General features: G+C 74.2%; 52 protein-coding genes (2 of these 52 only partly in view). 17 read left to right on the top strand and 35 right to left on the bottom strand.

The genetic code is table 11. The features are described 5' to 3' along the window. On the bottom strand, positions 1-455 hold the 5' portion of the coding sequence (locus tag AB0J10_RS02865; RefSeq protein ID WP_363057112.1) for an XRE family transcriptional regulator. It extends 139 nt beyond the left edge of the window; only the first 455 of its 594 coding nucleotides appear in the window; the start codon lies at positions 453-455; its stop codon lies off the left edge, out of view. A 106-nt stretch (positions 456-561) separates the two neighbouring features. Between AB0J10_RS02865 and AB0J10_RS02860 the strand changes: the two genes are divergently transcribed. Then, positions 562-1,440 (top strand): class I SAM-dependent methyltransferase, encoded by an 879-nt coding sequence (locus AB0J10_RS02860; RefSeq protein WP_363057110.1) that lies wholly within the window; start codon positions 562-564, stop codon positions 1,438-1,440. Between the two features lie 3 nt (positions 1,441-1,443). Here the strand turns inward: AB0J10_RS02860 and AB0J10_RS02855 are convergent, their stop codons facing one another. The 9 genes from AB0J10_RS02855 to AB0J10_RS02815 form a co-directional block, all read right to left on the bottom strand. Continuing rightward, a complete protein-coding gene (locus tag AB0J10_RS02855) occupies positions 1,444-2,187 on the bottom strand; it encodes an SRPBCC family protein (protein ID WP_363057108.1) in 744 nt (247 codons plus the stop codon). 2 nt (positions 2,188-2,189) lie between these two features. Further along, a complete protein-coding gene (locus AB0J10_RS02850; protein WP_363057106.1) occupies positions 2,190-3,350 on the bottom strand; it encodes an XdhC/CoxI family protein in 1,161 nt (386 codons plus the stop codon). Beyond that, the gene (locus AB0J10_RS02845; RefSeq protein ID WP_363057104.1) at positions 3,343-4,494 is read right to left on the bottom strand and encodes a VWA domain-containing protein; all 1,152 of its coding nucleotides are present in this window, start codon (positions 4,492-4,494) and stop codon (positions 3,343-3,345) included. Before AB0J10_RS02845 ends, AB0J10_RS02850 begins: the two co-directional genes overlap by 8 nt. Positions 4,495-4,499: 5 nt before the next feature. Next, entirely contained in the window at positions 4,500-5,462 is a 963-nt protein-coding gene (locus AB0J10_RS02840; protein WP_363057102.1) for a MoxR family ATPase, read from the bottom strand. 16 nt (positions 5,463-5,478) lie between these two features. Further along, positions 5,479-6,333, bottom strand: coding sequence for a xanthine dehydrogenase family protein subunit M (locus AB0J10_RS02835; RefSeq protein WP_363057100.1), 855 nt, complete (start codon positions 6,331-6,333; stop codon positions 5,479-5,481). Beyond that, positions 6,330-8,795 (bottom strand): xanthine dehydrogenase family protein molybdopterin-binding subunit, encoded by a 2,466-nt coding sequence (locus AB0J10_RS02830; RefSeq protein WP_363057098.1) that lies wholly within the window; start codon positions 8,793-8,795, stop codon positions 6,330-6,332. The genes AB0J10_RS02835 and AB0J10_RS02830 overlap by 4 nt, the downstream gene beginning before the upstream one ends. Beyond that, positions 8,792-9,271, bottom strand: a complete 480-nt coding sequence (locus tag AB0J10_RS02825) for a (2Fe-2S)-binding protein (RefSeq protein ID WP_363057096.1) — start codon at positions 9,269-9,271, stop codon at positions 8,792-8,794. The genes AB0J10_RS02830 and AB0J10_RS02825 overlap by 4 nt, the downstream gene beginning before the upstream one ends. Before the next feature lie 124 nt (positions 9,272-9,395). Next, the gene (locus AB0J10_RS02820) at positions 9,396-10,157 is read right to left on the bottom strand and encodes a class E sortase (RefSeq protein WP_363057094.1); all 762 of its coding nucleotides are present in this window, start codon (positions 10,155-10,157) and stop codon (positions 9,396-9,398) included. A 145-nt stretch (positions 10,158-10,302) separates the two neighbouring features. Then, positions 10,303-11,781, bottom strand: a complete 1,479-nt coding sequence (locus tag AB0J10_RS02815) for a glutamate--cysteine ligase (protein WP_363057092.1) — start codon at positions 11,779-11,781, stop codon at positions 10,303-10,305. Positions 11,782-12,208: 427 nt separating this feature from the next. On the opposite strand from AB0J10_RS02815, the gene AB0J10_RS02810 reads away from it, so the two are divergent. After that, positions 12,209-12,775 (top strand): lamin tail domain-containing protein, encoded by a 567-nt coding sequence (locus AB0J10_RS02810; RefSeq protein WP_363057090.1) that lies wholly within the window; start codon positions 12,209-12,211, stop codon positions 12,773-12,775. A gap of 124 nt (positions 12,776-12,899) precedes the next feature. Here AB0J10_RS02810 and AB0J10_RS02805 read toward each other — a convergent pair whose 3' ends face one another. The 4 genes from AB0J10_RS02805 to AB0J10_RS02790 all read right to left on the bottom strand — a co-directional run bounded on the left by AB0J10_RS02805 (position 12,900) and on the right by AB0J10_RS02790 (position 19,906). After that, positions 12,900-14,573, bottom strand: a complete 1,674-nt coding sequence (locus AB0J10_RS02805; RefSeq protein WP_363057088.1) for an alpha/beta fold hydrolase — start codon at positions 14,571-14,573, stop codon at positions 12,900-12,902. A 312-nt stretch (positions 14,574-14,885) separates the two neighbouring features. Continuing rightward, positions 14,886-16,682: a ricin-type beta-trefoil lectin domain protein gene (locus tag AB0J10_RS02800; RefSeq protein ID WP_363057086.1), complete on the bottom strand. Its 1,797-nt coding sequence runs from the start codon at positions 16,680-16,682 to the stop codon at positions 14,886-14,888. A 144-nt stretch (positions 16,683-16,826) separates the two neighbouring features. After that, complete coding sequence (locus AB0J10_RS02795; protein ID WP_363057084.1) at positions 16,827-18,890, bottom strand: SpoIIE family protein phosphatase; 2,064 nt, start codon at positions 18,888-18,890, stop codon at positions 16,827-16,829. A gap of 224 nt (positions 18,891-19,114) precedes the next feature. Further along, positions 19,115-19,906 carry a uracil-DNA glycosylase gene (locus AB0J10_RS02790; protein WP_363057082.1) on the bottom strand — a complete coding sequence of 264 codons (792 nt, stop codon included), beginning with the start codon at positions 19,904-19,906 and terminating at the stop codon, positions 19,115-19,117. Positions 19,907-20,288: 382 nt separating this feature from the next. Between AB0J10_RS02790 and AB0J10_RS02785 the strand changes: the two genes are divergently transcribed. Then, positions 20,289-21,149 carry a universal stress protein gene (locus tag AB0J10_RS02785; protein ID WP_363057080.1) on the top strand — a complete coding sequence of 287 codons (861 nt, stop codon included), beginning with the start codon at positions 20,289-20,291 and terminating at the stop codon, positions 21,147-21,149. Positions 21,150-21,233: 84 nt separating this feature from the next. On the opposite strand, the gene AB0J10_RS02780 is transcribed toward AB0J10_RS02785, so the two are convergent. Genes AB0J10_RS02780 through AB0J10_RS02770 form a run of 3 tightly spaced genes read right to left on the bottom strand, consistent with a single transcriptional unit; the run spans position 21,234 to position 23,920 of the window. After that, positions 21,234-22,259, bottom strand: a complete 1,026-nt coding sequence (locus tag AB0J10_RS02780) for an NAD(P)/FAD-dependent oxidoreductase (protein WP_363057078.1) — start codon at positions 22,257-22,259, stop codon at positions 21,234-21,236. Then, entirely contained in the window at positions 22,256-22,813 is a 558-nt protein-coding gene (locus tag AB0J10_RS02775) for an isoprenylcysteine carboxylmethyltransferase family protein (RefSeq protein WP_363057076.1), read from the bottom strand. The genes AB0J10_RS02780 and AB0J10_RS02775 overlap by 4 nt, the downstream gene beginning before the upstream one ends. A 6-nt stretch (positions 22,814-22,819) precedes the next feature. Then, positions 22,820-23,920, bottom strand: a complete 1,101-nt coding sequence (locus AB0J10_RS02770; RefSeq protein WP_363057074.1) for a 3-oxoacyl-[acyl-carrier-protein] synthase III C-terminal domain-containing protein — start codon at positions 23,918-23,920, stop codon at positions 22,820-22,822. A gap of 233 nt (positions 23,921-24,153) precedes the next feature. Between AB0J10_RS02770 and AB0J10_RS02765 the strand changes: the two genes are divergently transcribed. After that, positions 24,154-25,044, top strand: coding sequence for a UbiA family prenyltransferase (locus AB0J10_RS02765; protein ID WP_363057072.1), 891 nt, complete (start codon positions 24,154-24,156; stop codon positions 25,042-25,044). Between the two features lie 37 nt (positions 25,045-25,081). On the opposite strand, the gene AB0J10_RS02760 is transcribed toward AB0J10_RS02765, so the two are convergent. Further along, on the bottom strand, positions 25,082-25,825 hold the full coding sequence (locus AB0J10_RS02760; RefSeq protein WP_363057070.1) for a DUF2071 domain-containing protein: 744 nt from the start codon (positions 25,823-25,825) through the stop codon (positions 25,082-25,084). 768 nt (positions 25,826-26,593) lie between these two features. On the opposite strand from AB0J10_RS02760, the gene AB0J10_RS02755 reads away from it, so the two are divergent. Beyond that, positions 26,594-27,511 carry a S1 family peptidase gene (locus AB0J10_RS02755; RefSeq protein WP_363057068.1) on the top strand — a complete coding sequence of 306 codons (918 nt, stop codon included), beginning with the start codon at positions 26,594-26,596 and terminating at the stop codon, positions 27,509-27,511. Positions 27,512-27,979: 468 nt separating this feature from the next. After that, on the top strand, positions 27,980-29,023 hold the full coding sequence (locus tag AB0J10_RS02750) for a serine/threonine-protein kinase (protein WP_363057066.1): 1,044 nt from the start codon (positions 27,980-27,982) through the stop codon (positions 29,021-29,023). 46 nt (positions 29,024-29,069) lie between these two features. Here AB0J10_RS02750 and AB0J10_RS02745 read toward each other — a convergent pair whose 3' ends face one another. Continuing rightward, positions 29,070-29,741 (bottom strand): type III effector protein, encoded by a 672-nt coding sequence (locus AB0J10_RS02745; protein ID WP_363057064.1) that lies wholly within the window; start codon positions 29,739-29,741, stop codon positions 29,070-29,072. 133 nt (positions 29,742-29,874) lie between these two features. Here AB0J10_RS02745 and AB0J10_RS02740 point away from each other — a divergent pair, with 133 nt between their 5' ends. After that, positions 29,875-30,309, top strand: coding sequence for an Hsp20/alpha crystallin family protein (locus AB0J10_RS02740; protein ID WP_363057062.1), 435 nt, complete (start codon positions 29,875-29,877; stop codon positions 30,307-30,309). Between the two features lie 202 nt (positions 30,310-30,511). Continuing rightward, entirely contained in the window at positions 30,512-30,907 is a 396-nt protein-coding gene (locus AB0J10_RS02735) for a DUF2267 domain-containing protein (protein ID WP_363057060.1), read from the top strand. 174 nt (positions 30,908-31,081) lie between these two features. On the opposite strand, the gene AB0J10_RS02730 is transcribed toward AB0J10_RS02735, so the two are convergent. Then, positions 31,082-31,303, bottom strand: coding sequence for a hypothetical protein (locus AB0J10_RS02730; protein ID WP_363057058.1), 222 nt, complete (start codon positions 31,301-31,303; stop codon positions 31,082-31,084). 135 nt (positions 31,304-31,438) lie between these two features. Here AB0J10_RS02730 and AB0J10_RS02725 point away from each other — a divergent pair, with 135 nt between their 5' ends. After that, entirely contained in the window at positions 31,439-32,269 is an 831-nt protein-coding gene (locus tag AB0J10_RS02725; protein ID WP_363057056.1) for an alpha/beta fold hydrolase, read from the top strand. Between the two features lie 162 nt (positions 32,270-32,431). Here AB0J10_RS02725 and AB0J10_RS02720 read toward each other — a convergent pair whose 3' ends face one another. Then, positions 32,432-33,298, bottom strand: a complete 867-nt coding sequence (locus AB0J10_RS02720; protein WP_363057054.1) for an EamA family transporter — start codon at positions 33,296-33,298, stop codon at positions 32,432-32,434. Between the two features lie 405 nt (positions 33,299-33,703). Here AB0J10_RS02720 and AB0J10_RS02715 point away from each other — a divergent pair, with 405 nt between their 5' ends. Together AB0J10_RS02715 and AB0J10_RS02710 are read left to right on the top strand one after the other, a co-directional pair. Continuing rightward, on the top strand, positions 33,704-34,030 hold the full coding sequence (locus AB0J10_RS02715; RefSeq protein ID WP_363057053.1) for a plasmid stabilization protein: 327 nt from the start codon (positions 33,704-33,706) through the stop codon (positions 34,028-34,030). A gap of 271 nt (positions 34,031-34,301) precedes the next feature. Beyond that, complete coding sequence (locus AB0J10_RS02710; RefSeq protein WP_363057051.1) at positions 34,302-34,607, top strand: hypothetical protein; 306 nt, start codon at positions 34,302-34,304, stop codon at positions 34,605-34,607. A 61-nt stretch (positions 34,608-34,668) separates the two neighbouring features. Here AB0J10_RS02710 and AB0J10_RS02705 read toward each other — a convergent pair whose 3' ends face one another. Continuing rightward, the gene (locus AB0J10_RS02705) at positions 34,669-35,205 is read right to left on the bottom strand and encodes a hypothetical protein (protein WP_363057049.1); all 537 of its coding nucleotides are present in this window, start codon (positions 35,203-35,205) and stop codon (positions 34,669-34,671) included. 13 nt (positions 35,206-35,218) lie between these two features. Further along, complete coding sequence (locus tag AB0J10_RS02700) at positions 35,219-35,803, bottom strand: GNAT family protein (RefSeq protein WP_363057047.1); 585 nt, start codon at positions 35,801-35,803, stop codon at positions 35,219-35,221. Between AB0J10_RS02700 and AB0J10_RS02695 the strand changes: the two genes are divergently transcribed. Beyond that, a complete protein-coding gene (locus AB0J10_RS02695; RefSeq protein ID WP_363057045.1) occupies positions 35,802-35,993 on the top strand; it encodes a hypothetical protein in 192 nt (63 codons plus the stop codon). The two genes, AB0J10_RS02700 and AB0J10_RS02695, sit on opposite strands and share 2 nt — an antisense overlap. 229 nt (positions 35,994-36,222) lie before the next feature. Next, on the top strand, positions 36,223-37,602 hold the full coding sequence (locus AB0J10_RS02690) for an FAD-binding oxidoreductase (RefSeq protein WP_363057043.1): 1,380 nt from the start codon (positions 36,223-36,225) through the stop codon (positions 37,600-37,602). Between the two features lie 63 nt (positions 37,603-37,665). Here the strand turns inward: AB0J10_RS02690 and AB0J10_RS02685 are convergent, their stop codons facing one another. After that, positions 37,666-38,262: a dihydrofolate reductase family protein gene (locus tag AB0J10_RS02685; protein ID WP_363057041.1), complete on the bottom strand. Its 597-nt coding sequence runs from the start codon at positions 38,260-38,262 to the stop codon at positions 37,666-37,668. A 179-nt stretch (positions 38,263-38,441) separates the two neighbouring features. After that, positions 38,442-38,675: a hypothetical protein gene (locus AB0J10_RS02680; RefSeq protein ID WP_363057039.1), complete on the bottom strand. Its 234-nt coding sequence runs from the start codon at positions 38,673-38,675 to the stop codon at positions 38,442-38,444. 373 nt (positions 38,676-39,048) lie between these two features. On the opposite strand from AB0J10_RS02680, the gene AB0J10_RS02675 reads away from it, so the two are divergent. Continuing rightward, positions 39,049-40,041 carry a hypothetical protein gene (locus AB0J10_RS02675; RefSeq protein WP_363057037.1) on the top strand — a complete coding sequence of 331 codons (993 nt, stop codon included), beginning with the start codon at positions 39,049-39,051 and terminating at the stop codon, positions 40,039-40,041. Positions 40,042-40,232: 191 nt separating this feature from the next. Further along, positions 40,233-40,478: a hypothetical protein gene (locus AB0J10_RS02670; protein WP_363057035.1), complete on the top strand. Its 246-nt coding sequence runs from the start codon at positions 40,233-40,235 to the stop codon at positions 40,476-40,478. 164 nt (positions 40,479-40,642) lie between these two features. Here AB0J10_RS02670 and AB0J10_RS02665 read toward each other — a convergent pair whose 3' ends face one another. After that, positions 40,643-42,292, bottom strand: a complete 1,650-nt coding sequence (locus AB0J10_RS02665) for an FAD-binding oxidoreductase (protein WP_363057033.1) — start codon at positions 42,290-42,292, stop codon at positions 40,643-40,645. 58 nt (positions 42,293-42,350) lie between these two features. Here AB0J10_RS02665 and AB0J10_RS02660 point away from each other — a divergent pair, with 58 nt between their 5' ends. After that, on the top strand, positions 42,351-43,013 hold the full coding sequence (locus AB0J10_RS02660) for a TetR/AcrR family transcriptional regulator (protein ID WP_363057031.1): 663 nt from the start codon (positions 42,351-42,353) through the stop codon (positions 43,011-43,013). A 128-nt stretch (positions 43,014-43,141) separates the two neighbouring features. On the opposite strand, the gene AB0J10_RS02655 is transcribed toward AB0J10_RS02660, so the two are convergent. The 4 genes from AB0J10_RS02655 to AB0J10_RS02640 all read right to left on the bottom strand — a co-directional run bounded on the left by AB0J10_RS02655 (position 43,142) and on the right by AB0J10_RS02640 (position 50,181). Then, a complete protein-coding gene (locus tag AB0J10_RS02655; RefSeq protein ID WP_363057029.1) occupies positions 43,142-44,755 on the bottom strand; it encodes an FAD-binding oxidoreductase in 1,614 nt (537 codons plus the stop codon). Positions 44,756-44,949: 194 nt separating this feature from the next. Next, the gene (locus AB0J10_RS02650; RefSeq protein ID WP_363057027.1) at positions 44,950-45,939 is read right to left on the bottom strand and encodes a GNAT family N-acetyltransferase; all 990 of its coding nucleotides are present in this window, start codon (positions 45,937-45,939) and stop codon (positions 44,950-44,952) included. A 68-nt stretch (positions 45,940-46,007) separates the two neighbouring features. Beyond that, on the bottom strand, positions 46,008-48,845 hold the full coding sequence (locus tag AB0J10_RS02645; protein WP_363057025.1) for a SpoIIE family protein phosphatase: 2,838 nt from the start codon (positions 48,843-48,845) through the stop codon (positions 46,008-46,010). A gap of 217 nt (positions 48,846-49,062) precedes the next feature. Further along, complete coding sequence (locus tag AB0J10_RS02640; RefSeq protein ID WP_363057023.1) at positions 49,063-50,181, bottom strand: PP2C family protein-serine/threonine phosphatase; 1,119 nt, start codon at positions 50,179-50,181, stop codon at positions 49,063-49,065. A gap of 229 nt (positions 50,182-50,410) precedes the next feature. Between AB0J10_RS02640 and AB0J10_RS02635 the strand changes: the two genes are divergently transcribed. Further along, positions 50,411-50,869: a GNAT family N-acetyltransferase gene (locus AB0J10_RS02635; protein ID WP_363057021.1), complete on the top strand. Its 459-nt coding sequence runs from the start codon at positions 50,411-50,413 to the stop codon at positions 50,867-50,869. A gap of 163 nt (positions 50,870-51,032) precedes the next feature. On the opposite strand, the gene AB0J10_RS02630 is transcribed toward AB0J10_RS02635, so the two are convergent. From AB0J10_RS02630 to AB0J10_RS02610, 5 genes are all read right to left on the bottom strand, one after another. Then, positions 51,033-52,115: a class I SAM-dependent methyltransferase gene (locus AB0J10_RS02630; RefSeq protein WP_363057019.1), complete on the bottom strand. Its 1,083-nt coding sequence runs from the start codon at positions 52,113-52,115 to the stop codon at positions 51,033-51,035. Beyond that, a complete protein-coding gene (locus AB0J10_RS02625; RefSeq protein WP_363057017.1) occupies positions 52,112-53,353 on the bottom strand; it encodes a glycosyltransferase in 1,242 nt (413 codons plus the stop codon). Before AB0J10_RS02625 ends, AB0J10_RS02630 begins: the two co-directional genes overlap by 4 nt. Beyond that, positions 53,350-54,204 carry an alpha/beta hydrolase gene (locus AB0J10_RS02620; protein ID WP_363057015.1) on the bottom strand — a complete coding sequence of 285 codons (855 nt, stop codon included), beginning with the start codon at positions 54,202-54,204 and terminating at the stop codon, positions 53,350-53,352. Before AB0J10_RS02620 ends, AB0J10_RS02625 begins: the two co-directional genes overlap by 4 nt. 3 nt (positions 54,205-54,207) lie before the next feature. Next, the gene (locus tag AB0J10_RS02615; protein WP_363057571.1) at positions 54,208-54,462 is read right to left on the bottom strand and encodes a phosphopantetheine-binding protein; all 255 of its coding nucleotides are present in this window, start codon (positions 54,460-54,462) and stop codon (positions 54,208-54,210) included. A gap of 65 nt (positions 54,463-54,527) precedes the next feature. Further along, positions 54,528-55,903 carry the end of a beta-ketoacyl synthase N-terminal-like domain-containing protein gene (locus tag AB0J10_RS02610; protein ID WP_363057013.1) on the bottom strand. Its footprint extends 3,658 nt past the window's final position, so the window shows 1,376 of its 5,034 coding nt (coding positions 3,659-5,034); the start codon falls outside the window, past its right edge; its stop codon occupies positions 54,528-54,530.

Below are 55,903 nucleotides of genomic sequence, written 5' to 3'. Positions count from 1 at the left end.
CCGAGAACGAGGTCGTGCTCGCCCAGTGCCACCCACAGCCGGCCGGTGAGCACATAGAGCCATTCGTAGCCCTCGTGCACCTTCTGCTCCGGGCGTACGCCCTTGTCCCTCGTCCGCGGCGGAACGATGTGCTTGTAGGCGTGCATACCCCCGAGGTACCGCGTCAGCGGTACGTACGTCTGCCCGTTCCGGGTGAACGGACGCTGCCGGATGCGCGCGTCACCGACCGCGGCAGCGCCGACCAGCTCGTCCAGCGGCACGCCGTACGCCTGGGCCAGCGGCAGCAGCAGCTCGAGCGTGGGCTTCCGCCCGCCGGACTCCAGCCGCGACAGCGTGCTCAGCGAGATCCCGGTCGCCTCGGCGATCTGGGCCAGTGTGCTGCCGCGTGCCTGCCGCAGGGCACGCAACCGAGGTCCCACGGCCGTGAGCACCTCGTCGAAATCGTTCTCCGTCATGGATCCATTTGCCGCCATGGCAAACGGATTCGTCAAGCCGTGACTGTCCGGAAAGGGCCGCCCGTCCGCGCCCGCGCGTGCGGCCACGGCGTGTTGGATGGTCCCCATGACCGAAGCAGCCGAGCACCACGCGCCCCTGGACCCCGCCCTGCGGTGGATGATGCGGATCAACGAGGCCAACTGGGACGCCCGCACTCCCGTGCACCTGGCCAGCGCGTTCTACGGGCTGACGGGGAAAGGGCGGGACGCCGATCCCGACCGCTGGTTCGGCGATTTCGAATGGGCGGATCTCGGTGATCTGGCCGGCCGTGACGTGCTGCATCTGCAGTGCCATCTCGGCACCGAGACGCTCGCCTTCGCCCGGCGCGGCGCACGCACCACCGGGCTCGACCTCTCCGGGGCGTCGATCGCCGCCGCCCGCCGCCTCGCCGCCGACGCCGGTCTTCCGGTCGACTACGTCCAGGCCAATGTCTACGACGCGGCAGAAGCGCTCGGCACAGAACGGCGGTTCGACGTCGTCTACACCGGCAAGGGCGCGCTGTGCTACCTGCCGGACCTCGACCGCTGGGCCGCCACGGTCGCCGCGCTGCTGCGCCCCGGAGGCCGGCTGTACCTCGTCGAGTTCCACCCGCTGCTGGGCTCCCTCGGCCCCAAGCCCGCTCCGGGCGAGGGCTCCGAACTCCTGCTGCGCCACGACTACCTGGGTGGACGGGGCGCGATCCGCCGCGACTCGACGTACACCTACACCGACGGGCCGGCCGTGCGGGGGACGACCGAGAGCTTCGAGTGGATGCACGGGATCGACGAGATCGTCAACGCGCTCACCGGGGCCGGCTTCGGGATCACCAGGCTGCGGGAAATCGACGAACTCCCCTGGCCACGGTGGCCGGAGATGGTTCGCACGCCCGGCGGCTGGTGGCGGCTGCCCGCCGCCTCGCCCCGGATCCCGCTGCTCCTCGCCCTGCTCGGGACGCGCACGGACTGACGGTCAGCGCCGCCGGCGCCGGACGGCCACGGCCACCGCGGCGGCGGCCGCTCCCGCGGCGAGCGCCAACGGGACGATCCTCCTGGTGACCGGCAGACCCGCGGTCCGCAGGAGATCGATGGGTTCGGCGGCTTCGGTGGGCCCCGCCTCCGCACGCGCCTCGGGCACGGCCGGGACCCCGGGCTCCGCCACGCCCGCGGCGGGCGCGGGCGGCTCCCCGCCCCCCGGCACGGCGGGCCCGGTCGTGGCCGTCCCCGCTCCGGCCGCCGCGCCCTTCCCGGCGTCCGCGGTCTCCGCGCCGGGCGCCCCGGCGAGCCGTTCTGACAGGCAGTCCGCGAACCGGCCCACGAGCCTGTCGCCCACCTCGGCCATCACACCCCGCCCGATCTGCGCCGGCCGTCCGGTCACGGCGAAGTCGGTACGCACGGACACGGCCGTCCCGGCTTCCGACGCGGTGAGCCCGGCCGTGACGGTCGCCCGCGCGGTGCCCTGCCCCCGCACCTCCTTGCCGTTGGCCTTCAGCACCATCCGGTGCGCCGCCTCGTCCCTCTCCTCGAAGACGGCGGTGCCCCGGTACGTCAGCGTGACCGGCCCCACCTTCACCTTCACGGTGCCGGTCACCTTCTCGCCGTCGAACTCCTGGACGGTCGTGCCCGGCAGACAGGGCGCCACCCGCTCGATGTCGAGGAGCGTCCGCCATGCCTCCTCGACAGGCACGGGGACGGTGAACTCGTGCCGCAGTTCCATGTTCAGCTCCGTTCCTCGTCGACCCCGGCGGACCCCGCCCGCGTCCCGGCGCCGCCGGGAACCGGCCCGGCCGGGTGGATCGCGCCGGCCGTCTCCGTCAGCGGCGCGCCGCTCCCGCCCCACCGCAGCGCCACGATCTCCGCCGCCACGGACACGGCGACCTCCTCGGGAGTGCGGGCGCCCAGGTCCAGGCCCACCGGCGAGCGCAGCCGGGCCAGTTGCTGCTCGCCCAGCCCGGCCTCGCGCAGCCGCTTGGCGCGGTCGTCGTGGGTGCGGCGGCTGCCCATGGCGCCGATGTACGCGGCCGGCCTGCGCAGGGCCTGCTCCAGCAGCGGCACGTCGAACTTCGGATCGTGCGTCAGTACGCAGACGACCGTGCGCGCATCGGTCTCGGTGCGGTCCAGATAGCGGTGCGGCCAGTCCACGACGACCTCGACGCCTTCCGGGAACCGCTTGGGCGTGGCGAACACCGGACGCGCGTCGCACACCGTCACCCGGTAACCGAGGAAGTCGCCGATCCTGGCGACGGCGGCGGCGTAGTCGATGGCACCGAACACCAGCATCCTCGGCGGTGGAGCGAACGAGTGCAGGAAGACCGAGACGTCGTCCTCGCGGCGCTGCCCCCGCGGCCCGTAGTGCCGCACACCGGTCGAGCCCTGCGCCAGCCCGCCGCGCGCGTCGGCCACGACGGCGGCGTCCAGCCCCTCGGCGCCGAGCGACCCGGCGACCTCGTCCGCCCACACCGCCAGGGTGGCGCCGCGCGGCGCGGGACCGTCCGTCACGGTCGCGACCGTGACCGGGCGGTGCGCGGCGACCGAGTCGGCCACCGCCCCGAACACCGCGTCGGTGCCCGGCGAGACGGCCCGTACCAGCAGCGTGATCTCACCACCGCAGGTCAGCCCGACCGCGAACGCGTCCTCGTCGCTGTACCCGAAGGTGTGCAGCCGTGCCGCACCGTCGGCCAGGACCTCCTGCGCCATCTCGAAGACCGCCCCCTCCACACAACCGCCGGACACGCTGCCCACGACCTCGTCGTCCGGGCCGACGGCCATCGCCGCGCCGGGCCCGCGCGGCGCGCTGCGGCTCACCGACACCACCGTGGCCAGTCCGAACGGCTCGCCCTCGGCGTACCAGCGGTTCAGGGCGGGCAGAATCTCACGCATCCTCGGCTCCTCTCACCACCGCGGCGAGGTGCTCCAGCGCCGCCAGACTGTGTCCCTCGACGAACGCGTCGACACTGGGCAGGGCTGCCGCCATCCCGGCCGCCAGCGGCGCGTAACCGGGCCGGGCCTTGCGCGGATTGGCCCACACGACCCGGTGGGCCAGCCGGTGCAGCCGCCGCATCTGCGCGGCGAGGAGGGCCGGATCGCCGCGTTCCCAGCCGTCGGACAGCACCACGACGACAGCGCCCCGGGCCATCCCGCGCTGGCCCCACCGGTCGAGGAAGGCTCGCAGCATCTCGCCGAGCCGGGTGCCTCCGCGCCAGTCGGGGACTGCGGCGGCGACCGCCGCCAGCGCGGTGTCCGGGTCGCGGTGCCCCAGCGCGGCGGTCACCCGCGTCAGCCGGGTGCCGATCGTGAACACCTCCGTGGCCGCCCTCGACGCCGCGGGCCCGCCGTGCGCCGCTGCGTGCGCGAACCGCAGCAACGCGTCCGCGTACGGGGCCATCGACCCGCTCACGTCCACCAGCAGCACCACCCGGCGGGGCCGTTCGGTACGCGCCCGCCGGCGCAGCCGGGCCGGCTCCCCGCCGCGGCGAAGCCACTCCCGCACCGTCCGCCGGGGGTCGACGACGCCCCGCCGGGCCGGGCGCAGCCGCGCGGAGCGACGCGGCTCGCCCCTTGGCGCGAACGCGGCCAGCAGCCGCCGCACCTGCTCGCGTTCGGCGGCCGTCAGCGCGGCGACGTCGCGGTGGCGCAGCACATCCACCGGACTGGCGAGGGCCGCCGCCGCGCCGGGCCGCCGGTCCTCCTCCTCGCCGCCCCCGCCGGGGGCGCGGTCCGTCGCCCGCACGGCGAGCCGTGGCGGCGGGGCCCCGGGCGGCAGCGGCAGGGCCCGCGGCGCAGGCGTACGGTCACGCGGACCGAAGTAGGCGGCGAACACGCGGTCGTAGCGGTCGAGGTCGTCCTGGCCGCCGCACAGCGTGAGCCTCCCCGCCCAGTACACGTCGGTCCGCCGTCGCGGTCCCAGGACGTCGAGTGCCCGCAGGAACGTCTGCACCCGGTCCGGCCCGGCGTCCATCCCCGCGGCGCGCAGCGCACGCGCGAATCCCACCAGCACCGCGGTCCCGCAGTCCACCGGAGCCATCCGCCTCACGCCCCCGCCGCCCGCAGGGCGAGGATCGCGGACAGGTCCATGGACCGGGCCCGCTCCGTGTCCTCCCGGTACTTCAGCACCGAGCCGAGCGTCGCCACGGCCAGCTCCGCGTCCAGCTCCGTGGCTCCCAGCGCGTCCAGCGCCTCGGCCCAGTCGATGGTCTCGGCCACTCCCGGCGGCTTCACCAGCTCCTCCGACCGCAGGGCCTGGACGAGGGCGGTGACCTGCTCGGCCAGCCTTGCCGACACCGCCGGCAGCCGGCTGCGGACGATCGCCAGCTCCCGGGCGAAGGAGGGGTGGTCGAACCAGTGGTACAGACAGCGCCGCTTGAGCGCGTCGTGCACCTCGCGCGTCCGGTTCGACGTCAGCACCACCACGGGAGGGGTGTCGGCGCGCAGCGTGCCCAGTTCGGGAACGGTGACCGAGTACTCCGACAGCAGTTCCAGGAGGAACGCCTCGAACTCGTCGTCCGCCCGGTCCACCTCGTCGACGAGCAGCACCGAGGGCTGGGTCCGCAGCGCCTGCAGCAGCGGCCGTTCGACGAGGAAACGCCGGTCGTACAGCTCCGCCTCCAGCCGGTCCACGTCGGTGACCCCGGCCGCCTCCGCGGCGCGCAGGTGCAGCAGTTGCCGGGGGAAGTCCCAGTCGTACAGGGCCTGCGAGGCGTCGATCCCCTCGTAGCACTGCAATCGGATCAGCGGCGCTTCCAGCATTGCGGCGAGCGCGCCGGCGAGCGAGGTCTTTCCCACGCCCGCGTCGCCCTCGCAGAACACCGGGCGGTGCAGCCGCAGCGCCAGGAAGCAGGCGGTGGCGAGGCCCTCGTCCACGAGATAGCCGACGTCCTCCAGCCGCCGCCGCACCTCGTCCGGCCCCTGGGGAAGGACTGCGGTTGCACCCGCGACGCGTCGTGCCCCGCCGTCCCCGGCCTCCCCCGCGGACCCGGTCGCCGTCTCGCTCATCGCCGCGGCACACCCGTCACGACGGACCGGCCGCGGCGAGCACCGCCCGGCGGGTGAGCACCCGGGCCATGTGCTCGCGGTACTCGGACGAACCCCACAGGTCCGACGGGGGGCTGGTGCCCTCGGCCGCGGCCTCCGAGGCCCGCGCCACCTGCTCGGGGCCGTCCGCTCCCGCCAGCGCGGCCTCCGCGGCAGCCGCCCGCAGCGGGGTGGGGCCCATGTTGGTGAGCCCGATCCGCGCCTCGGCGATCCGCCCGCCGTGCGAGCGGACCAGGACAGCGACGCCGACCGCCGCCCACGCCTGTGCGGCCCGGTGGAACTTCTCGTACCGGAATCCCCAGTCCCCGGACTTCGGGAGCCGTACCTCCACCAGCAGCTCGTCGGGGTTCAGCGCGGACTGCAGGTAGTCGATGAAGAAGTCCCGTGCCGCGATGGTGCGCCGGCCCCCGGGGCCGGCGGCGACCAGTTCGCCGTCGAGCGCGAGGACGACCGCGGGCAGGTCAGCGGCCGGGTCCGCGTGGGCGAGGGAGCCGCCCAGCGTCCCCCGGTTGCGCACCGCGGGGTCGGCGACCGTCTCCGTCGCCGCGGCGAGCAGGCCCGCGTGCCGCCGCACCAGCGGGTCGGCCAGCACGTCGTGGTGCGTGGTCATGGCGCCGATGACGAGGGTGTCCGCCTCCTCACGGACACCGCGCAGCTCGTCGATCCTGCCCACGTCCACCAGCAGTTCGGGAAAGGCGAGCCGCAGCCGCAGCATCGGGAGCAGGCTCTGCCCGCCGGCGAGGACCTTCGCGTCCTCACCGCCGTCGGCCAGCGCGGTCACGGCCTCGTCCACCGAGTCCGGCCGCCGGTAGTCGAACGCCGCGGGGATCATGCCAAGCCCTCCTCGCCCGGGGCGGGCGCCTGGCCCGTCGTCGGTACCGTGCCCTCCGGCCGTCCTCCGGAGGAGGCGGCGCCTTCCTCGCCGCGGGCCTGCCGGATGGCCCGCCACACCCGCTCCGGGGTGCACGGCATCGGCACGTCCGTCACCCCGAGGGGGCGCAGCGCGTCCACGATGGCGTTGACGACCGCCGGTGTGGAGGCGATCGTCCCCGCCTCCCCGACGCCCTTCACGCCCAGCGGGTTGGTGGTGGCGGGTGTCTCGGTGCGCTCGGTCGTGAACTCGGGCAGGTCCGCCGCCGAGGGCACCAGGTAGTCCGCCATCGTCCCGGACGTCAGGTTCCCCTCGGCGTCGTACACGGCCTCCTCGTAGAGCGCCTGGCCGATGCCCTGGGCGAGGCCGCCGTGCACCTGGCCCTCGACGATCACCGGGTTGACGACCCGGCCGACGTCGTCGACGCACACATAGGAGCGGATACGGGTGTGGCCCGTCTCCGTGTCGACGTCCACGGCGCACAGATGCGTGCCGTGCGGGTACGAGAAGTTGTCCGGGTCCACGACGTGGTCGGCGTGTATCGTCGGCTCCATGCCCTCGGGCAGGTCGTGCGAGGAGAACGCCTCGAACGCGATCTCCTGGATGGTCCGCCGCGCGTCCGGGGAGCCCTTCACCGAGAACACGCCCTCCGCGAAGTCGAGGTCGTCCTCGCTGGCCTCCAGCAGATGTGCCGCGATCTTCCGTGCCTTCTCCACGACCTTCCGCGCCGCCTCGTGCACCGCCGTGCCACCGACCACGAGGGAGCGCGAACCGTAGGTGTCCATGCCCTGGGGCGCCGCCCGGGTGTCGCCGTGCACGACCTCGACGTCCTCGAAGGGCACCCCCAGCACGTCGGAAGCGATCTGGCTCCAGCACGTCACATGGCCCTGGCCGTGCGGACTCGTGCCGGTGACGACCTCGACCTTGCCCGTCGGCAGCATGCGGACGTTCGCCGTCTCCCAGCCGCCGGCCGCGTACCGCAGGTCCCTCAGCACCCGGCTCGGCGCGACCCCGCACATCTCGGTGTACGTCGAGATGCCGATGCCGAGGCGCACCGGGTCGCCGCGCCGCACCCGCTCCTGCTGCTCGGCCCGCATCCCCTCGTAGCCGAACAGCGCCAGTGCCTTGTCCGTCGCAGCCTCGTAGTCACCGCTGTCGTAGGTGAGCCCGGCGATCGAGGTGTACGGGAACTCGTCGCGGCCGATCCAGTTGCGCCGGCGCAGCTCCAGCGGGTCCATCCCCAGCTCGGCCGCGAGCTCGTCCATCATGCGCTCGATCGCGAACGTCGCCTCCGGGCGGCCGGCGCCCCGGTAGGCGTCGGTGGGCGTCCGCGTGGTGAAGACGCCGGTGCAGGTGAAGGCGTAGGAGTCCATCTTGTAGATGGCCGGGTACATGAACGCGCCGAGCAGCGGGGTCCCGGGCGTGATCAGCATCAGGTACGCGCCCATGTCGGCGAGCAGGTCGACCTTCAGCCCGAGCAGCTTCCCCTCGCGGGTCGCCGCGATCCGGACGTCCTGGATCTGGCCCCGGCCGTGGTGGGTGGCGAGATAGCCCTCGGAGCGCGACTCGGTCCACTTCACCGGGCGGCCGAGCGTGCGCGCCACGGCGAGGGCGACGGCCTCCTCCGCGTACACCTGGAGCTTGGAGCCGAAGCCGCCGCCCACGTCCGGGGCGATCACCCGCAGTTTCTGCTCGGGGATGCCGGTGACCATGGCCATCAGCACCCGCACGATGTGGGGGATCTGGGTGGCGGAGTACATGGTGTACTCGCCGGACGCGGCGATCGGCAGCACGACCACGGCGCGCGGTTCCATGGCGTTGGGGATGAGCCGCTGCTGGAGGAACCGCCGGGAGACCACCACGTCGGCCCGGGCCCGCACGGCGTCCCAGTCCTCACCGGTCGTCAGCGGCCAGACGTAGCACCGGTTGGTGCCCTTGTCCGCGTGCACGAGCGGTGCGCCCTCCGCGAGCGCGGCCTCCAGGTCGAGCACCGGTTCCAGTGGGGTGTAGTCGACGTCGACCGCCTCCAGGGCGTCGGCGGCCGCGTAGCGGTCCCGGGCGACCACCACGGCGACCGGGTCACCGGCGTAGCGCACCTCGTCGACGGCGACCGGCGGGTGGTCGGGCATCACGATGTCCTCGGTCACCGGCCACACGCACGGCATCGAGGCCAGTCCTTCGGCGAGGTCGCGTCCGCTGAACGCGGCGACGACACCGGGCCGCTCCAGGGCGGGGGAGACGTCGACCCGGTCGATCCGGGCGTGCGCCATGGGACTGCGCAGCACGGCCATGTGGAGCATGCCGGGCACGCTGATGTTGTCGGTCCAGGTGGTCTGACCGGTGACCAGGTGCGCGTCCTCCTTGCGGGCCCGGGCGCGGCCCACCTCCCGCTCGTGCGTCCGGTCCGCGGGCTGCGCGGTCATGTCCTGGCCTCCTGCTCGTGGCGGGCGGCCGCGAGCACCGCGTGGACGATGTTCTGGTAGCCCGTGCACCGGCAGAGGTTGCCCTCGAGGGCGTGGCGGACCTCGTCGGGAGTGGGATCCGGGTCGTGCCTCAGCAGCTCCCTGGCCGCCATGATCATCCCGGGTGTGCAGTAGCCGCACTGGAGCGCGTGCTTCTCGTGGAAGGCCCTCTGGAGGGAGTCGAGGCCCCCGGTGGGGGAGCCGAGCCCCTGCACGGTGGTGACCTCGCCTCCGTCGGCCTGCACCGCGAGCACCGAGCAGCTCTTGACGCTGTGCCCGTCGAGCTCGACGGTGCAGGCGCCGCAGCTGCCGGTGTCGCAGCCGACGGGGGTGCCGGTCAGTCCCAGGCGGTCCCGCAGATAGTGGACCAGCAGCAGCCGCGGCTCCACGTCGTCCTGGTAGGCAACGCCGTCCACGGTCACCGAGATTCGGTTCATCGGCCCTCCAGGGGGGACCGGGCAGGGGATACCAGCCGTTTTGTCTGATGTGTCCAACTCTAGATCGGCGCAACACGCCCCGCGACCGTGTCGCTTGGCGGCGACCGCAGCCCGCTCCGGCCGGTCAGCCCCTGGCGTCGCGTACGTCGGTGAGGACGCCCACCCGGTCGATCCGGTGCTCCGGGTTGTTCCGGTCGTCGCGCCAGTAGTTCCCCGCGGCGTTGTCCTCGGGTGTGGCGCAGGTGGAGATCGTGATCATCGGCCGGGTGGCGGCCCTGCCGGGGAAGCCGGGCACCGCGGCCCGTTGCTCGGCCAGTGACCGGGCCGACCGGAAGGACGTGGTCCGGTGCTCCGTGATCCGGTACTCGTAGATCTTGCCTCCCGAGGTCACCAGGACCGGGTCGCCCACGCCCAGGGACGGCAGGTCCCGCAAGGGCCCGCCGGCGGACAGCCGGTGCGCCGTGACGAGGTAGTTGCCGATCTCTCCCGGCCCGGCGCCGCCCCGCTCGCCGTACGGGCTGGCGGCCACTCCGCGGTCCTGGATGCGCGTCCCCGGCCAGTCGTCGGTGCTCCCCTCGTACGGGACGACGCGCAGGTCCGCCACGCCGATCGACGGGATGCTCAGCGCGGCCGGCCGGGTGCGCGCGCTGCCCGGCGGCTCCGGGGCCGCGGTCGCGGACGGGGCGGCCGCGGGGGTGAAGGCCGTCGGCGGCGGGGCCGGTGCGGACGGGGGTGACTGCGGGCCCTCGGCGGCGGACGAGGTCCCCGGGGCGGCCGCGGGCCTGTCGGACGTCCGGGCACTGCCCGCCGCGGGGGAGCAGCCGGCCGCCAGCACGGCGACGAGGGCTCCGGCGAGAGCGGTGGGAACGGCGCGGGAAGCGTGCATGGGCGGCACTCGGATCCGTAGCGGGGACTCGTGGGGGTCACGGCGCTGCGGGCCGTGGCCGTCCTCACGACGGTAACCGATCGTCTGTTCCCACGCCGTTCCCTCCGGCGCCGCCGTCCGCGACGGACCGCACGCGCGACGGCGCTCAGTCGACGGGCCAGGTGTGCGCCGGCGCGTTGAGGTGCATGTAGTCGATGTACTGCCGGGTCATCCGCCGCAGTGCCTCGTGGCGGGTCACATGGGCGGTGCTGTCGATGTTGTGGAACATCTCCGTCTGCCAGACCGCGCCGTTGCGGCCGGTGACACAGCGCTGCTCGATGATCCCCAGCAGCGGCTCACGCCACTGCGCGTCCATGCCGGACAGCTCCAGGCCCCGGTGGGCCAGTGGCAGCAGTCTCCGCAGCACCAGCTCGGCGGTCGGCACCTCGCCCATGCCCGGCCAGTAGAGCCGGGCGTCGATCCCGTGCCGGGCGGCCGTGTGCAGATTGTCCTCGGCGGCCGAGAACGACATGCGCGACCACACCGGGCGCTCCTCCTCGACCAGTGCTCGGGTGAGTCCGTAGTAGAAGGCGCCGTTGGCCAGGACGTCGGCGACCGTCGGCCCGGCGGGCAGCACCCGGTTCTCGACCCGGAGATGGGGCCGGTCGTTGGCCACCGCGTACACCGGGCGGTTCCAGCGGTAGATCGTCCCGTTGTGCAGCGTGAGTTCGGCGAGCTCCGGGATGTCGCCGCCCTCCAGGGTCTCCCCCGGGTCCTGGTCGTCGCACAGGGGCAGCAGCGCGGGGAAGTAGCGCAGGTTCTCCTCGAAGAGGTCGAAGACGCTCGTGATCCAGCGCTCGCCGAACCACACCCGCGGCCGCACGCCCTGCACCTTGATCTCCTCGGGGCGGGTGTCGGTCGCCTGCTCGAAGAGGGGGATACGGGTCTCCCGCCACAGCTCCTTGCCGAACAGGAAGGGGGAGTTCGCGGCCAGGGCGATCTGCACGCCCGCGACGGCCTGCGCCGCGTTCCAGTACCCCGCGAACTCGTCGGGCGAGACCTGCAGATGGAACTGGGTGCTCGTGCAGGCGGCCTCGGGCGTGATCGTGTCCGCATAGGTCCGCAACCGGTCCACACCGTCCACCGCGATCCGCAGGTCCTCGCCGCGGGCGGCGAACACCTGCTCGTTCAGCAGCCGGTAGCGCGGGTTCTCCGACAGCGCCGCCTCGCCCACGTCCTTCTGCTGCAGCGTCGGCAGGATCCCCACCATCGCCAGGTGCGCACCGACCTGCGCGGCCCGGTCCTCGGCGTGGTTGAGCGCGTCCCTGATCTCCTGCTCCCAGGAGTCGGGGCCGCCGGCGGTCAGCCGGCGCGGTGGAATGTTGATCTCCAGGTTGAACCGGCCCAGCTCGCTGGACCAGGCGGGATCGGCGATCGCCTCGAGCACGTCGGTGCTCCGCATCGCCGGTTCGGCCGCGCCGTCCACGAGGTTCAGCTCGATCTCCAGACCTACCTGCGGCCGCTCGGACTCGAACCGTGACTCGCGCAGCATCAGCGCGAAGGTGTCGAGACAGTCCTGCATCTTGTTCCGGTACCGACGGCGGTCGTCACGGGTGAACACCAGCGCCGGGACGTCTCGTCCCATCGGCCCTCCCGTATCTCCTCGGGCCCGATCCCCTCTCAGGGTGCCACCGCCCGTCGTACTCGACCAGCGAGGCGGGACCGGGGCCAGGAGGGCCGGCACCGCGGGCCCGGCTGTTACACGCCGCCGCGTCCGCGCCGCCGGGCGCGTGGGGTGGCGTGCGGGGTGGCGGGCGTGGATGGCAACCGCTTGTCGTTGATTCTTGTACGGGTCGCTGTACGGTGCAGGTGATTTGTCGGGTGATGTTTCCTTTGTTCATGCGGCATACAGCGGAGAGTTACGGAAGTATCCGCATTTCGTAACACGGGGTGGTTTATGGGCTTATGGGGGGTGCTGTCCGGCGAGTGTGAGCGACCTCGGCACAGGCCGAGAGCATGGTCCGCCCGCCGGCCCCGCGGGCCGGGTGGGCACTGAAGTGAAGGGCATCCACATGTCTGCTTCCCGCAACGTCCGTCGTCTCGTGGCGGCGGCTCTGGCGTCCGGCGCGATCGTCGGCGCGATGGCCGTGCCGGCCTCCGCGGACAACGGGCACGACCGCCGCGACGGGCGCGACCGTCACGCCGGCCACAGCCGCCACCACGACGACCGGAACCGCTTCGACCGCGACAGATTCGACGGGGACCGGTTCGGTCGGGACCGGCGTTCCTCGGTCGTCATCGGCCAGGTCCAGCACAACGGCCAGCGTCGTGACTTCCGCTCCAACCGCAGCCTGAACGCGGAGTGGGTCGAGGTGACGAACAACGGCCGCCGCGCCGTCGACCTCGACGGATGGACCCTGTCGGACAGCGACGGCAACCGCTACCGCTTCGACGACCTGCGCCTGCCCGCGCGTTCCAGCGTCCGTGTCCACACGGGTCGCGGCTTCGACACCCGCCACGACGTCTACCAGGGCCGCCGCAACCACGTCTGGGACAGCCGGGACACGGCCACGCTGCGCGACGACCGCGGTCGCGTCGTCGACTTCGAGTCCTGGGGTCGCGGCTTCCCCCGCCGATAGGCGTCATGCCTTCCTCTCCTGGCCGGAACGCCGACCGCCGCGCGAGTCGGGGAGACGGGCGGTGTGCTCCGGCCGCAGGGCCGGAGCACACCGATGGAAACCGCCCGGTCCACGGCCCGTCGACTCAGTTCCCGCCGGGCGCGACCTCCTTCGCGCCGCCGGCGGTTCCGCCGCCGCCGGTGCCGACCCCGCCCCGGGGCCGTGACTCGCTGAACGGACGCACGTCCTGCCGGCAGACGGCCCCCGGCGGGGGGAGGACGCCGTCGACGAGGTAGCGGCGCTCGTGGTCGTCCACGCACAGACTCGGGTTGACGACGGACGAGTGCCCGTACCCCTCGACGGTCAGCAGGCGTGCGTTCGCGAGCTGCCGGGTCATCGCGAGCGCGCCCTGGTACGGGGTCGCCGGGTCGTACAGGGTGTTCACCACGAGCACGGGGTTCGCCGTGGGACGGTTCCACGGGCCCGTGTAGGGGGAGGCGGCCGTCGCCGGCCAGGTGGCACACGGCTCGCTCGCCCAGGCGACGGCCCGACCGAGGTCACCGGCCCGGCCGTAGGCGAACTCCGCCAGCTCGGGAAAGCGCCGCGGGTCGCGCGGATTGGGACTCTCGGAACACCGGATCGCCTCGATCTGCTCGAACGCCGGGTACGGCAAGGGGCCCTCCGGTACGACGGGTTCCTGCGGGGCCCGCCCCACCCAGAGGTCCTCCAGCGTCCAGGCCAGGTCGTACCAGCCGGGGTCGACGGCATAGAGGCTGCTGAGCACCGTGGTGACGGTCCTGGCGTACGTCCACGACCCCTGCGCGCGCTCCTGGAGGCGCAGCATGAGCCGTTCGAACTTCGCACGGGTCGCCTCGGGGCTCCCGGCGGAGAAGGCGCAACGGCCGGCACCGGTGCGCCCGCAGTGGTCGAGGAACTGACGCAGGGTCGCGGCCGACCCCAGATCGACGTCCTCCCGAAGGAACGTCGTCAGCCGCGTGTCCGCACCGGCGCCCCCGTCCACCCAGGCCCGCGGGTCGATATTGCTGTCCAGGACCATCGCCCGGACCTTGTCGGGGAAGAGATTGGCGTACGTGGCACCGAGGAAGGTGCCGTACGACACCCCGAGGAAGCTGAGCTTCTCGTCGCCCACGGCCTGCCGCAGCCGGTCCAGGTCGCGTGCCGTGTCGGTGGTGGAGACGTGCCGCAGCAACTCCGGATCGCGCTTTTCGCAGAGCCGGCCGAGATCGGAGTAGGCGTCGACCCAGGCCTCCGTCTCGCTCTGGCCGACGGGGAACCCGAAGGGTATGCGCTCCAGCCACTCGTACGCCTCTTCGGTGGTGGGGAAGCAGCGGACCGCGGTGCTCCCGCCGACCCCGCGCGGGTCCCAGCTGGCGATGTCGAAGCGCTGCCGCAGTTCCTCGGGGAACAGTTCGTACCACTGGGGCAGGGCCTGGGTGCCCGCTCCGCCGGGTCCGCCGGGGTTGAAGAAGAGGGTGCCGAGACGTGGCCCGGGGCCCGTCGCCCGGTGCCTGATGACGGCGAGATCCACCGCGCGGCCCGCGGGCCGGCCGTAGTCCAGCGGTGCCTGCGCGGTGGCGCAGTCGAAGCCGGGGGCCTCGGTGCAGGGGCTCCAGTCCAGGGGCGGAGCCGCGTCCACCGGGGCCGGACCGTCGGCCGGCCCGGGGACGGGGGGACGGGCGGGGGCGGGGGCGCGAACCGGGGCGGGGGCGGGGGCACTCAGCACGCAGGCGCAGATCGTGGCGGCGACGGCGACCGCGGCGACGCGTGCGCGGCCGACGGGGGATCGGGGTATGTGCATGGCCATCCTTTGCCGCCGCGGCACCGGGCGTCGTCTGCGTCAGGAGCGTTCGTCCCGATACGACGTCGGCCCCGCCGGGCCCGCAACCCGCACGCGGCCGAATGGCCGTCACCCGTCGGGCGGGGCGGGCACCCTGAGGAACCGCCACCTCGGCCGCCGTCAGAAGCAGGGCTCCGGCTCCAGCGGGCCCGCGACCTCGGCGAAGCCGGACGACGGCGCCACTGCCGCCCACGGCGACCCCGGCTGCAGCCGCGGAGCCACGTGCACCCCCGAAGGCCCGCCCGGCCCGAGGGGGCTTCTCCCCGGCCCGCCCTACCGCGACGTGCCGGCGTTCCACCGCTGGTCGGCGTCGCCGTCCAGCCGGTCGAACCCCAGGGAGCCGCCGTGGGGTTCGAGGGCGAAGTCCGGGTCGATGCGCGGGCGGACCACTCCCGCGCCGTCGACGACGAACAGCAGATTGAGGCCGTTGCGGCCGTGCACGGAGGAGCACGACCAGATCCCGGCACCGCGGTCGGTGTCCCCGCGCGAGTCGAGGCAGTAGTCGGGATCCGCGCTGTTGCGCAGCAGCCCGTTCGGTTCGAGCCGCCACTGCTGGGTGGTGGCGCCGTTGCACTCGGTCGTGATGACGTCGGTCCGGTCGGCCATCACCCCGTCCTCGACGTCGAGGCACAGGCCCGTGCCCGCGTTGACCACCGGGTGGTAGCCCGCTCCGGGAACGATCGGCGCCGGAATCGGCACCGTGCTCCTCGTCGGCGTGGGAGCCGGGGTCTCGGTCGCGGCCGGGGGCGGCGTGCGCGTGCGCGTGGGCGTGGGCCGTGCCGTGGGCGGGACGCTGGGACTCGTCGACAGGGTCGGGACCGGCGGCGGAGCCTCAGGGGTGGGGAACGCGACCTCCGCCGTGGGTGCCGACGCCGCCGGCCCGCGCGCCCCGCCGGCGTCCCCGGACGAGGCCACCAGGGCGGTCCCCGTGGCGGCGGAGCCCACGACCACGACGGCGGCGGCGATCAGCATGACGGACCGCGAGGTCAGGCGCGTGCTCCAGGCCGGCGCCGGGCCGGCAGGCGGCTGCGGGGGACGCCCGGGGGGCACCGCCGTCGCCTCGCCGGCCCCCAACGCCGGCCCGCTCACCGGAGCCGGCACCGATGCGATGCCCCGGTCGGGCACGGGCACGGGCCCGGGCCCGGGCCCGGGCGTCCCGGCAGCGGGCACCGCCCCGGGTGTCCCGGGCACCGGCAGACGCGCGGTGTACTCGGCTCCGCCCCAGCCCAGCAGATGCTCGGCGAAGACCATCCGGGGGTTGTCGGTCATCCGCGTCAGCTCGGCGACCACCCGGGTGCAGCGCGGGCACTCGGTCAGATGCAGCGTCAGATCCTCGCTCCGCCTCCGGTCCACGGTCCGGGCCGCCGCCTCGATGATCCTGCGGTAGCCCAGGCACCGCTTGTCGCCCCGCTCCAGGTACGCCTGGAGAAAAGCCCGGCGCATGGACTCCGGCGCACGGAGCCGCAGATCGGGGACGAGGTCGGCGCGGACACCCAGGTATCCGGCGGTCGTGGAGTCCGGTTCCTGGTCCACCACGGAGTACCAGAGCGCTCCCCGGGTCGGCGCCGGCAGCCGGCAGAAGGCGGTGAGCACGGCGGAGGAGACCTCGGCCGCGGCGCCGGCGTCCGGCCCGCCGGACGCGTCGGCCGTGGACGTCCCCGCGGCCGGGACCGCTCCGGTCCCGGCGTCGTCCGTCCCGTCGACCCAGGCGGCGAAGTCGGCCGAGAGCCTGTCCCGGCGGCCGCTGCGGGCCCAGTCCGCGCCCACCCGCCGGACGAGTACCAGCAGATGGTGGCGCCAGTGCCCGCGGGGCTCGATGCCCCGGCCCGCCTCCTCCGACGCCAGCCGCAGTGCCTGGACGGCCAGTTGGTCGCCGGCGGTCTGGTTCCGGCCGCAGAGGCGGGCGTAGGCGAGGACCGCGGGCAGGTGCCGGCGTTTGAGCTCCTGGATCGCCGGATGGGCGCGCGGGGCACCGGAACGGATCCGCTCCCCGAGCTCCGCGTCCGACAGGGCGGAGTCGTCCGGCTGCCCCGGTGCGGGCAGCGGACCGGCGTTGTGGAGCTCTGGCACCCTTGCTTCTCCTCGTCCCCCGAGGCATGGCCGACCCGCGGGGGCGCGCCGGTTCACCTGCCGGTAACAAATGCCCATGGTGGATCAGCGAGACGGGCCGGGAAAGGTGTTTCCGCGGGTAAGTCGCCGTGGTGAGGGCCCCGGTCAGCCCGCCCGTCCGACGCGCGCGAGGACCAGCACCGTGTCGTCGTGCGGCGGCCCGGGCAGCAGCCGGGCCAGGATCCGGTCCGCCGCCTCCTCCAGCGGGCCCGAGGCGCGGGCCAGTTCGGCGCCGAGCCGTGCGGCTCCCTCGTCGATGTCCCTGCCGCGCGCCTCGATCAGGCCATCGGTGTAGAGGGCCAGAGTGGAACCCGGGGGCAGGTCGATCTCGGTCGTCGCGAAGGGCTGGCCGCCGACCCCGAGCGGTACACCCAGCACCTCGTCCACCGCCTCGACCCGCCCGTCGGGCAGCAGCACCAGCGGCGGCGGATGGCCCGCGTTGCCGACCCGGGCACGGCCGCTCTGCGGGTCGTACAGCAGATACAGGCAGGTGGCCAGTTCGATGCCCGCCTCCTGGGCGCAGGCGTCCAGCTCGGCGAGGAGCACGCCCGGTTCCTCGATGTGCCGGGCCAGCGTCTTGGTGGTGATGCGCAGCCGCCCCATGTCCGCGGCGGCGCGCACCCCGTGCCCCATCACGTCGCCGACGACGAGCGCGACGCGGCTCCCGGGCAGATCGATCACGTCGTACCAGTCGCCCCCCACCTCGGTGGCATGGCTGCCCGGCACGTAGCGGTGGGCCACGCGCACATGGGGACTGGCCGCCAGACTGGTGGGGAGCAGCGCACGCTGGAGCGTGAGGGCGATGGTCTGCACGCGGCTGTAGAGACGGGCGTTGTCCAGGCAGAGCGCCGCACGGGAGGACAGCTCGGACGCCAGGCTCAGATCCTGCTCGTCGAAGGCGGGACGGCCGGAGGAGCGGCCGAACACGGTGAGCCCCTGGACCGTTCCCCTGGCGATGAGCGGGGTGATGACGATGCAGGCCAGTCCGCTCTCGAGGAGGATCCGTGCGCGCGCCTGGTGGAGGACGGTGGTCGAGGCGAACTGCTCGTCCACGGGGAAGCAGACCGGCCGGCCCGTCCGCAGCACCTGGTGGATCCTGGACCTCGGGGGATACGTGACCGTCTCCAGCCCGCCCACCATCTCCGGCGCCGGGGGCGGCAGTACGGTGCCGGCCGCGATCCGGTGGGTGACCAGGGGCAGTTCGGGGTCGAAGACCTCCGGCTCGTCCATCCAGTCCACGAGTTCCACGACCGAGGCGTCGGCGAAGTCCGGCACGGCCGCGTCGACCAGTTCCCGGGCGGTCACGTCGACGTCCAGTGACGTGCCGATGCGTGCCGTGGCCCGGTCGAGCAGAGCCAGGCGCTGCCGTGCCGCGGTCGCCGCGAGGATGGCCTGCTCCCGCTCCGTCACGTCCACCATCAGCCCGCCCAGCCCCGGCCGGGTGTCGCCCGCCTGGCTGAGCGGGAAGAGGCTCACCGACCGGACCTGGTCCCGGTCGGGGCGGCCCGGTGTCCGCAGGCCCACGAGCGCGCCGACCACGGGACGGCCGTCCGCGGCCACGGAGCGGACCATCCGCGCGTACTCCCCGCCGTCGGAGGTGATCATGATCTCCTCCATGGAGCGCCCGAGGTGGGCCTCGACGGGCAGCCCGTCCATGTCGGCGAGCGCCTGGTTGATGTGGACGTAGCGCAGGTCCTCGTCGAGCATCAGCAGTCCGATGGGGCAGGTCTCGAAGAGGGCGTCCAGGAAGGCCAGATTGGTCTTCACCCGGTCGAGCTCCTCACCCCGGGCCGCCAGCCCCACGACGACCGAGGAGCCCGTGGGCCCGGTGACGGGGAAGACGCGGAAGCCGCACCCGAAGACCGTGCCGTCACTCCGCCGTGCGGGCAGCCGGCCGCGCCAGTACCCGAGTGTCCTGGCCCGCTCCGTGAGGCCCGCGGCGGCGCCGGGCGCGCCGGGCGGGGGCTCGGGGAACAGCAGGTCGGCGGGTTCGGACAGGGCACCGGCCGCGTCGTGCCCGAAGAGGTCCTCCGCCCCGGGTCCCCAGAAGCAGATCCGCTCGTCGGCGTCCACGCCGAAGACCGCGACGGACACGTGCTCCAGCAACGCTCCGGGTTCCGAGCGGAGCGGACCGGGATCGGTGCCGGCCCGCGGCCGACCAGCTGTCACCGGACGATCCTTTCCGTGTGAGGCCTCCGGCCGGGCCGCCGTGGCTCGGCCGCAGGCAGCCGGGGCCTCCTCGCACCCATTGTGCGGATCCGGGAGCTGCGCTGCCCACGTCAGCCCTTCGCCCGGGTGCGCAGACCGCTCCGCCCCCGACCGCCGCACGCCCGTGACCGGGCGATATCGCCTACGGTCACGCCCCGGACGCGGGACGTGATCGATCATCGGCCTCAGCGCACGGCCGGCACCTCCGCGAGTTCGGCGGCCCGGCGCAGCACCCCCACGAGCATCGGGAGGGTGAGCCGGCCCGTGAAGGTGTTGCGCTGACTCGGGTGGTAGCTGCCCAGCAGGTGCAGTGGATGCGGGAGACCGTCGCCCGCGGGCAGGACGACGTGCACTCCGTGGCCGAAGGCGGGACGCGGCCGCGGCAGCGGCCGTCCGGTCTCGCCGATCGCCGCGAGCAGCGCCTGCCAGCCGAAGCCGCCGAGCGCGACCACCGCGCGGAGCCGGGGCGCCAGCAGTCCCAGCTCGGCCGACAGCCAGGGGCGGCACGCGTCGCGCTCGTCCGCCGTCGGCCGGTTCTCCGGCGGGGCGCAGTGCACCGGTGCGGTCAGGCGCACGCCCCGCAGGGCCGGCCCGTCGCCGGTGTGCAGTGAGGTGGGCCGCGACGCGAGGCCGATCTCGTGCAGCGCGGCGAAGAGGAAGTCGCCGCTCGCGTCGCCGGTGAACATCCGTCCGGTGCGGTTCGCACCGTGAGCGGCCGGGGCCAGGCCGACCACGGCGAGGGACGCGTCCGCGGGGCCGAAACCGGGGACCGGGCGCCCCCAGTACTCCCAGTTCCGGAACGAGGCGCGCTTGACCCGTGCCACCTCCTCGCGCCAGGCGACGAGCCGGGGGCACGCCCGGCACTGCGCGATGAGCCCGTCCAGCTCGCCCAGACGGGTGCAGCGAGGCGCGTGGCGGGCCGGGAACGCCGGGTCGCCTGCGTCGGGGCCGGTGCCTTGGCCGCGCGGTCGCTCCATCCCCCCACGCTACCGGGGCCCCGTCGGTGCCACGGCCTCCCGGCGGTCGGTGCCCGGCCGCGGGGGCAGGGGAGCGGCGTGCCGCAGAGCGGGCGGACCCGCCGTGGCACCGGGGCCCGGCGGTCGGCGCCCGAGGAGGGCGACCCACGATGAGCGCCGGGGTCGGACGGCACGTCCGCGGCCCGGGTGGAGCCCGCTCCACCCGGGCCGCGGGCCCGCGTTGCGCCCCGCTTCCGAACCGGAGCCGCTCGTCCACTCCCGACGCCGCCGCCCATCGGGACCCGGCCCCTGACTGGGCCGGGTGGTCCAGGTCCGTGCTGCGCCGCCGCCCGCGCGGAAGCACCCTGGAGCGAGACCGCGGAGTTCGGAGCAGGGAGCACTCATGGTGGACGACACCGGGTCGTCGGGAGGGCCGGTACTGGCCGGCGTCGACGAGGGCGGTCAGGAGTACGTGGCGCGCTGCGCCGCCGAACAGGCCGACCTGCACGAGGTGCCGCTCCACCTGCTGCACGTCGCCGAGCACCACGGCGGGCCGGTCCCGGGCGCCGAGGTCGTGGCGCCCCTGGAGAGGCTGGTCCGCGCCGAGTTCCCCGGCGTGACGGTGACGGCGGAGGCGGTCACCGGCCGTGCCTCCGCCGTACTGGTGGAGCGGTCCGCGCGGGCGTCCTGGACGGTCGTCGGCCACCGGGGCAGCGGCGGCTTCGCCCGTCTTCCGCTCGGCTCGGTGAGCTGGCAGGTCGCCACCCACGCCGCAGGACCCGTCATCGTCGTCCGACCCGGTGACACACCACCGGACCCGGAGAGGCGCCTCGTGGCCGGGGTGGACGTCGCCGACACCTCCGGCATCTCCTCGCACGCCCTGGACGCCGCCTACGCCGAGGCCGCGCTGCGCGGGGCGAGTCTCGAACTCGTGCACGGAAGCTTCCACCTCGGCGAGACCCCGACCGGGCCCGGGATGGCCGCACCCGACTTCGACGTCCTCGACGAGGCGGTCCGGGCGGCCCTGCAGGAGGAGGCGGACAAGCGCCGTGACCGTTATCCCGGAGTGCCTGTGCGGCTGCACGCGGAACGGCTCCGTGCGGCGACCCTCCTCGCGGAGTCCTCACGTGGGGCGGTCCTCCTGGTCGTCGGCTCCCACGGCCGTTCCGGACTGCGCAGGCTGCTGCTGGGCTCGGTGAGCTCCGAGGTCCTCCACACCGCGTCCTGCCCGGTGGCGGTGGTGCACACCGCGCACACCGGGTGAGCGACCGCTGCGAGACGATCCCGGGTCGCCGGGTCGCCGGGTCCTCGGGCCGGATGCCGGGAGCGCCGGACGCCCCCGGCGGCGTCAGGCCAGGAGGTTGACCCCGGCCCGGAACACGCGCGGCAGCCGGGCCGCGAGCGGCACGACCCGAGGGGCGAGATACGGATTCTCACGGGCCCGCAGCAGACACCCGGTCAGCAGCCGGTACTGGCGGGACAGCCGCCGCCATGCACGCTCGTACTCCCCGGGCCGGCCCGACCGTACACAGCGGACCAGTTCACCGGCCGCGGTCAGCGCGAGCGTCAGCCCCTCGCCGGTGAGCGCGTCGACGTATCCCGCGGCGTCCCCCACGAGCAGCACCCGGCCGGCCACCCGCGTGCGCACGTCCTGGCGCAGCGGCCCGGCACCGCGCACCGGGGTCGCCACGGCGGAGCGCAGGCGCTCGCCCAGGGTCGGGAATCGTGCCAGCTGGACGTCGAACGGGGCGCGGTCGGCGGTGAGCACCGCGACACCGACGAGCCGGGCGGACAGGGGGGTCACATACGCCTCGGAGCGTTCCGCCCAGTGGACCTCGACCAGGTCGCTCCACGGGGCGACGGCGTAGTGACGGCGCAGCCCGTAGCGCGCCGCCCGGTGGGGAACGGGTCGCGCGCCCAGTCCGAGTCCGCGGCGGACCGGGGAGTGCAGCCCGTCCGCGGCGACGAGGTAGCGCGCCGTCATCCCGTCCGCCGTCACCTGCCGGCCGTCCTGGCGCACGTCGCCCAGTCGGCGTGCCACGAACCGCACACCCAGCTCCGCGGCGCGCGCCGCGAGCGCAGGCTGCAGGTCCGTGCGGCGCACTCCGAGACCGTGGCCGGTCCGGAAGCGTGCCTCCGCCGCACGGGCGCCGAGTCCGTCGGTGTACCGGATGCCGGTGAACCGTGCCCCTTCGACGGCGACCCCGAGTCCCGCGAGCGCCCGCACGGCACCCGGCATCAGCCCCTCACCGCACGCCTTGTCGACCGGTGTGGGCCGCGGCTCCGCGACGACCACCTCGAACCCGGCCAGCGCCCCGTGGATGGCGGTGGCCAGCCCCGCCGGGCCGCCGCCGGCGACCAGCAGGTCGATCACCGGAGCGCGTTCGCGGTCCGGCCGGCGGTCCCCGGCATCCCGGTCAGGGCCGACTCCTCGCAGCGGATGCGGACCCCGAGCAGCGCCAGGTTGAGCACGGTGAACGCCAGGGCCGTCACCCACGCCGTGTGCACCAGGGGCAGGGCGAACCCCTCCAGCACGACGGCGGCGTAGTTGGGATGACGGAGCCACCGGTACGGTCCGGAGGCGACGAGGGGCAGCCCGGGTACGACGACGACGCGAGTGTTCCACCGCGGTCCCAGTGTGACGATGCACCACCAGCGCAGCGCCTGGGCCGCCGCGGTCAGCGCCAGCATGGCCCAGCCGAGCGGGGGCACGAAGGGACGGTCCGCCGCCCAGGGCTCGACGGCGCAGCCGGCCAGCAGCGCGGTGTGCAGGACGACCATGAGGGGATAGTGGCCGCGGCCGTGCTCGACGCCACCGTGCGTCCGGCTCCAGACCGTGTTGCGGCGGGCTACGACGAGTTCGGCGAGCCGTTCCACGGCGACCAGCAGGACGAGGGCGAGGAACACGGTGGGGGTGTGGGCGCTCATCGGGCATCACCAGCGCAGCAGGACGAGTTCGGAGGAGAATCCGGGGCCGAAGGCCAGCATCAGCCCGGGTGCGCCCGGTTCGGGCGGGCCGTCGGCGAGGGCGTCCCGCAGGATGTGCAGCACGGAGGCGGAGGAGAGGTTCCCGGCCCGGGCGAGCGAACGGCGGCTCGGCGACAGCGCGTCCTCCGGCAGCCCGAGCACGTCCGCGAGCACGTCGAGGACCTTCGGCCCGCCCGGGTGGCAGACCCAGGCCGCCACGTCCCGCGGCTTGAGGTCGTGCTCGGCGAGGAAGGACCCGATCTCCTCGCCCACATGGAGCCTGACCACGTCCGGCAGTTCGCTGCCGAGTACGGGCCGCAGGCCCCACTCGCCGACGTGCCAGCCGAGGAGCTGTTCCGTGCCCGGGTGGAGACGGCTGCGGCAGTCGACGACCACCGGGCCCGGGCGGCCCGCGAACGTGTGCCCGGCGGTGACTCCACCGGTGCGGCCCGGGTGCCGAGGGTGCTCGGCGCCGACCGCCACCAGCGCGGCGGCCCCGTCGCCGAAGAGCGCCCCCGAGACCAGATTGGCCATCGACGTGTCCGCGGACTGCAGGGTGAGCGAGCAGAGTTCCACGGACAGCAGCAGTCCCACGTCCCCGGGCCGGCCGGCGAGCAGGTCGTGGAGGCGCGCCGTGCCCGCCGCGCCCCCGGCGCAGCCGAGCCCGAAGAGGGGCACGCGCCGTACGTCGGGGCGCAGCCCCGCCTCTGCGGCCAGGCGGGCGTCCAGCGACGGTGTCGCGATGCCCGTGACGGAGGTCGACACGATCACGTCGACCTCCTCGGGGGCCACTGCGGCCTCCTCGAGGGCGGCTCGCACGGCCCGCGTCCCGAGGTCCCGCGCCAGCTCCAGATAGATGTCGTTGCACTGGCCGAAGCCGTCGAGGCGGCCGTAGCGGTCCAGCGGCAGCGCGAGATGCCGCGCATCGACCCCGACGGACGCGTGGACGCGCCGCAGCAGTCCGGGATCGACTGCGGGCGGCAGCCGGCGGGCCAGCTCCTCCGCGATCTCCGCCTGCTGGTGGCGATGGGGCGGGAACACGGCGCTCACGGCCAGGACACGGGTCATCGTCCCAACATAGAAGTCCGCTGACACAACGTCATGAAGCGCTCGAACCGGGCGCGTCGTGACTCGGGCCGGTGGTCCCAGCGGGCGCACGACGACGGCTGCGGCACCTCGCCGCGTTGCCGGATCGTCCGAACACGCCCCTTACGAGGGCGAACCTCCGCCTGGTGACGCACCGCATCCGACGCCGCGCGCTGATCCACCCGTGACGACGGGGCAGCCCTTAGCGTGGGCATGTGAAGATCAGTGCCACCACCTTCTCCGACGGGGCCCACGCGGCGCCGTTCGACTCCGCCCGCCCGTCGGCCGCCGGTCTGCTGAAGGCGTGTCACCTGCTGCCGGCGGCGGTCGTCACCGGTCTCACGGCCGCACTCGCCGCCGCCGCGGGAGGGCGCGGTCCGGCCGGTGGGGCGCTCACCGTGGGCGCGGTCGCCGCCGGTCAGCTGTCGATCGGGTGGTGCAACGACCGGGCCGACATGGGCCGGGACCGTGCGTCCGGCCGACGGGACAAGCCGCTGGTCACGGGGGAGGCCCTGCCGGGCGTCGTGGCCGGAGCGGCGATCGCGGCCCTGGCCGTGTGCGTCGTCCTGTCGGCGGCGTGCGGGCCGGTGGCGGGGTGCGTCCATGTGGTGGCGGTGGCGGCGGCCTGGTCGTACAACCTCCACCTCAAGCGCACCGCACTGTCGTGGCTGCCCTACGCGCTGTCGTTCGCGCTGCTCCCGGCGTTCGTCACGCTCGCGCTGCCCGGTGGGCCCTGGCCGCCCCTGTGGCTGATGGCGGCCGCCGGACTGCTCGGCACGGGCGCGCACTTCGCCAACGTCCTGCCGGACATCGACCACGACCTGCGCACAGGCGTCCACGGACTGCCGCAGCGCCTCGGCCGGCGGCGGTCGGTGTGTGTCGCGGCCCTGCTGGTGCTCGCCTCGTCGCTGGTCCTGCTGATCGGGCCCGACGGGCCGGTCACCCGGCAGGGCTGGGCGGTCCTCACGGTGACCGTGCTGCTCTGCGCGCTGGCCCTGCTGCGGCCCGTCCGCGACGCCGACGCCCGCCTCCCCTTCCTCGCCACCATGGGCATTGCCGCCGCCGACGCGGCGCATCTGGTGCTGCTGACCGCCGCAGTCGTCTGAGGTCCCGCCGCGGTCCGGGGCCCGCCCGTGCCCCGCTTCAGGCACGGCCGACCGGCCGGGCCGCACCCAGGAGTACGCGGTCCATCGGTTCAGCCATGTGCGCCAACGCGGGGGCCCCGGGGGCGGGGAGTCCGGTGTGCGCGGTCAGCGTCTCGCTCAGCTCCAGGACCTCCGCACCGCGCAGCCGCCACGGCGGGTGCTCGATGCGTGTCTCCCAGAGCACGCCGGCCCAGTGTGAGTAGGACGACCAACGGCCGGTGAGCCAGCGATCCAGGTCCGAGGGGGTGCGGGTCGGTGCCCCCGCACGGACCGTCAGCAGGTAGCCGGGGGGCACGGCCGGGCGGTTCCGTCCGCGTCCGGCCCGGCGCCGGCCGGTGTAGGTGAGGGTGCGCCCGTCGGGACTGCGCCGCACGGCCAGGTCCGCCCGGTGGTACGGGATCCCGAACGCCCGCGCCACCGGCATGAGGGGGTGGCCGGCGTCGAGGGAGAGGAACCAGACCCCGCTGCGTCCGTCCCGCGTTCTGACGTACGTCCGCAGATTGGTCTGCGCGAACGTTCCTCCGGGCAGCGGCACCAGGCCCAGGGGGTGCACCGATCGCATCACCAGGGCGACGAGGCTGACCCACGCGCAGCCGTCGGACACGTCCGGCCGCAGTCCGGGCGGCAGCAGCGGGCGCACCGCGTCGGGCGGGTACGGCCAGTGGACGTAGCTCTGGTGGGACAACCCGGTGGTCAGCGCGGGCAGTTCCGGGGGGAAGGGCAACCTGAACGGTGCGGGCAACGTCTCCTCCTGTGCGTGGCGCGCAGCGGTTCGCGGACCGTGGTGTCCCGATCATCCGGTACCGGCCCGCCGGGTGCCGGTGGATGACGGCCGGGCGCCGCAATGTGCCGTGGAGCCGCCGCGGCGATGGAATCCGGCCAGCGGCCGACGACGGGCGAACAGGGGCGAGCCGGGCGGAAGGGACGCCGGGCAGGTGTGTCGGGCTCGTGGCCGGGTCACTCGCGCACGGCTGGAATCAAGCCATGATCCGATCATGTGCGGCCGGCGGCCGGCCGCTGCGCCGTGGCGGGCGTTGCGGAAGCCACGGCGGCCGGTCCGTGGCGAGGCTGCTCCGGGTGTGGTCCCCGGTGCCCGCGAGCGCCTTCGGCCGTGCACCCTGTTGAACCCTGAACTGCCTCTATGGCGCCGGGTGTCCCGCTCGCGGTCGGTGTCCGGGCCGGCCGTGCGGCGTCACCCCGCTCCCGCCCTGTTGCCGGAGAGCAAATGAATCGGTGATTCCGCTCCTTCCCGGATGGTCCGCGAGAACCGGCCGTTTCGTCGAACGGAACCTCGCCGAGGTCAAGTCCGGCAAACGGCTCCGTTGGTGACCGACGCGTTGGACGCGCGTAGAGCGACCGAAAGGCGATCTTGTCCGGGGTGCAACCGGAAGCCAGGATCCGTAGCCACGGCATTGACAGGGGCATGGCGGAGATCCCGGTCCGCCACCTCTGCGCAGTGCCGGGGCCCGTCCACCCAACGGGCCGTTGGCAACCCCCACTGGAGGATGCAGTGAACATCAAGCGCTTCACCCCCCACGGCCGCTTCGCAAGAGGCGCGCGGCTCACCGCCGTTGCCTCCGCCCTGCTGGCGGCAGTCGCGCTTGCGACCCCGAGCGCGGCAGCCGACTCCACGCCCGCCCCGCGGGCCACGGCCGCCGCCCTCGCCCAGGTCGGCGAGGCCGTGCTCGACGCCGACGTCCCCGGCACGGCCTGGTACACGGACGCCAGGTCCGGAAAGCTCGTCGTCACCGCCGACTCCACCGTCTCCGCCGCCGAGCTGGCCGAGATCAGGAAGGCCGCCGGCAGCCACGCCTCGGCCCTGGAGATCAAGCGCACTCCCGGCACGTTCAACAAGCTGATCGCCGGCGGCCAGGCCATCTACGCCGGCGGCGGCCGCTGCTCCCTCGGCTTCAACGTCCGCAGCGGCAGCACCTACTCCGCCCTCACGGCCGGTCACTGCACCGAGATAGGCAGCACCTGGTACACCAACTCCGCCCAGACCACCCTGCTCGGGACCCGGACCGGTTCGAGCTTCCCCGGCAACGACTACGGCATCATCCGCCACTCCAACTCCGCGGCGGCGGACGGGCGGGTGTACCTGTACAACGGCTCCTACCGCGACATCACGGGCGCCGGCAACGCGTACGTCGGCCAGTCCGTCCAGCGCAGCGGCAGCACCACCGGCCTGCACGGCGGCACCGTCACCGGGCTCAACGCCACCGTGAACTACGGTGGCGGCGACATCGTCTACGGCCTGATCCAGACCAACGTCTGCGCCGAGCCGGGCGACAGCGGCGGCCCGCTGTTCTCGGGCACCACGGCCCTCGGCCTGACGTCCGGCGGCAGCGGCAACTGCTCCTCCGGCGGCACCACGTTCTTCCAGCCGGTCACCGAGGCGCTGAGCGCGTACGGGGTGAGCGTCTTCTAGCCCCGACGCCCGGCGGAGACGCCGGAAGGGGCGATGGTCCCGGGCGCCGCACCGGGTACGGCACCAGGCCGGCGGTCCGCCACGTGCGGGCCGCCGGCCCTGCGGTGCCCCGGGCCGTCACCGTACGGGTTCCGCACCGGGAACCCGTCCCGGAGGGGGTCACCCGTGGGACGGGTCACGGGCGCTGCCGGCGGGGCGGGGGCGGGGAGGGCGGTCGCGCGGAGCGGAACGGGCCGAGGCCCCCTCGGGCGTCAACCGGGCTCGGGCGAGCGGCGGTTGCCCGTGTCGCTGATCGCGGGCGACCCGACGCGGCCCCCTCCGGAGCCCCCCGAGCGAGGGTTTCCGGCCGATGCGGCCGCAGCGACGGGCCCGGGCGAGGCGGGGGGCCGATCGATAGAATTCAGCCATGGAGCTCTGGCTGACCGACCGGAAGCCCCCGCGTCACAGGCCGTACGGCGGTGGCTCCCCATGAAGCCGGCGTCGGACGACATGAGCCTGTACTCCGGCCGTCCGTCCGGCCTGATCGGTGCCCAGATCGCCGGCTACCGGGTGGAGCGGGAGGTCGGGCGGGGCGGTATGGCGGTCGTCTACTGTGCCAAGGACCTGCGGCTGGACCGCACCGTGGCGCTCAAACTGCTCGCGCCGGAGCTCGCCCGCAACGACACCTTCCGTCGCCGTTTCACCCATGAGTCACGAGTCGCCGCGGCCATCGATCACCCGCACATCGTGCCGATCTTCGAGGCCGGCGAGACCGACGGCGTCCTGTACATCGCCATGCGCTTCGTCGCCGGGCTGGACCTGCGGGCGCTGCTGGACCGCGACGGCCCGCTGCCTGTGGCGACCGCCGTCCGGATCGCCACCCAGGTGGCCTCGGCGCTCGACGCGGCCCACGAGCACGATCTGGTGCACCGGGACGTCAAGCCGGGCAACGTCCTGGTCGCCAAGGGCACCGACATCGACCACCCCGAGCACGTCTACCTCACGGACTTCGGGCTGACGAAGAAGTCGCTCTCCCTCACGGGGTTCACCACCGTGGGCGAGTTCGTCGGCACGCTCGACTACGTGGCACCGGAGCAGATCTCCGGGCGGCCGGTCGACGGCAGGTGCGATCTCTACAGCCTCGCCTGCGTCGTCTACGAGACCCTGGCCGGCGGGCCGCCCTTCCAGCGGGACGAGGACATCGCGCTGCTGTGGGCGCACCAGTACGACCAGCCCCCGCCGCTCACCGAGCACCGGCCGGACATCCCCCCGGGCGCGGACGAGGTTCTGGCGAAGGCCCTGGCCAAGGTGCCCGACGACCGCTACGACTCCTGCCTGGAGTTCGTCGCGGCGCTCCGTGACGCCGCGGCGGCCTCGGCTGCCGCGCCGGCCGCGGTCAGGGCCGTTCATACGCCGACACAGGTCGTCCCCGGCCTCGCCGAGGTCCCGGAGGATCCGGGCCCGCCTCCGGACCCGCCCGCGTGGGCCCGCCCGGTCTTCGTCCCGCCCGGCGGACGGCGGCGGGGCGGGTGACCCGGCGCCGGGCCCGGTCCGGCGGCCCGTCCGGTGCCGGCCGGCGTCAGCCGCCCCGGCGCTGCTCGCCCGTGTCCTCGCGCAGGCGTTCCGTGTGACGCGTGATCGTTTCGACGCGGGCCGCCAGGCCGGGGTGGTCGGCCCGCAGGTGCGCGTGCGTACCGGCCAGGGGCGCGATGAGCGCGGCGGCGTCGTCGGCGGCGAGAGCGCCGGCGAGGCGCGCCACCGGGGCGGACGCGTCGGCCGGGAGGTCGGTGAGAGCGGTGATCTGGCCGGCGAGGCGGCGCAGATCGCCCGCGTTGCCACGGGCCCATGCGTTGACGGTGCGGTCCGCCGCCCGGTGGTCGCGGGTGGCCTGGACGCGCTGCTCGCCGGTCGAGCCGGGCGCCCCGGGGCGCACGCGCAGGTACCGGCGCTCGGCGGCCTGGCGACTCGCGACGCCGAGCGGATGGGCGAGGTCGGCCCAGCTGGCTCCCGCATCGCGAGCCGTCTCGATCAGCCCCGGCTCCCATTCTGCGAGTTCGTCGCGCAGCTGACGCAGCAGGAGCAGGGCGGCCAGCGCCTCCTCGGCGCCGGCCGGGGGTGTGTCGGGCGCGTACTCGTACGGCTCCCCCCGGGCGGTGCGAACCGCCTCCCGGATGGCGTCCAGGGCCGCGGTCGCGGCGTGGAAGGACGAGAGCGGCACTCCCTCGTTCCCTGGCTGCTCGACTGCGCTCATGGGGTTCCCTTCTCCCAGAGTGTCATCCTTTCGGTGACATCCGTGGTTGTCATCGTTCCGATGACATGTTACAACGGAGGCAGGTTCCAGCGCATTGGCAGGTACTGCCTGACCCAACTGGAGGTGTTTCACGATGTTGATGCGCACTGACCCCTTCCGGGAGTTCGACCGGCTGACGCAGCAGCTCCTGGGCACGACGGGCACCTGGTCCCGGCCCTCCGCGGTGCCGATGGACGCCTATCGGCAGGGCGACGAGTACGTGATCGCCCTCGACCTCCCCGGCGTCTCGCCCGACGCGATCGACATCGACGTCGAGCGGAACATGCTGACGGTCAAGGCCGAGCGGCGACCGCCGGCGAAGGCGGACGACGTGCAGATGGAACTCTCGGAGCGTCCCCTCGGTGTCTTCTCCCGCCAGCTCGTGCTGGCCGACACGCTCGACACCGAGCACATCAGCGCCGACTACGAAGCGGGCGTGCTGACCCTGCGCATCCCCATCGCCGAGCGGGCGAAGCCCCGCAAGATCACCATCGGCGACCGCCCGGGCCGCAAGCAGATCACCGGCTGAGCCCGGCCCCCCGCGCGGGTCGTGGAGGACGGGGAGAGGTCTCCGCGCTCCTCGTCCTCCACATCCGTGGGCCACCGACCGAAGCCGCGACTTCCCCTGACCCCCCCGCTCCCGTGAGTCGACGAGCGGGGCCCGACCCATGAGAAAGGCATGCACTCCGCCGATGGTTCCCCCGCCTGAAACGGTTCCGACCGCACCGGGTATGACGTTCCATCACCTGTTGGAAAGGGTCCGCTACGAGGGCGCCTTCCCGACCCGTGAACGAGCCGAGCAAGCCGTACGGGCCGTTCTGGCCGCACTCGGCCGGCAACTCGTCGGGAACGAGCGCGCCGAACTCACCGCCAGGCTCCCCGTCGAGGCGGCTCTCGCGTTCACCTCCGGGCCTCCCTGCGCCGAACCGCTCAGCGCCTGGGAGTTCGTCAAGGACCTCGCGGCCCGAACTGGTGGCACCCCCGCCACCGCGCGCTGGGACGCGGGCTCCGTCCTCCACGTCGTGGCCGGTCTCGCCGGCCCCCGGCTGCTGGACCGCGTTCTCGCGGCGCTGCCTCCCGGGTACGCGCTGCTCTTCGGACGCGCCGAACTCACCCTTCGCTCCTGACTGCCGGGGCGCCGGACGCCGGTTCGGTTGCCGCCGCCTCGCCCCGCGCCGCAGCCGGACCGCGGTCCGTCCCCGACGTCGCCACCGTGGCCCCGCGGAGTGCCCGCCGCCCCGGTGCGAAGGAGAGCTCACGAACCCGGTCGGTCGGCGCCGCGGGCCGGGCGCCCGGCCCCGTCACGGTGGTGACTCGGCCCACGACTGCGGGCCGCCGCCCCTCCACTCGATCAGCTCCGGGTCGTCGACCGCCGTATCGGCCTCCGGCAGGTTCGCGCGGCGGAGGAACTCCAGCACGTCGAACAGGTCGTGCGCGGTGCCGACCGGTTCTCCTCGGATCGTCACCGGTCTGCCACCGCTCGACTCGATCGGATGAACGATCACAGGCGGGTTCGTGCCCATGATCCCAGGGTCCATCCGGACCGGTCGGGACGCATCCGCACGCACCCGGACGGGTGCCGGCCGCACTCCGGGGCGCGGCCGGTGCCCTGGCACCGGGCACCGGCCGCGCCGACCATGGAGGGGGAGGTGGTGCTCATGGGCGAGCACGTCGAGGCCAACGGGGCCCGGTTCTGGGTGGAGCGACGGGGCGAGGGTCCCGACGTCCTGCTGGTCGCGGGCCTGAGTGATCCCGCCGAGGCATGGCAGGCTCAGCTCGACGGACTCTCCGACCGCTACCGGGTCACCGCCTTCGACAACCGCGGAGCCGGTCGGACACCGCTCCCCGACGGGCCGCTGTCGGTTCCGCTGATGGCCGAGGACGCCGCGGCGCTGCTGTCGTCCCTCGGCGTGGAGCGCGCGCATGTCGCGGGCTTCTCGGGCGGCAGCCTGATCGCCCAGGAACTGGCACTGCGTCACCCGGACCGGGTGCGCAGCCTGGTGCTCGTGTCCACCTGGGCGCGGCCGGACGCCTACTTCCGGTCGATGACCCGGTTCTGGCACTGGCTCGCCGCCGAGGCGCCGGGCGAACGCGCCATGCTGGAGGCGTTCCTGCTGTGGGTCTACACCCCGCGCGCCCACGCGAGCGGCATGGTGGACCGGATCATCGACGAGACGCTGGCCTTTCCCCATCCGCAGTCCGCCGGGGCGTTCCAGCGCCAGCTCGAGGCCTTCTCGGCGCACGAGACCCTCGACCGCCTGCCGGGGATCACCGCGCCGACGCTCGTGCTGTCGGGGGAGTGCGACCTCGCCGCGCCCCCGCGGTTCGGGCGGGTCGTCGCCGACGCCATCCCCGGGGCGGACTTCGAGATGCTGTTCGGCGAGGCGCACCAGCCCTTCCAGGAGTCGCCCGAGAAGTTCAACGCCCGGGTGGACGCCTTCTGGAAGGAGGTCGCCGGCCAGCACCCGGTGACCGAGGACGGTCCGTGACGGTCCGGACGTACGGTTCCCCGTCGAGCGCACCGCCACCTTCCGCCCCGTCCGGCCCCCGCCGCCTTCCGCCCCGTCCGGTCCGTGCCGCGGTCGAACCACACTCAGTCCCGCTGACCGGCTCCCGTCCACACCGCCGCGTCCGGTGAGGCGGACCCCCACTCAGCCCAGGGCGATCAGGACTACCGCCGCGCCCGTGCACAGCAGCCCCGCGATCTGCACGGCGGTGGGGCGCTCGTGGAGGAGGACGACGGCCAGGACGACCGGGACCGCGGGGTACAGCGAGGCCAGGACCGTCGCCAGGGCCAGCAGCTGGTGGAGGGTGGCGGCCTGGTAGAGCACCAGGGCCACCGCGCCCATCGAGCCGACCGCCAGTGCCGGAAGGACCAGCCCGCGGGGCAGGCGGAGGGTCGCCCGGGCCGCCCGGGCCATGAGGGCGATCGTGACCGTGGCCGTGGTGCGGGCGGCCACGATCGGCCAGAGGCCCGCGGCCGGGTCGATTCGGGAGATGGCGAGGAACTGCACCGCGAAGCCGACCCCCGCCAGCAGTCCGAACCGTGCGCCGGCCGCGGTTCCCCCCTCCTCGGGGCGGTCGCTGCGGGAGACCAGCCACAGCGCGGGAACCGCCGCGGCGACGCCCAGCCAGGCGAGCGGACTCGGCCGGTCGCCGAGGACGACGACGCCGACGAGTACGGGCAGCGTCACTCCGCCGACACTGCTGAGCGGCGCCACCACGCTCATCCGGCCGGACGCCAGCCCCCGGTACAGGTACGCGACACCGATCCCGGTGCCCACCCCGGACAGCGCCCCCCACCCAAGCGCGCCCGACGTGACGTGCGAGGCCGTCAGGACCGGCGCGTCCGCACCCGCCAACGGCGTCACGACCGCCACGGCGAGCATCAGGACGATGCCGCCGACCTGCCCGAACGCCGCGACCGCGTAACTGTCCGCCCGCCTGGCCAGCAGACCGCTGAAGAAGTGCACGAGCCCGAACAGCAGCGCGGCGCTCAGCGCGAACAGTTCCGGCATCCATGCCCTCCCGGCACCCGTCCCCGCCGCGCCCCGGTCGTGGGCCCCACGCGGGGAGCCGCCTGGCGGGCCGTCAGCCCACACCATAGTGCGCGCGGGTTTCCGGGCCGGCGGGCGATGTCCCGGCGCCCACTCGCGTCGCCGCTCGGAGAGTGACGGGGCGATGTGCCTCCACGTCCCCGCGGCCGCCTCCCCGCCGCGGAACGGATCCGGCCACGGCGCCACCGCCGGGGTCTGACCCCGGCCCACCCGTTCCCCGGCGTCCGTCGGGCCGGCTGCCGCCGGGCCGGTGTGCCACCGGTGGCACACGGCGTCGCGAGGGTTGAAACTCGCACAGGGGGAACCCGTCCCGGAGAGGGCCCACGTCCGGCTCTGCGAGTGACCGTCGCCGAATGGGAGCACGTCATGCCTGCTGGATCCAGCGCCAAGCGGGAGCGCCAGTACGAACACATCAGGGAGGGTGCCGAGAAGCGGGGTGCCCCGCCCTCGCGCGCCAAGGAGATCGCCGCCCGCACGGTCAACAAGGAACGGGCCCGCGCGGGCGAGTCCAGGACCGCGAGCAGGACCTCGACCGAGGACCGGAAGTCCGCCTCCCGGCGCGGTGGCGAGCGGTCCCACCGGGGAGCGCAGGGACCGACCAGGGACCAGCTCTACGCAGAGGCCAGGAAGAAGAACATCGAGGGCCGCTCCTCGATGAACAAGGACGAACTGCGCCGCGCACTGGGACACTGACGCCCACTGCGCAGGCCCGGAACCCGGCCGCACCCGCCGTGGGCGCTCGTCCGCCGTACGCTCGAAAGTGTCCGGGCGAGGAGTGTGACGGCCCTCGTCCGGACCCGGACGGCGAGGTGACGCCACGCGGGCGCGCCGGTTACCGGCCGGGACGCGGATCCCCGGCGTACGGGGGCGATGAGCGGGCATCCGCACCTCGGACGCCCCGTGACGGGGCGGACGCGCAGCGCGGAGGAACCGGGTCGGGGACACGACGGAGGCTGGGGGCGGAGTGCCGGAGGAGAGGCGACTGTCGGCGCGCGAGATCGCGATGCTCGACCAGGTCGAGGCCGGACTGCTCGCCGGGCGGCCCGCCCGGCGGGGAACCGGCGGTCGCGAGGTGCTCCTCGTGGCGGCGGCGGTGGCGGCGGCGACGGCGGGTGTGCTCTTCCTGTGGGCTGCCGCCATCCGGTCGTCCGGCATCGGGCTGACCGCGGTGGCCGTGTGGGTCACGGCAGTGCTGCTGGTCTCCCGGCGTCTGGGGCACGGTCCGGAGGTGTTCCGGCCCTCTGGGCCGTTCCCCTGCCGGCCGTGGTGAGGCGGCCGGCGCCCGGTGGCCCCGCTGCGGCACGGCCCGCCCCGGGCCGTGCCGCGGGGCGTCAGCCGTCGAGCGGCAGGACGTCCGGCACCTGGGTTCGCAGGAGCAGCCCGTCCGCACGGACATTGCACTCGTTGATCGTGCGGGAGACCTCCCGCACGACGCCGCTCCGGCTGTGCAGCCGCAGTGTCACCGTGACCTCACCGAGCCCCCGGCGCGGCCCGTCCATCTCGGCGAACGACCGGTAGAGGGAGTTGGGCCAGCGGTCGGCGTCGTCGTCCCGCCAGAGCCGCACGGCAGGGTCGCTGAACCGGCAGGGCTGGCCGCCGTGCGGCTCCTGCAGCAGCGAATGGCTCAGGGGCAGCGTGCCGAGAAGAGGAACCAGCCGGGAACGCAGGTCCTGGTTCTCGACGAAGCGGTACTGCTGCCACTGCCTGCCACCGGGGACGGTCATGCGCAGCGTGACGAGCAGGAAGGGGTGCCCGCCGGAGGACGACTCCGGGGAGTCCGGACGCCATTGCGGCCATGATCTCGACGAGGCCACCGTTGCCTTTCCCCCGCCTTCTCGGCCGTAGCGCCGCCCTTGCTCGGTCTCCACCGCTCGGATTATGTCATCCCGTCAAAGTCCGGGAGACCGGCCGATCCCCGTTCGCCGCCCGCCATTCCGGGGCGAGCACGGACCAGATCTCCATGTCGTGGCGCTTCCCCCGGTACGGGTAACTCTCGCGCAGCACCGCGTCCTTCGTCATTCCCAGCCGCCGGGCCACCGCGATACTGGGCTCGTTGCCGGACGAGACCCACCATTCGACGCGGTGGATGCCCCTTTCCCCGACGGCCCAGTCGATGAGCACACGGGCGGCCCGCGTGACGAGCCCGCGGCCCGCGGCCGAGGGCTCCAGCCAGCAGCCCGCCTCGGCGGTGCCCTCGGCGACGTCCATGGTCCGGAGGATGACGGCGCCCACCAGAACGCCGTCCCGGCGGATGCCGCAGATCCGGCCCGTGTCGGCCGCGGTCTTCTCGGCGTACGCCCGCAGGAACGCCCGGCTCGAGTCCAGATCAGTGACCACGTCCGGCAGCCCGTTGAACCGGCCGATGAAATCCCGCCCCCGGTCGATGTGGGCCAGGAACTCCTCGGCCTGCCACGGCTCCAGCGGTCCGAGCTCCGCGCCGTCGTCACCCAGGGATATCGCGTACATGGTCACCTTCCACCACCGGAACCGGGCATCCGTCCAGGGGATCCTCGCACGGGTGGGGCCGCACCGGACGGGGCCGGTGGGCGACCGGCCCGCACCGGCCGGTCCGCGCGGGGTCGGCCACCGGATCGCCGCGGTGTGCTGTGCCGTGCTCATCGTGCTCATCGTGCTCTTCGGCCTGACGACCCCGTGAGCGTTCGTCCCGCCGGCCGGGCCGGGGTTCGCCGCCGTCGGTGGCCGCCTCCGGGCCGTTCCGGGCCGCGGGCGTCCGCAGGGGCGGGGTAAAATGGACGACGTACCCGCCGCCACGGGCCGGGTGCCCATCGGGCCCACGGATCACGCCGGTTCCTCGCGGCCGCACCTCGAGCCCCGCTCGAACCGCAGCCGAGGACGGCCCCAAGGCGCAAGTCCTGGAGCCCGCGATGCGTGAACAGAGGCAGGCCGGAGCCGTCGAGGGGACCATCGTCCGGCGGGGCGACGACGCCTACGAGGCGGTTCGCTCCGCGATGGTGTGGAACCGCCTGAAACCCGACCGCTTCCCCGAACTCATCGTCCGTGCCGCGTCCGAGCGGGACGTCCCCGCCGCCGTGCGGCTCGCCCGTTCCCTCGGCCTGCGGATCGCCGTACGGTCCGCGGGGCACAGCTGGTGCGGGTCGCCCGTGCGCTCCGACGGCATGCTGCTCGACCTCTCCGGGCTCCGCCGGTACGCGATCGATCCGGGGTCCGCGACCGCGTCCGTCCAGCCGGCCGTCACCGGCCGTGAACTGGTCCCGGCGCTCGCCGAGGCGGGCCTGGCGTTTCCCACGGGGCACTGCGGGACGGTCGCCCTCGGGGGATATCTGCTCAGCGGCGGGCTCGGATGGAACTCCGGCGCGCTCGGCCCGGCCTGCCACAGCGTCGAGGAGATCGAGGCCGTGACGGCGGACGGCGAGACCGTGCGGTGCAACGAGCATGAGAACGCCGACCTGCTCTGGGCCGCGCGAGGTGCCGGCCCCGGCTTCTTCGCCGCCGTCACCCGCTTCCGACTGCGCCTCCACCCGGCGCCCGGGGCCATCGCGACGACCACGTACGCATTCCCCCTGGCGGACGTCGAGCCGGTCTGCCAGTGGGCCACCGAGATCTCACACGAACTCGAACCGTCCGTGGAACTCGCCCTCACTCTGGCCACGGCGGCCCCGTTCATGACGGACGTGACGCCCCGCCCGAAGGTCGTCACCGTCACGGCGACCGCCTTCGCCGCCGACGCCGAACACGCCGACGAGGCCCTGCGCCCGCTCGGGAACTGCCCGTTCGCGGACGGCGCCGTCCACCACCGGGCACCCGGACCGACGTCCTTCGCCGCCCTCCACGACACCGCCGACGTCCTCTGGCCGTCCGGGCTGCGCTACGCCGCCGACACCCTCTGGTCCGACGCCGACTTCGCCGCACTGCTCTCCCGACTCGGCGACGCCGTGCGAGAGGCCCCCTCCCAACGGTCCCTCGTCCTCGCTCCGTTCGCCCCGGCGTCCCACGACGGCGACCTGCTGCGCGACATGGCCTTCTCGGTGCTCGGCGAGACCTGCGCGGTCCCCTACGCCATCTGGGACGACCCGTCCGCCGACGAGGCCAACACGAGGTGGCTGCGCGACGCGACGGCCTCCGTGGAGCCACTGGGCACCGGCCACTACGTCGCCGAGGCCGACCTCACCGCCCATCCGGCGCGGGCGGAGCGCTCGTTCAGGGCGAACGACTGGGAGCGGCTGCAGAATCTCAGGGCCCGCCACGACCCGCAGGGTCTGTTCCACACCTATCTCGCGCCGTGACCGGGCCCGGCTCTCCCGCCGGGAGGCCGGGGCGCCGGCCGGGACGGTGCACGGCCGGGCCGGCTACTCCCCGGCGGCCGGCCGGTAGACGCACACGTGCACACCGGTGCCGCCGGTGACCGTGGAGACCAGCTCCAGGGAGTGCTTGCCCCCGTCGCCGGGGAAGATCGTCTTGCCGCCGCCGAGGAGCACCGGCATGATCATCAGCCGGAGTTCGTCGACCAGTCCCTCGGTGATGAGGGTCCGGGCCAGGGTCGGGCTGCCCATCACGACCAGATCGCCGCCCTCGGCGTCCCGCAGTTCCCGGATCCGGTCGACGGCCGCCTCACCGGGGATGCGCCTGGTGTTGTGCCACGTCAGCTTGTCCTCGCCGAGCGTCTGCGACACGACGTACTTCGGGAGCGCGTTCATCCTGTCGGCGAACGGGTCCCCGGCCCGCTCCGGCCACGCGCCGGCCATCGTCTGCCAGGTGCGGCGCCCGAACAGCAGCCCCTCCGCGCTGCTGAGCGCCTCGTCGAACGCGCGACCCACCGTCTCCGGGTCGAAGAACGGATGCGACCAGCCGCCGTGTGCGAAACCGCCGTCGGTGTCCTCCTCGGGACCGCCCGGTGCCTGCACGACGCCGTCCAGGCTGATGAACTCGGTGATCACGATGCGCATGGGAGTGGCTCCTCTTCCTGCTCCGAAGGACTACGTCAAAGGAGACGGTGCGCAACGTGAAAAGTCATCGCACGCCGCTCGGCCCAGCGGAGTGACATGGAGCACAGTAGGGCGTGTGGAGGGGGTGCACGGGGCCTTGCGCCACCGGCGGAACGCGGGCCGCGTCCGCGCGGAGCGGCTCAGGCGTGGTCGGCGAGCTCCGCGACCCCCTGCTGGCGGGCGCAGTGCGCACAGCAGTAGAACTGCCCGTCGGCCTGCAGTCCGTGGCCGAGGATCCGGCACTGGCAGTTCTCGCAGATCGGTGCCATCCGCTGGGCCGCACACTCGATGCTGTCGAACGTGTGCACCGCTCCCGCGGCGTGCACCTCGAACGACATCTCGTAGTCGTTGCCGCAGACTTCGCACTTGGCCATGGCTGTGCCCTTCGAGCTCTGGGGGGTACGTGCCTGGAACGTAGCGAGCGGCCGGTACCGGACCCCGCCGACACGGACGAACGCACGGCCGACGGGCCTACACGCACCACCCGCCCGGCCCCACCCGGCGCGAGAGGTCCGCGCCCAGTCCCACGAGCGCCCACCCCCCACGAGCGCGCGTGCCCGCGAGCCGCAGGCGCACGCCGTACGCCCGTCCCGACGGGTGCGCGCCCCGACCGGGCACCGGGTGTCGGGGGCCCGCACGTGTCGGGCCCGGCGGTACGGGGGCGACTGGTATGCCTGTGACTGGTTTCTTCACATTTCGTGCCGCAGGGGAGGCGGTGGGGCGGGACCGGACGAGAGGGGAAGTGTCATGGGTGAAGCGCATCCACCGGGCCGCGGTGCCGTGGGACGTACCGGTACGGTGCTGGCCGCAGCACTGGCGGCGACGCTGGTGTGGACGCCCGGCGCCTTCGCGGCCGATCCGTTCGGCGGCGGCGGCGCGCCGTTCGCGCAGGCGTGGGGCGACAACGAGGACGGCCAGCTCGGCACCGGTGACAACGCCGGCAGCCCCGTGCCCGTCGCCGTCCCGGAACCGGCCGGCATCAGGAGTCTCGCCGCGGGATTCGCGCACAGCCTGGCCCTGCTGGAGGACGGCACGGTGTGGGCGTGGGGTGACAACGACAACGGCCAGCTGGGCAACGGAACCCTCGACGACAGCACCATCCCCGTCCAGGCGTGGGGCGTCACCCGGGCCAGGGCCGTGGCCGCGGGCGGTGACCACAGCCTCGCGGTGGTCGGGGAGGGCCGGGTGCTGTCCTGGGGTGACAACTTCTCCGGGCAGCTGGGCAACGGCACCAACATCGACAGCACGACCCCGGTGGAGGTCCGGGCACTCACCGGGGTCACGGCCGTCGCGGCAGGACTCGGCCACAGCCTCGCACTGGCGGGCGACGGCACGGTGTGGGCCTGGGGCGGCAACGCCTCGGGGCAGTTGGGCAACGGAACCCTCGACGACAGCACCATCCCCGTCCGGGTGCGGGGCCTGCGCGGGGTGACGGGCATCTCCACCTCGGAGGACCACAACCTCGCCCTGACCTCGTCCTGCGGCTGCGGCCACTCCGGTCTGCCGAGCGGGCCGTCCTGCCGTTGCGGCGGCCGGCCGGGCGGGCTCCCGGGCGGAGGCGAGGACGACGCCGGCGACAAAGTCGGCCCTGGTGGGGTCGTCCACGCCTGGGGCGGGAACGGAGAGGGCCGGCTCGGCAACGGGGCCACCGCCGACAGCAACGTTCCCGTGGCGGTGACGGCCACGAGCGGCCGGGTGGGCCTCATCGCGGCGGGCGGCGAGCACAGCCTGGCGGGCTGAGCACCCAGCGGCACCGGGACGTACGGGCGGCCGGAGGACCGCACCTGGGACCCGTCATGGCCGTGCCGGCCTCCCCGCGGTGCCGGCGCGATCCCGCTCCGGCACCGCCGGGCCCCGATCCGGCCGGACCACCGGCGCGCCCCGGGACCCGGGCCGCGGCGGCCGGTGGCCCCGGAGGTAACCTCCCCCGCATGAGCAAGCGTTCCCGTGGTCGTGAATGGCCCCCGCAGGTCGAGGAACTACCGCCCCCCGCCGACCTGGCGCATCACGGAGCGCTGCAGATCACCGAGACCGACTGCGAACGCTGCGGCACGCGTCTGTCCGGCCTCAACGGCCGTTACGCGTGCGGGGTGTGCGGGTGGACGAACCCGTGGAACGACGGGCACCGCGATCTGCCGAGCGCCGAGGAGGACCCCGACCACCCGCGCCGGCGGTAGTCCGCGAAGCCGGTGGGGCGGCCCTCCCCTTCGACCTCCTCCCCGCGTCGCGCGGCTCGCGCGGCTGCCTCGTCCGCGCGGTCGTTCGGGACCTGTGCGCCTGTCCGGTCCGGCGCGGACCGGCCACCGCGGAGCGTGCCGATGCCGCGTCGGACGAGGGGCCCTCAGGCCGGAGCCTTTCCGTCCCGCACCGTGCCGGGCCGGTCGACGGGATCGAGCAGAACGCCGGGGTTGAGGATCCCCGCCGGGTCCAGGACCTGTTTCGCAGCGCGCAGGGCGAGCGCGAACGGTTCAGGACGCTGGCGGTCGTAGCCGGGGCGGTGGTCCCGTCCGACGGCGTGGTGGTGGGTGACGGTCGCGCCGAGATCGCCGAGAACCGCGGTCGCGGCCGTCTTGAGGTCGTCCCACACGGCGACCTCGCTGCCGCGTCGCACCGCGGCGATCACGGTGAAGTACGGTGCGGCGCCGTCCGGATAGAGGTGTGTCAGACGGCAGTTGAGCATGGCCTCGGCGCCCGTGGCCTGCCGTACGGCGGCGCCGAGTTCGCGGCGCACGGTGTCGACGAGCAGCGGGAGCCGGTCCCAGGTGCACGCGGTCTCGAAGGTCTCGCTGATCACGCTCATCCGGGCGAGCGCGTCGCGCATGTACGGCATGCGCAGGAACGCGGACCGCCAGGTGCCCGCCGCCGCGTCGCCGCCCTCCCCGCCGGCGGGAGCCGGTAGGCCGCCGTGGTCCCGGGTGAGCTCGACGAGCTCCGCGAGTCGCCCGTCCACGGGCCGGTCGGCAGCTTCGACGCCGAGGATCAGCGCGCTCCGGCCGCCGCCGGTGACCCGGGCCAGGGCGGCCTCCCCGGGGTCGAGCAGCCGGCAGTTGGCGGGATGCAGCCCGGACTGGGCGATCGCGCGCACCGCGCTCAGCGCCGCGTCGAAGCCGTCGAAGAACACCGTGGCCGAGGCCTTGTGCCGGGGACGGTCCTGCAGGCGCATCCACGCCTCGGTGATCACTCCCAGGGCGCCCTCGGAGCCCAGGAACAGGCGGTCCGGCGACGGACCCGCGCCCGAACCGGGAACTCTCAGCGAATCGTTGACGCCCGCGGGCGTCACCACCCGCAGCGACTCCACGAGATCGTCGATGTGGGTGTGGAGCGTGGCGTAGTGGCCGCCGGCGCGGGTGGCCAGCCAGCCCCCGAGTGTGGAGAACTCGAAGCTCTGCGGGAAGTGGCGCAACGTCAGTCCGTGCGGCCGGAGGTGGTCCTCCAGCGCGGGACCGAGGATTCCGGCCTGGATCCGCGCCGCACGGCTCACCCGGTCGATCTCCAGCACCCGGTCCAGTCCGGACAGGTCCATCGACACGACGCCCCGGTGCGGACCGGCGCGGTACTCGACGCCGCCGACGACCGAACTCCCCGCCCCGTAGGGCACGACGGCCACGTCCGCACCCGACGCCCAGTCCAGGACGTCCGCCACCTCCTGCTCCGACCGGGGACGGGCCACCAGATCGGGCGCGGGTCGCAGATCTCGGTACAGGGCCCGTACGACGTCGCGGTACGCCTTGCCGTAGGTGTGGCCCGCCCGTTGCTCCGGCGCGTCCGACATGAGGTGTCCGAGCGCGGACGGCGCCGCGACACGGGAGGCGGGCAGGTCCAGGTCGGCGATGCCGGGCACCGGCAGCGGGGTGTCCGCCGCGCCGGGCACCAGGGCTCCGAGGGCCGTGCACTCGCTGTCCGGCAGGGCCTCCTCCTCGGTGCCCCAGCCCCACCAGGAGCGACGGGGGCGGGGGCCGGCGGACGGGGAGGCGGGGCTGAGGAGATCCATCGATCTTCCCTCTCAGTAATTTACCGCTAGGTAATTTACCGCAACGTATAGTGCTGTCATGGGTACTGCAAGAGGTCCGGCGGCCGCCGCTTCCGGCGCGGGGCGCGACGGACGCGGCGCGGGCACGAAGGGCGTACCGCGTGCCCGCCGGGAGGAACAGATCGTCGCCGCGGCGACGGAGGAGTTCGGCCGCAGCGGGCACGCCGGCGCGTCCATGGTGGCGATCGCCCGGCAGGTGGGCGTCACCAAACCGATGCTGTACACCTACTTCGGCTCCAAGGACGGCCTCTACCTGGCGTGCCTGGAACGCGTCGCCGCCCGGCTGCTCACGGCGATCGAGGGTGCGATGACCGCCGCCCGGCCGCCTTCGGCCGCGTCGCCGGCACACGCGGTCCTCACGGCGCTCTTCACCGCCCTGGAGGGCCAACGCCACGCGTGGTTCGTGCTCTACGACCGGACGCTCCCGCCCGGATCGGAACTCCGCTCGGCCGCCCAACGGCACCGGGCTGCCGTCGACGACCTCGCGGCCGAGGGCACGGCCGCGCTGCTCGGGCGCGGCGGCAACAGGGACCCGCTCGACGCGGACGCCCTCAAGCACGTCTGGACGGGCACGGTCGGCGCCCTGGTCGGCTGGTGGATCTCGCACCCGGAGCAGTCCGCGGGGGACATGAGCGCCCGCTGCGCGCGCCTGCTCTCGGCGGTTCGCGACGACGTGTACTGACCCTCCCGCCCGGACGCCACGGCAGCGGGCCCCGGCGTGCCGCCCCGAACGGTGCGTCCGGTCCCACTCCGCCGGCGCGGGCCCTCGACGCGCCACGGACCGCCTCCCGCCCGGCGGCGGGCCCCGGCTCAGAACGACTGCGGGTGGCGGAACAGCCGTTCCGGGTCGTACGTCTCCTTCACCCGGGCCAGCCGCTCGGCGTTGGCGCCGAAGTACGCACGGCGCCAGTCACGCAACTTGGGGTCGGTGTAGTTCTGGTACGCCCGGCCGCTCGCCCACGGCCGCATCGCCGTGTGCGTGCCGTCGAGCCACGCCTGGTGCCGGTCGACCGTCGCGGCGGCCGCGTTGTCCGGCCAGGACACGATGTACTGCGCCAGGAACAGCGCGTCGCGGTGGACGAAGGCCGTGGCGGCCGGCCCGACCCGTCCCACCGCGCCGCCCAGCGCGTCGAGCGCGACACTGCCCGCGCCGCCCCCGGAGAGAGCGGCCAGCCGCTCCACCCGGCCGAGCAGCGCCCTGACCCCGTCGGCCGGGATGCGCCTGGTGTAGAAGTCCGAGCGCGCGGCGTACGATTCGCGAGCCACGCGTCCCTGCGGGTCGCGTCCGGGCAGTGTGCCCTTCTGATGGGACTGGGCGATGGTGAGGCCCGACACGCCGCCCATCACCTTCATGGCGTCCATGAAGGGCCGGGTGCGCACCGACTCCGTCCGCGCCGGCGCCCCGACGGCGTCGGCCAGCCGGTCGAGGCGGTTCTCCAGGTCGCCGCGGCCCGTGAGCGCCAGGCCCCCGACCCGCACCGACCCGGGCCTGCCGCCCACCGGAGCGGAGAGGTGCAGATTCGCCCAGATACCGTCAGGCGCGGTGGGCGCCCACTTCTGCCACTCGCGCACCACGGCGGCGGCCCGCGACCACGGCCAGCTCAGGAAGAACGTGGTGCACCGCGGCGCCGCGTGGGTGCGCATGCGCAGCTCGGTGACCACGCCGAACCGGGCGTTGCCGCCCCCGCGCAGGGCCCAGAACAGGTCCGGGTCGTGCGCGGCGTCCACCGTGCGTATCCGCCCGTCGGCGGTGACGATCCGGGCACCGACGACACTGTCGCTGGTCAGGCCGTAGGCACGGCTGACCACACCGATACCGCCGCCGAGCGCCAGCCCCGACACCCCCACGGTGGGACAGGACCCCGCGGGCACGGTCCGCCCGCGAGCCGTCAACCGGGCGTAGACGTCGATGAGTTTGGCCCCCGCGCCGATCGTCGCGGTCGTCCCCGACAGTGAGATGCCCGCCATCCGCTGGACGTCCACGACGAGGCCCGGCCCCGAGGACCATCCCGCGTAGGAGTGGCCGCCGCTGCGCACCGCGACCGGCACCCGGTGACGCCTCGCGAACTCCAGGCAGCCGCGGACGTCCTCCGGACGGGCGCAGTACGCGACCGCGGCCGGCCGCAGCCCGTCGAAGCGGGGGTTGAACAGCTTGCGGGCGGCGTCGTAGTCACGGTCGCCGGGCCGTACGAGAGACCCGTCCAGCCCACGGGCCAGCGCCGTCCAGTCCCCGGCCCGAGGCGCGCCGGGGACCCGGGGAGCGGGCCTCGCGCGCGGGGGCGCGGCGGGCGCCCCCGCGGCCCGACTGCCCGCCGCCAGTCCCAACCCGGCGGCGACCCCCGCCCCCAGGACGCCGCGCCGGCTCAGCGCCCGCACCTTCTCGCCGTCGGAGCCCGTCCGCTCCCCGTCGCTCCACCGCACCACGCCGCGCCCCTCGCCCTTGCCGTCGTTCGCCGTACGGTGGGGAGGATGGCGCGCGGGCCGCGGAGGTTCCGCCAGGCGGGGCGCACGCGACAGTCGCGGCGGGGCCCGCCCTGCCGGTTCCGTGCGGCGGCCGCGGCCCCGTGACATGGTGGGACGGCCGCGCGCAGGGGTGCTGCCCGCAGTCGCCGGCCGCGTCAGCCGAGGGAAGCGGCGCGGGCGGTGCCACGGGCCGGGACCGGGAGCGCCGACTCCCAGGTGTCGACGGCGAAGTCGAGGGTCATGCCGTGGCCTTCGTACAGGGCGAGGGCCCCGCTGCTGTTGTCGGTGTCCACCCCGAGGCCGATCCGGTCCCGTCCCATCGCCGCGTAGTGCCCGAAGGCGTGCCGCAGCAGATGGCCCCCGAGCCCCCGGCCCCGGGCCTCCCGCAGGACGCCGAGGTTGCCGATCCAGCCAGAGGAGGAACGGTTGTTGTGCGTGCGCACCGCCGCCGCGTCCCCCACGCCGTCGACCTGCGCGATCCACACGAGCGACCAGTCGGCCCGGTCGCCGTCGATGTCGTCGTACCACTGCTCGTACGTGCGCGGCTGGAAGTCGAAGTGGTCGGCGAACGACGCCTGGAGCAGGGGATGGGCGCGTCTGCGGTCCTCCTCCGCCGTGCAGGTGCGCAGCGTCACGCCGGGCGGGGGCGCCGGCACCGGGTCGGCGGCGGGTGACAGCGGGCGGGTCAGCACGTTGTAGCGGCGGACCGGGCTCCAGCCACGTCCGCGCAGGGCGTCCACGTCCGTCGTCGGCTTGGTGTTGAGGTGCATGTGCACCACGGCCCGCGACGCGCCGTTGAGCGCGGCACGTTCCACGGCGCGGGCCTCCATCAGGTCGAACAGGTGGCCGACGGCCTGCTCCCGGTCGGGGAGGGTGTACTGGTCCATGTCGATCCGCTCGTGGCCGGAGTCGTCCCACAGCAGCCCGTACCCGACGAGCCGGCCGCCGTCGAACAGCAGCCAGGAGTCGCGATCCAGGTCCACCTCCGGATGCTTCAGATCGGCTTCGACCTCGGTCAACGAGGTGTCGGGGCGGCCGATTTCCAGCAGGTCGATCTCATTGAGGAGGGCGCACACGGCCTCCGCGTCGTCGAGCGTCGCCGGGCGCACGGTGGTACCGGGCGGCGGGGTGGGGTGCGTGGTCATGAGGCCAACTGTCGGCCGCCCCGGGCCGGCACCGCAACGGGGTTTCCGGCGGCTGCCCACCCCGCGGCTCACATCAGCGTCTGCTCGGTCCAGATGGTCTTGCTGGTCGGGGTGTGCCGGGTGCCCCAGCGCTGGGTGAGCTGGGCGATGAGATAGAGCCCGCGGCCGTTCTCGTCGTAGGTGTGGGCGTGCCGCAGATGCGGACTGGTGCTGCTGTAGTCGGTGACCTCGGTGGTGAGTGTGGTGTCGGTGTGGATCAGACGCAGCTGGATCGGTGGTTTGCCGTAGCGGATGGCGTTGGTGACGAGCTCGCTGACGATCAGTTCCGTGATGAAGGTGGCGTCCCCGAGTTCCCAGGTGGCGAGCTGCTCGGTCGTGCGGTGACGGGCCTCGATGACGATCGCGGGGTCGTGCGGGAGCGTCCATGTGGCGACGTGCTGGGGGTGGAGCGTCTTGGTGCGGGCGACGAGGAGGGCGATGTCGTCGGTGGGCGGGTGGGTGAGCAGGGTCGTCAGAATGCGGTCGCACGTGGTCTCGAGGCCGGACGACGGGCGGGCGAGTGCCGTGAAGAGCGTGTCCAGGGTCTGGTCGATGTCGGCCTCGCGCGGGTTGAGCAGGCCGTTGGTGTAGAAGGCGAGCAGCGTGCCCTCGTCGAGGGTCGTGGTGGTGGTCTCGAAGGGGAGGCCGCCGAGCCCCAGGGGCGGACCCGCGGGAGTGTCGAGGAAGTACACGTCACCGTCGGGGGTGGCGGCGGCCGGTGGCGGGTGGCCGGCGCGGGCGTGTGTCAGGTCCCGGGAGATCGGATCGTAGATGGCGTACAGGCAGGTGGTGCCGATACCGGTCGTGGTGTCGGCGGCGGCCGAGGACTCGTCGGTGGACAGATGGAGTACGAGGTCGTCGAGCCGGGTGAGCAGTTCGTCGGGCGGGAGGTCCACATCGGCGAGGGTGCGGACCGCGGTGCGCAGCCGGCCCATGGTGGCGGAGGCCCTGATGCCGTGGCCGACGACGTCGCCGACGACGAGGGCGACGCGCGCGCCGGACAGCGGGATGACGTCGAACCAGTCGCCTCCCACGCCGGCCTCGGTACCGGCGGGCAGATAGCGCGTGGCGATGTCCAGGGCGGGCTGGTCGGGCAGTGTGTGCGGGAGCAGGCTGCGTTGCAGCGTCATGGTGGTGGTGCGTTCGCGGGTGAAGCGGCGGGCGTTGTGGATGCCGGTGGCGGCTCGGTGGGTCAGTTGCTCGGCCAGCTGAAGGTCGTCCGGTGTGAACGGCTGCGGGTTGCGGTTGCGGGTGAACAGCGCCACCCCGAGCGTGGATCCCCCCGTGAGCATGGGTACGGCCATCAGCGTGTGCGTGCCGGCCTCGTCCAGCCGCGCCGCCTCGGGATCGGTGGCCCTCCACTGGGCGAGGGACGGGTCGTCCATCCGGTACACGGCGCTGCGGCCCGTCGTCAGGCACCGGGTCAGCGGGGAGTGGGCGGGGTGGGTGACGGGCTCCGGGCCGGCCGCCGGCGCGGTGCCCGGCGGATGCGAGCGGTAGGCGGTCCGGCGCAGCGGGAGGGGGCCGGTCGGACGGCTGTGACGAGGGGTCTCGCACAACTCGACGGCGGCGGTGTCGGCGAGCCGGGGCACGGCGGCGTCGGTGAGTTCCTGCGCGGTGTGCTCCAGGTCGAGGGTGGTGCCGATCCCTGCGCCCGGGTCCTCCAGCAGCATCCGCTGCCGCGTGAGGTGGTGTTCGGGCTCCTCGGTACGGGCGTGGGCGGCCAGGCACACGGCCCGGACTCCGCCGTCGTCCGTGAGCGGGGTGACGGTTGCCGGGCGGCCCGCCTCGGAGCTGTTGCCGGAGGGGCGCAGCGCCGTCGGCGTGTGCTGCGGCCTGCCGGTCCGGAGTGCCAGGCCCATGACGCGCTCGGTCTCCTCGCTCACCGGGTCGGGAACGATCTCCATGAGCCGCAGACCGCGGATGCGGGCCTCGGGCAGGGACAGCGCGCGCTCCATGGCGGCATTGACGCGCAGCAGCCGCAGGTCGGTGTCGAAGACCGCGAGCATGCACGGGGACTGGGCGAACGCCCACGCCGCCAGCGCATCGTCGGTGATCGGGCCGGGGAGCGGTTTCCCGCCGGCGCCGGCGCCGGCGCCGGGGTGCGGTGCGGGGCCGGGTGCGTCGGCGTACGGCGTCCCAGGGGCGTCGGTGCCGGGGTGCGGTGCACCGGCCCGGGGGCCTGAGTACGACGCTGCCGCATCGGGCGGAGGCTCGCCCGCCGGGTGCTCCGGCGCCCGTGCCGCTGCGGCCGGCGCGTCGACCGCCGGTGGCCCGGGCGCGGGCCCGTCGGCGGGCGCCTCGCGGTCCGGGGCTTCACCTGCCACGGAGCCCGCGGCCTCGACGGCCGGGGCATCCGCGTCCGACAGTCCCGCAGGTCCGGGTGCCGGTTCGTGCGGCGCCGGGGTGGCGGAGCCTTCGTCCGCGGTGACGGTGCTGGTCACGAGCCACTCGGTGATGCCGCTTGTGGTGGTCCGGCGGGTGGCGTTCAGCGGGAGCGCGAGGTCGTGGCCGTCCCGATGGCGCAGTGTCAGGGTGCCGCCGAGGTCCACGGGCCACGGGGTGCCCGGCGGCGCGATCGGAGCGGTGCCGTGGGCGAGGAGACGGGCGGCGGGCCGTCCCATGATCTCGGCGGGCGCGTACCCCAGCAGCCGGCGGGCTCCTTCGCTCCATCCCGTCACGACACCCTGCTCGCTGATGACCGCCGTGGCGGTGGTAAGGGGACGCCCGGGGACCGGCCCGACGGGGTCGGGGCCGTCACCGGGGATCGTGGAGGGCGGCTGGGCCGGGTCGGTCCGGTCGCCGGCCGGGGCGGGAGGCTGCGCGGTGCCGGGAGGCTCGCCCGGTGAGGTGGGAAGTCGTTCCATCGCCGCTCATCTCGCCCCTTTGCTCGTGCGCGGCTCCCGCTGCCCGCCAGGGGAACTCACGGCCAGGGCTCTCGTCACCAGCATGATCCTGAGCGGCGCGGAACACCAACGCGGGCGGCGGCCCGGTGCGACCCGGGCCGCTTGGATCCCCGGTGCGGGTTCCGTGGCGGCCGTGCCGTCCCGGGGACGTCCTCCGCAACGCCGCCGCGGTTCCGGACTACGCCGCCGTTTCCGGCCCTCGGCTGTTGGGGCACCTCACGGCGAGGGCGGCGATGTCGTCGTCGAGCCGTCCGCCGCTGTAGCGGAGCAGGTCCTGGTGGAGCTGGTCGAGCAGCTCCCTCGGCGCGGCCGGGCCGTGCCGCCGAATCCAGTCCGGCAGCGGGAAGAACTCGCCGGCGCGGTCCCGGGTCTCCGTCACACCGTCCGTGTAGAGCAGGAGATGGTCGCCGGGGTCGAAGGGGACGGTGTCCACGTAGTAGTGGTCCCCGATGAGCGCCGCAAGGTTCAGCGGTGGTGAGGGGGTGGACGGCTCCAGGACGCGGATCTCACCGCGGTGCACGAGCATCGGCGGGGGATGCCCGCAGTTCAGGATCCGGATCGCGCCGGTGTCGTGGGGGATCTCGACGAGTAGGGCGGTGGCGAAGCGCTCGGGCAGTTCCTGGGTGGGGAACGCGGCGCTGTAGCGGGTGATGCTGGTCTCGAGTCGCCGGGTGATGCCACGGAGATCGGGCTGGTCGTACGCGTTCTCCCGAAAGCAGTTGATCACCGCGGACGCCGCGCCCACCGCCGACAGGCCCTTGCCCCGCACATCGCCGATGAGCAGGCGCACCCCGTACTGGGTGTCGGCCACCTCGTAGAAGTCGCCGCCGATCCGGGCCTGCTCCTGGGCCGCCAGGTACAGCGACTCGATCTCGACGTCGTTGATACGGCTCGGCAGCGGGCGGAGCAGCACCTTCTGGGCGGCGTCGGCGACCATGCGTACGTGGAACAGCGCCTCCTCGCGCTGGATCCTGACGTGGCTGGCGTAGGCGGCCGCCAGTGTCACCAGGACGATCGCGGCGGCCGTGTACGGCGTCCCCAGATCGGTGTAGAAGAAGCTGAGGCTGATCATGACAGCCAGGCAGAACGCCCCCAGCAGGATCGTGGCGAGCACGGGCCACATCGCCGCGGCGAGAGCGGGTGCGGCGGGCAGGAGGCGGCTGAAGGCCTTCTCCCTCGGGGTGGAGAAGGCCAGCGAGGAGATGAGGATCGTGAGAATGGCCGGCGACAGCAGGACAGCCGTCCACCTGGCTCCGTAGAAAGGACGAGGGCGCCGCGGCCGACCGGACATGATCACAAAATGCATCATATCCGGGCATAAGACTCGCCGAAATGTGGTCTTGGCGAGCCGATGCCCACCCGAGGCGGACCCACCCGGCCCGGAGACGTCCGCCCGGCGGCCGGGCCTGGACCGCCGGCCCTGGCATGCTCATGAATCCGTGCAGGTGCGGCGTATGGAACGGCGCCACGGCCCGCGTGGCATCCTGGGCTCGTCCGCAGACCCTGCGAGTGCGAGGAAACCCGCCGTGACATCCGACCCGGGTCTCGAAGTACGCCCCCTCGCTCCCGGTGACCGCGAGTCCTGGGAGCCGCTGTGGCAGGCGTACCTGGACTTCTACGAGCACACCCTCCCGCCGGAGGTCACCGATCTGACCTGGGCCCGGTTCTCCGACCCGGCCGAACCGGTGCGGGGACTCGGGGCGTGGGCCGGCGGCGGACTGGCCGGCATCTGCCACTACGTGCTGCACCGCTCCACCTGGGCCGCCGGCACGTACTGCTGTCTGGAGGACCTGTTCACCGCCCCCGCCGCGCGCGGCCGGGGCGTGGGCCGGACCCTCATCGAGGCCACGGCAGCGGCGGCGCACGAGGCCGGTGCCGAGAAGCTCCACTGGCAGACGCACCGGGACAACGCCATCGCACGCGCCCTCTACGACCGTGTGGCCCGGCACGAGGGGTTCCTCGTCTACGAGCGCCCGCTCGGCTGACCGGGCGGACCTCGGGCGGACCTCTGACGGGCCGTACCGCCGACGAAGTCGACCCCACGACACCCCGGTGACAGGCCGGGGCGACGGGAGCCGCGCCGCGGGCGGCAGCTCACCGTCAGTCCTCGGGTCCCGGCCGCGGGCCGAGCCACGGCAATCATCACGGTCAGTCCTTGCGGGCCACCAGGCGGTACGCGTTGCACAGCCCGAGACGTCCGGCGAAAGGCGCGACCGCCTGATCGAGGAGCGCCGCCGCCACCAGGGCAGGGACGCCCGCCAGCAGCGCCGCGCCGCGCAGCGCCCGGTGCAGCGGGCCGACGGGCGGAAGCCATGGGAGGTCGTCCCGCGGCGCGGCTCCCTCCAGGGCCAGCCACACCGCGGCCACGAGGTCGACCGGCTCGTGCGCCGACCGGTGCTGCTCGGCCACCACCGTGAACCCCAGCTCCGCCAGCGCCCCGCGAAGATTGCCCACCGACACGAGATGGAGGTGCTGGGGCTGCAGCCAGGGAAGCCACCAGCGGCCGAGCAGTCGCGCATACCGGCTCTCCGGGTCCGGCACCTCCACCACCAGGTGTCCGCCCGGGCGCAGCGACGTCCGGGCCGCCCGCAGTTCGCGCAGCGGTTCCGTGCTGTGCTCGAGGTAGTGGAACAGGCTGACGACGTCGTACTCGCCGGCGAGGTCCGGCGCCAGTTCGGTGAAGCCTCCCCGGAATCCCCGCTCGACCCGCCCCCGCCGCTCGGCCAGTTCCGCCCCCTCGGAGCGGTCGAGCCCGTCGAACTCCACCTCCGGCAGCACCGTCCGGGCCACCTCGCAGAAGTGCCCGTGCCCGGTGCCCACGTCCAGCCACCGCTTCGCGCCGTCGACACAGGGCCGCACGGACTCGGCGCGGCGCCGGTAGGACGCGGTGCGACCACCGAACATCCCGTCCAACTGCTGCTCGCCGAGTCCGTCGTAGAAGTCGCGGTAGTAGAAGGCGAGCCCGCGGGCGTTCAGCCGGGGGTTCTGGAAGAGGTGGCCGCAGGAGTGGCAGCGGTCCATCCGGAACCGGCCGGGCTTGTGCTGGAGCAGGTCCGACGTCCACAGGTGGCCGCCGATCCGGACCGATCCGCACCACGGGCAGCCGTGGCGCAGCGGTTCGAAGAACGCCTCGGGCCCCTCGGCCAGCTCGGCCCCGTACTCCGGCCGGAGCAGGGCCACCGTCTCCCGCCTGGCCCGGCGCCTGCGGGAGCGCACCTCGCGCGACGTCATCCCACCTCCTTGTCCCGGAGCTCTTCCTCGAGCAGCTTTTCGACATGGTCCGCCGCGGCCGCGGCGCCGCCCGCCGCGCGCAGTGCCGACCCGACGGCACGGGCGGCGGCCCGATGGCCGGGGCCGTGCAGCACGGCATCCACGGCCGCCCCGATGCGGGCGGCGCCGGCCCGGCCGAACCGGACGCGGACCCCGGCCCCCGCGTCGCACACCTGGGCGGCGACGACCGGCTGGTCGTCGCGGATCGGCGCCACGACGAGGGGAACGCCGTGCCACAGCGCCTCGACCACCGTGTTGTGACCGGCATGGCACACGACGGCGTCCATGTGCCCGAGCAGCGCGAGTTGCGGTACGACGGGGAGGGCGAGCAGGTCACCGTCCGGCCGGACGGCGGCCGTCCCCGGGGGCGTACCTCCCTGGCCGGCGATGCCGGGGCCGCCGAGGACGCCCTCCGGGTCGACGACGACGGCCTGCAGCCGGTCCGCCCGTGCCCGCAGGGCCTCGGCGCACGCGGTGAGGAAGCGTCCTCCGGCGTCGGAGTTCGCCGTGCCGAGTGTGACCAGCACCGTCGCCCGCCCCGGGTCCAGCCACTCCCACGGGAAGTCGGCTGCCGAGGGACGTGCGGTCAGCGAAGGGCCCACCCAGCGAATCCCTCCGCCACCCCGGGCGGGCCGCCCGGCCAGCTCCGGTGTGGAGAAGGCCAGCACCAGACGCGGGGAGAACCGCGGATCCGCCGTGCCCGCCGGGTCCCCGATGCGCAGCCGCAGCTCCCGCAGCAGCGCGTCGTTCCACGCGGCGACCTTCGGCATGGCCGCAAGCGCGTCCGTGAACTCGGCCGGCGTCGTCGCCGACGTCGCCCACGGCACCCCGAGCCGCTCCGCGACCAGCGCACCCGCCGGTGCCTGCTGGTCCGCCACGACCACATCGGGCCGGAACGCCACCACCGCGTCCCTTACGCCGTCGGCCATCGCGTCCGCGAGCGGCACCAGGAACCGTTCCCACAGGAATCTGAGGGCTTCGGGGCCGCGGATGTCCGGCGGCCGGACGGGACGGTCCGCTTCGGCCCACGACGCCGGCGACGGGAAGACGTGCGCGTCCGGCCCGGCGAGACGGCGGACGACGGCGGGCACCCCGGCCCAGGCCACCCGGTGGCCCCGGGAGACCAACTCCGCGGCCACCCCCACCAGCGGATTGATGTGCCCCACGAGCGGCGGGACGACGAACAGGCAGCGGCTCACGGCACGTTCACCTCCACGGGCAGGCCGGCCGCCCGGCCGCCCTCGTCGCGGCGTCGGGCGGACCCGTGCTCCGCGATCCAGCCGAGGACGAGGTCGCGCACCCGGCCCGGCGCCTCGACCAGGACCGAGTGCTCATGGCCGGGGACCAGCACCGTCCGGCAGCGCGGCAGCAACGACCGCAGCCACGGGGCCTGTTCGCGGAGATCGGAGTCGCCCCCGTAGACGGCGAGCACCGGACGGTCCAGCAAGCGGAGGGCGTCCTCGGAGACCAGGTCGCAGACGGTGACCTCCGCGGCGATCGAGGTGTCGCGCACCAGGCGGCCGGCGGCCCTCGCCAGCCGGGCCGTGTGGTGGCCGCGGTGGCTCGCGATCCAGTCGATCGCCTCGCTCTCGTTGACGGTCATCTCGTGCCGTACCCGCTCCAGCAGCCCGGTGATCTTGCGCGCCCAGGAGGCCGTGGCCGGCTCCGACTCGACGACGGCGATGCTCGCCACCCGGTCCGGGTGGCGCAGGGCGTATCCGAACGACACCGTGCCGCCGAAGGAGTTGCCGACCAGATGGACCGGACCGGCGACCTCCAACCGGTCCAGCAGCGCGCCGAGATCGTCCACGAACCTCCCGAGTCCGTAGCCGCCGGCCGGTCTTCCACTGCGGCCGTGCCCCCGGTGGTCGTACATGACGACGTCCAGCCCGGCCGCCGCGAACGCGGGCGCGACGGTGAAGTAGTAGCTGGCCAGACTGTCGGTGAGCAGCCCGTGCAACAGGACGACCGTCTCCCGGCCCGGCCGTCCGTCGCCGGGGCCGAGGCGCTGGACGTGGATACGGACACCGGCGACATCGATGAGCGCCATCGGTCAGGCCGCTCCCGCGCTCTTCAGGCACCTCGCCACGTGCTCGACGAGCCGGCCGACGGTGAGTTCGATGATGTCGTCCAGCTCCATCGAGGCCACGAACTCGGCGAAGTTGACGTCACGCCCGTACCGGGCCTCCAGATGACCGGCCAGGGTCACCAGGTCGATGCTCTCGAACTCCAGGTCCCTGCTGAACCGGGTCTCCATCCCGACCTCGGTGCCGTCGAGACCGTCGTCCTCGAGGACGAGCGCGATCATGGCCGTGAGGTCGGCGAGTATCGCGTCCTCGTCCGCCCCCGACGGACCGGTCGTCTGAATCGTGGTCACGTCCTGTCCTCCTCCTCGTGCCTGTCCCCGTCCCGTTCCGGTCCTTCGGTCCACGCCACGACGTACGAGCGCGGGGGAAGCCCCGGCGGGTTGGCCACCTCTTCGCACCGGACCCGGTACACGCGGGCCGGGGTGCGCCCGGCGCCGCGCACCTCGACCGTCAGCAGGTCACCGGACGCCGCCACCACGGCGAAGTCCTTGGGGCGGCCGCCGAATCCGGTTCCCTCCGCCTTGGCCGCCGCCTCCTTGGCCGCCCAGAAGCGGGTGAACCACAGCGCTCCGGAGGCTCCGGCCGCCGCTCCCGCACCGGTGCTGCGGACCGCCAGCAGTTCGCGTTCGGCCGGAGCGAGGGCGGCGTCCAGCGTCGCCCCGGACGGCTCGGTGATCTCCTCGATGTCGATCCCGGGTCCGGTGACCGTGCCGCCGCCCGGGACCGGCGGGCACGGGCGCACGATCGCCACCGCCGCCTCGGCCCGGTGGGCGAGGGAGACGGCCAGCGGAGGGAGTGTCCACCCGTGGGTCCCGGTCACCCGGGGCCGTCCCCGGGCGTCGTTGTCGACGCGCAGTTCCGCGGGGAAGACGGGTCCCTCGCCCCGCTGCCACAGCCACTGCCGCACGGCGTCCTTGGCGGCGATGCGGCCCAGCAGCCACTGGCGGCGGCCGAGCGGCGAGTGCCGTTCGTACAGGGCGCGTTCGGCGCTGCCGAGCATATTGCGCATGATCAGATCGCGTGACGCCAGGTCCGGCCAGCGCTCGTGGACCAGGGCCCAGCCGCCGGGGCGGGCCGTGGACAGCGTGTGGCGCTCGGGAAAGCGCTCGACCGGGCGGGTGTGCGGATCGTTGTCGAACCGGCGGTCCTGCCAGCCGCCGAGCTCCGCCCAGACCCGGCCGCCGGACGTCAGCTGGGCGTCCGCCTCCAGGAGGTCGGGGGTGAGCGAGGTGACGCGGACCAGGCACTCCACCTCGCTGCCGGGCCGCGGGGCCGGGCCGAAGAACCGTATGTGCCGCATCCGGACGGGGAACACCACCGTCCGTTCGGTCGCGGTCGCCATGATCCAGTAGCCGAGGACCTGCCCCACGTTGTCCAGCAGCGCACCCGGCGCCGGTGGTGCGGTCAGCAGCGCGCGGACGTGCCGCTCGCCGATGCCCCGAAGCGCCGTGACCCCCTGGTACGCGGGGCCGTGGAACATCCAGCGCTCGTCGTACAGCTGGGCCGCGGAGTGGCCCGGGGGGCGTTCGTCCCGGAACGCCGCCGGATCCCAGGGAGCCGGCGGCGGGGGGTGGTGCGCCGCGACCTCGACCACAGCGCGTGCGTGCGGCCCGAACGACACCGCGATCCGCCCGGGGCCCGCGGGGGCCGTGGTGACCTGCA

It is taken from the genome of Streptomyces sp. NPDC049887 (genome assembly GCF_040656535.1).
GTDB lineage: Bacteria > Actinomycetota > Actinomycetes > Streptomycetales > Streptomycetaceae > Streptomyces.
Note: the sequence above shows the minus strand (reverse complement) of the source record. Positions and strands in the feature narration are given on the sequence as shown.

Bases quoted from the DNA above. Each gene is read 5' to 3' on its own strand.
- AB0J10_RS02860 (WP_363057110.1), top strand. From the start codon at position 562: ATGACCGAAGCAGCCGAGCACCACGCGCCCCTGGACCCCGCCCTGCGG.
- AB0J10_RS02855 (WP_363057108.1), bottom strand. From the start codon at position 2,187: ATGGAACTGCGGCACGAGTTCACCGTCCCCGTGCCTGTCGAGGAGGCA.
- AB0J10_RS02850 (WP_363057106.1), bottom strand. From the start codon at position 3,350: ATGCGTGAGATTCTGCCCGCCCTGAACCGCTGGTACGCCGAGGGCGAG.
- AB0J10_RS02845 (WP_363057104.1), bottom strand. From the start codon at position 4,494: ATGGCTCCGGTGGACTGCGGGACCGCGGTGCTGGTGGGATTCGCGCGT.
- AB0J10_RS02840 (WP_363057102.1), bottom strand. From the start codon at position 5,462: ATGAGCGAGACGGCGACCGGGTCCGCGGGGGAGGCCGGGGACGGCGGG.
- AB0J10_RS02835 (WP_363057100.1), bottom strand. From the start codon at position 6,333: ATGATCCCCGCGGCGTTCGACTACCGGCGGCCGGACTCGGTGGACGAG.
- AB0J10_RS02830 (WP_363057098.1), bottom strand. From the start codon at position 8,795: ATGACCGCGCAGCCCGCGGACCGGACGCACGAGCGGGAGGTGGGCCGC.
- AB0J10_RS02825 (WP_363057096.1), bottom strand. From the start codon at position 9,271: ATGAACCGAATCTCGGTGACCGTGGACGGCGTTGCCTACCAGGACGAC.
- AB0J10_RS02820 (WP_363057094.1), bottom strand. From the start codon at position 10,157: ATGCACGCTTCCCGCGCCGTTCCCACCGCTCTCGCCGGAGCCCTCGTC.
- AB0J10_RS02815 (WP_363057092.1), bottom strand. From the start codon at position 11,781: ATGGGACGAGACGTCCCGGCGCTGGTGTTCACCCGTGACGACCGCCGT.
- AB0J10_RS02810 (WP_363057090.1), top strand. From the start codon at position 12,209: ATGTCTGCTTCCCGCAACGTCCGTCGTCTCGTGGCGGCGGCTCTGGCG.
- AB0J10_RS02805 (WP_363057088.1), bottom strand. From the start codon at position 14,573: ATGCACATACCCCGATCCCCCGTCGGCCGCGCACGCGTCGCCGCGGTC.
- AB0J10_RS02790 (WP_363057082.1), bottom strand. From the start codon at position 19,906: ATGGAGCGACCGCGCGGCCAAGGCACCGGCCCCGACGCAGGCGACCCG.
- AB0J10_RS02785 (WP_363057080.1), top strand. From the start codon at position 20,289: ATGGTGGACGACACCGGGTCGTCGGGAGGGCCGGTACTGGCCGGCGTC.
- AB0J10_RS02775 (WP_363057076.1), bottom strand. From the start codon at position 22,813: ATGAGCGCCCACACCCCCACCGTGTTCCTCGCCCTCGTCCTGCTGGTC.
- AB0J10_RS02770 (WP_363057074.1), bottom strand. From the start codon at position 23,920: ATGACCCGTGTCCTGGCCGTGAGCGCCGTGTTCCCGCCCCATCGCCAC.
- AB0J10_RS02750 (WP_363057066.1), top strand. From the start codon at position 27,980: ATGAAGCCGGCGTCGGACGACATGAGCCTGTACTCCGGCCGTCCGTCC.
- AB0J10_RS02745 (WP_363057064.1), bottom strand. From the start codon at position 29,741: ATGAGCGCAGTCGAGCAGCCAGGGAACGAGGGAGTGCCGCTCTCGTCC.
- AB0J10_RS02740 (WP_363057062.1), top strand. From the start codon at position 29,875: ATGTTGATGCGCACTGACCCCTTCCGGGAGTTCGACCGGCTGACGCAG.
- AB0J10_RS02735 (WP_363057060.1), top strand. From the start codon at position 30,512: ATGACGTTCCATCACCTGTTGGAAAGGGTCCGCTACGAGGGCGCCTTC.
- AB0J10_RS02730 (WP_363057058.1), bottom strand. From the start codon at position 31,303: ATGGGCACGAACCCGCCTGTGATCGTTCATCCGATCGAGTCGAGCGGT.
- AB0J10_RS02725 (WP_363057056.1), top strand. From the start codon at position 31,439: ATGGGCGAGCACGTCGAGGCCAACGGGGCCCGGTTCTGGGTGGAGCGA.
- AB0J10_RS02720 (WP_363057054.1), bottom strand. From the start codon at position 33,298: ATGCCGGAACTGTTCGCGCTGAGCGCCGCGCTGCTGTTCGGGCTCGTG.
- AB0J10_RS02715 (WP_363057053.1), top strand. From the start codon at position 33,704: ATGCCTGCTGGATCCAGCGCCAAGCGGGAGCGCCAGTACGAACACATC.
- AB0J10_RS02695 (WP_363057045.1), top strand. From the start codon at position 35,802: ATGGTCACCTTCCACCACCGGAACCGGGCATCCGTCCAGGGGATCCTC.
- AB0J10_RS02700 (WP_363057047.1), bottom strand. From the start codon at position 35,803: ATGTACGCGATATCCCTGGGTGACGACGGCGCGGAGCTCGGACCGCTG.
- AB0J10_RS02690 (WP_363057043.1), top strand. From the start codon at position 36,223: ATGCGTGAACAGAGGCAGGCCGGAGCCGTCGAGGGGACCATCGTCCGG.
- AB0J10_RS02685 (WP_363057041.1), bottom strand. From the start codon at position 38,262: ATGCGCATCGTGATCACCGAGTTCATCAGCCTGGACGGCGTCGTGCAG.
- AB0J10_RS02680 (WP_363057039.1), bottom strand. From the start codon at position 38,675: ATGGCCAAGTGCGAAGTCTGCGGCAACGACTACGAGATGTCGTTCGAG.
- AB0J10_RS02675 (WP_363057037.1), top strand. From the start codon at position 39,049: ATGGGTGAAGCGCATCCACCGGGCCGCGGTGCCGTGGGACGTACCGGT.
- AB0J10_RS02670 (WP_363057035.1), top strand. From the start codon at position 40,233: ATGAGCAAGCGTTCCCGTGGTCGTGAATGGCCCCCGCAGGTCGAGGAA.
- AB0J10_RS02665 (WP_363057033.1), bottom strand. From the start codon at position 42,292: ATGGATCTCCTCAGCCCCGCCTCCCCGTCCGCCGGCCCCCGCCCCCGT.
- AB0J10_RS02660 (WP_363057031.1), top strand. From the start codon at position 42,351: ATGGGTACTGCAAGAGGTCCGGCGGCCGCCGCTTCCGGCGCGGGGCGC.
- AB0J10_RS02650 (WP_363057027.1), bottom strand. From the start codon at position 45,939: ATGACCACGCACCCCACCCCGCCGCCCGGTACCACCGTGCGCCCGGCG.
- AB0J10_RS02645 (WP_363057025.1), bottom strand. From the start codon at position 48,845: ATGGAACGACTTCCCACCTCACCGGGCGAGCCTCCCGGCACCGCGCAG.
- AB0J10_RS02630 (WP_363057019.1), bottom strand. From the start codon at position 52,115: ATGACGTCGCGCGAGGTGCGCTCCCGCAGGCGCCGGGCCAGGCGGGAG.
- AB0J10_RS02620 (WP_363057015.1), bottom strand. From the start codon at position 54,204: ATGGCGCTCATCGATGTCGCCGGTGTCCGTATCCACGTCCAGCGCCTC.
- AB0J10_RS02615 (WP_363057571.1), bottom strand. From the start codon at position 54,462: ATGATCGCGCTCGTCCTCGAGGACGACGGTCTCGACGGCACCGAGGTC.